A 56,482-nucleotide genomic window follows, 5' to 3' on the forward strand; every position below is an offset into this window, starting at 1 on the left:
TGAAATGCGCGCTGTCTCTGTTGAGGTCGGCTTTACCAAACATGCGGAAGGATCCGCGTTGATCAAGGTGGGCGATACCCATGTTCTGTGCACCGCCACGATCGAGGATCGGGTGCCGCCCTTCATCAAGGGCTCCGGGCTGGGCTGGGTGACAGCGGAATACGGCATGTTGCCCCGCGCGACCAACACGCGGATGCGCCGCGAATCCGCCATGGGCAAACAAGGTGGCCGGACCGTCGAGATCCAGCGCCTGATTGGCCGTGCCCTGCGCGCCGGTGTCGACCGCGTGGCCCTGGGCGAACGCCAGATCACAATCGACTGCGACGTGCTGCAAGCCGATGGCGGCACCCGTTGCGCCTCCATCACCGGCGGCTGGATCGCGCTGCGTCTTGCGGTGAACAAGCTGATGAAGGCCGGGGACGTTATTTCCGACCCGCTGGTTGATCCCGTTGCCGCGGTCAGCTGCGGCATCTATGCGGGCCAGCCGGTTCTTGATCTGGACTACCCGGAAGATTCCGAAGCAGGCGTGGACGGCAATTTCATCATGACCGGCAGCGGCAAGCTGATCGAAATTCAGATGAGCGCGGAGGGATCGACCTATTCCCGCGATCAAATGAACCAGTTGATGGATCTTGCCGAAAAAGGCGTTTCCGAACTGGTCGCCATCCAGAAATCCGTCACCGCATGACCCGCAAGTTCACCGAGACCCGGATCCTCTTTGCCACCCACAACGCTGGCAAGCTGGAAGAGGTGCAGCAGCTGTTCGCGCCTTACGGCGTCTCGGTTGTCGGTGCTGCCGAAATGAACCTGCCGGAGCCGGAAGAGACGGAAAGTACCTTTGTCGGCAATGCGCGGATCAAGGCCCACGCAGCCACGAAGGCCACCGGCATCCCTGCCCTGTCGGACGATTCCGGAATCGAGGTCGAGGCGCTGGACAATGCGCCCGGCGTCTATACCGCCGACTGGGCCGAAACGCCGAACGGCCGTGATTTTCTGATGGCGATGACCAAGACCCATGATCTGCTGGAGAAGGCAAACGCCCCGCACCCGCGCCGGGCAAGGTTTTGCGCCACGATGGTCCTGGCCTGGCCGGATGGCCACGACGAGGTTTTTGAGGGAACCGTGAACGGCACTCTGGTGTGGCCGATCCGGGGCGAACTGGGGCACGGCTACGACCCGATGTTTCAGCCCGACGGGCATGAACAGACCTTTGCGGAAATGACCGCCGATCAGAAGAACGCCATCAGCCACCGCGCGGATGTCTTCGCCAAGCTGATCACGGGCTGCTTTGACTGAAGACTGGCAAAACGGGGGCTTCGGCCTATATATCCATTGGCCCTTTTGCGAGGCGAAATGCCCTTATTGTGACTTCAACAGTCACGTCAGCCGCCGGATTGACCATGCCGCTTGGCGCGATGCCTATCTTGTCGAACTGAAGCGCGCGGCCGCCGAAACAAGGGGCCGGGTGCTGAATGCCGTTTTCTTTGGCGGCGGCACGCCCAGCCTGATGGAACCGGAAACGGTCGCAGAGATCATCACGGCGATCCGGGCGCATTGGCCCACCGCAAATGATCTGGAAATCACGCTTGAGGCCAACCCGGGTTCCGTCGAGGCGGGCAGGTTTGCGGCCTTCAAACAGGCGGGCATCAACCGGGTTTCCATGGGCATCCAGGCCCTGAACGATCCGGACCTGCGACGTCTGGGGCGGTTGCACAACGTGGCAGAGGCGCTGACCGCTTTTGACATTGCCCGAAATGAATTTGACCGCGTCAGCTTTGACCTGATCTATGCCCGGCAGGACCAGTCGCTGGCGGATTGGGAAGCAGAGCTGAAACAGGCACTGTCCCTCGCGATAGATCATCTTTCTCTCTATCAACTGACGATCGAAAACGGCACGGCCTTTGGCGACAGATACAGCAGAGGCAAGCTGCGCGGCTTGCCCGACGAAGACCTGGGCGCAGATCTGTATAATCTGACGCAGGAGATCTGCGGCACCATGGGCATGCCCGCCTATGAGGTGTCAAACCACGCCCGCGATGGCGCGCAATCCCGGCACAACCTTATCTATTGGCGCTATGGCGATTACATTGGCATCGGCCCCGGCGCGCATGGGCGCCTGACCATCGGCGGGCAAAAATGGGCGACGGAATGCTATGGCCAGCCCGACCGCTGGCTGAATGGTGTGCAAGACTTCACTACCGAAAAGCCCCGCAGCCTGTTGTCCGGAAAGGATCAGGCGGCGGAATATCTTCTGATGGGTCTGAGGCTGAAGGAAGGGATCGACCCAAATCGTTACGCCGCCCTAGCCGGAGAGATTCTGAGCCCCTCCGCCCTGGACCACTTAACAGAGATCGGCATGCTCGATCAGGCGCGTGACAGAATAACCGTTACAGATCAAGGGTTTATGGTCCTGAACTCGGTCATTGAGACTCTTTTGCCCGGTTAGGACCCGCCCAATATGCGGCAAAGCTCATCCAGTTGTTCAAGTGAGTCATATTTGATCGCCAACTGGCCGGATTCCTGCCCCGGCTTGTGATCCAGCGTCACCTTCATGCCAAGTGAAGCGGACAAATCCCCTTCAAGCGCCCGGGTGTCCGCATCCTTTTCTTCCCGCGACGCGGCATTTGACGACGTCTTTGTGGGGGCTGCATCTCCCTTAAGCTCATTCCTCACCAATGCCTCGGCAGCGCGTACAGACAGACCACCTTTGACAATGGCCTGTGCCAACTTCAAAGGGTCCGATGCCGGAATAAGCGCCCTTGCGTGACCAGCGCTGAGGTCGCCGCTGCGCACCATGTCGATCACCGGTTCAGGCAGCGTCAACAGCCGCAAAAGATTCGCGATATGGCTGCGGCTCTTGCCCAGGGCCTCTGCCATCTTTTCCTGCGTATGGCCAAACTTGTCCATCAATTGCCGGTAGCCAGCCGCCTCTTCAATCGCATTCAGGTCAGCCCGCTGAATGTTCTCGATGATGGCGACTTCAAGCACTTCAGCATCTGAAAAATCGCGGACGATAACCGGAAGTTCATGCAGCTGCGCCAGCTGCGCCGCCCGCCAGCGGCGTTCGCCAGCGACAATTTCAAAACTGTTGTCAGACCGGACGCGCACAATAAGCGGCTGAATCACGCCCTTTTCGCGGATTGAGGATGCAAGATCGTTCAAATCCGACTGTTCGAACCGCTTCCTTGGCTGGTCCGGGTTCGGTGAAATCCGCTCAATCGGGACGAATTGATCTGCCGCTGCAATGCCCTGAGCCGCGACCCGCTCCGATTCCGTGACATCCGACATCAGGGCAGACAGGCCTCGACCCAAGCCGCGTTTCCGTTCCTGTTTATCTGCCATGTCGTTTCCTCAGATTGAATTATTATGGATCAGTTCTTTTGCAAGCGCACGATATGCCGATGCGCCTTTTGACGTGCTGTCATAGGTAAGGACCGGCATCGCAAAGCTGGGCGCCTCGCTGACCCGCACGTTCCTTGGGATGACAGTCTTGAAAACAAGATCGCCCAGATTGCTCCGCGCGTCGCTTTCCACCTGTTGCGACAGGTTGTTCCGCCTGTCGTACATCGTCAGAACCACACCTTCGATGCGCAAATCCTTGTTTCCGCTTTGCCGGACCTCGCGGATTGTCAGCATCAGCTGCGAAAGCCCTTCCAGGGCGAAAAATTCGCTCTGCAGGGGAACAAGGATGGAATGCGCCGCGATCATCGCGTTGACTGTCAGCAGGTTAAGTGATGGCGGGCAGTCGATCAGGATATAATCCAGAGCAAAGGCGTCCATAGCCGTCTGCCTGAGCGCATCATGCAAAAGAAAGCTGCGTTTTTCATTTGATATCAGTTCGATATCAGCCGAGCTCAGATCAATTGTCGCCGGGACGATGTACAGACCTTCGAAATCCGTCTCCTGAATGACCTCGTTCAGCGAAATGTCTTCAAGCAGCAGTTCATAGGTCGTAAAATCACGCGCATCGCTTTCCACCCCCAGGCCGGTGGAGGCATTCCCCTGCGGATCCAGATCAACCACAAGCACGCGTTTGCCGGCTTCGACCAATGCAGCCGCCAGATTGATGGAGGTCGTTGTCTTTCCGACCCCGCCTTTCTGGTTTGCAACCGCAATGATTTTCGGCCCTTGGGGACGGGACAGGTCAGACACGCGATACATCCTTGATCAGCAAAATAGCGGCTTCAGCGCTGGTCTTACTCTTAACGGGGTCCAGGGAATATGACCACAATTGTCGTGCGGCTTCATCCTCTTTCCGCCAGTTCTGACCTTTTGGAAAGATAGCTGTTCCGCTCTTTGCCAGGTGCAAATCCGTGAATTCCAGGAGGGCCGGCAAATCGGCCAATGCCCGCGCTGAGAGAACATCTGCTCCCAAAGGCGGCAACTCTTCGATCCGCTCCGCAATCACCTTTGCGTTCAATCCAAGTTCCCGGATCGCGGTTCTCAGAAAAGTTGCCTTGCGCAAATCGCTCTCGACCAAGGTGATCCTGGCCTCCGGCCGCGCCTCTTTCGCGATGATCGCAATGACAATCCCGGGAAATCCGCCGCCGCTGCCCAAATCCACCCAATGTTCAAATTCAGGCGCCAATTCAAACAATTGAGCCGAGTCAGCAACGTGCCGTTCCCAGATGCCATCGACACTGGCCTTTGAAATCAGGTTGATCCTGACCGTCCAGCGTTCAACCAGTTCGGAAAACTGCGTCAGAAGATCCGTTGTTTCACGTGAAACATTCAAGCGGTCCAAAGATGTCATGCCCGCAACCGGTTATCCAGACGCCGCAGTCGTGACAGCAACAGGGTCAAGGCGGCAGGTGTCATCCCCTCGATCCGCGCGGCCTGGGCAAGATTGGCCGGTTTCGCCTGAATCAGCTTGCCTTTCAACTCGTTCGACAGCCCTTCAAGGGCATTGTAATCAAAATCAACGGGAATCTTGAACCCTTCATCCTTGCGAAGAACATCAATGTCCTTCTGCTGTCTGGCGAGGTAATTGGCATAAAGCGCGTCATATTCGACTTGTTGCTTGATCGACCCGTCGAGCGATTCAAGCTCCGGGAACAGGGGTTCAAGATCGGAGAACGCAACATCTGGAAAGGACAGCAATTGCATGCCGGTCCTACGGCCCCCATCCCGGCTGATCACGACGTCAATATCCGTGAGCTCCTTGGGAGTGAAGCTTCGGCCTTCAAGGATGGATTTAGTCCTGGTCAGGTCGCCGAGTTTTTGTTCAAAAGCCTCTTTTCTCCGATCAGATACGCAACCGATCTCGATGGCCAGCGGTGTCAGCCGCTGATCCGCGTTGTCAGCGCGCAACGAAAGCCGGAACTCGGCCCGGGAGGTAAACATTCTGTAGGGTTCAGTCACACCGCGGGTCGTCAGATCGTCGATCATCACACCGATGTAGCTTTCCGTCCGGCTGAACAGGATTTCAGGCTGCTGCCGAACAGATCGCGCCGCATTCAGACCCGCAACCAGCCCCTGCGCCGCCGCCTCTTCGTAACCGGTGGTTCCGTTAATCTGGCCGGCAAGGAAGAGCCCCTGCACATCTTTAAGCTCAAGACTTGGCTTGAGCGATCGCGGATCGACGAAATCATATTCGATCGCATAGCCCGGCTGAAGGATAACCGCCTCCTCCAACCCTTTGATCGAGCGGACATAAGCCTCCTGCACATCCTGGGGCAGCGATGTGGAGATCCCGTTGGGATAGATCGTATGATCATCGACGCCTTCCGGCTCAAGAAAGATCTGATGCGAGGTCTTTTCCGCAAAGCGCACAACCTTGTCCTCGATGGAGGGGCAATACCGTGGACCTGTTCCTTCGATCATCCCACCGTACATCGCTGAACGATCAAGGTTTTTGCGGATGATGTCGTGGGTGCCTTCGTTTGTATGGGTGATCCCACAGGAGATCTGCCGCGCAGTTACCTGATTGGACAGAAAGGAGAACAGCACAGGGTCATCGTCACCCGGCTGCAGCTGCAAATCCGTCCAGTCAATCGTGCGCCCATCCAGACGCGGGGGTGTCCCTGTTTTCAAGCGACCCATGCGCAGATCAAACTGGTCAAGCCGCTCCGCCAGCCGAACCGAGGGGCGATCGCCCATTCTGCCGCCGGAATGCGATACGTCGCCGATATGAATAAGCCCGCGCAGGAAAGTCCCGGAGGTGAGGATAACTGCACCAGATTGCAGCTTGGCGCCCGTCGCCAGTTCAACACCGGTAGCTCTTTTCCCTTCCATGATCAGATCGACAACTTCACCTTCCACAATGGTCAGATGCGGTTGATTTTCAGTCTCCCGCAGCATCGCTTGCCGATACAGCTTGCGATCCGCCTGGGTTCTGGGCCCCTGAACCGCCGGGCCTTTCCGCCGATTCAGCAGGCGGAACTGAATGCCTGCCTCATCCGCGACACGGCCCATCACGCCGTCCATCGCGTCAATTTCGCGAACAAGATGCCCTTTTCCAAGACCGCCAATGGCCGGGTTGCAGGACATGACGCCGATATCCTCACGCCGCATGGTGACAAGTGCCGTCTCCGCACCCATACGCGCAGCAGCATGTGCCGCCTCCGCGCCAGCGTGGCCACCGCCAATGACAATCACATCAAAATGTTTCACGTGAAACACTCCATCATTTCCCAATGCAGAAATTCGCAAAAATCTCGTCGAGGAAGTTTTCAACATCTACCCGGCCAATCAGGCTTTCCAACGCCTGAATCGCCAATCGCAATTCCTCTGCTGCGAAATCATACTGGTCCGCGCCGCCCGAAGCCATCACAATTGCAGATTGGAGGGATTCCCGCGCATGCAGCAAGGCGACGCGATGCCGTTCCTGGGTGGCAAGGCCAGCATTCTGCACGCGGCCTTCCAGGATGGACTGAATCTTCTGGATCAAGGCGGACAGGCCCTCGCCGGTTCGGCCTGAAATCGCGCCGGTCTTGTCCTGCCTCATGTCCGCTTTTGGCAGCACCTGAATGTCATCCGGCAAAGGTTGCACCATAAGCTTTTCATCTTCCTCACAGAGGAACACCCGCAGGTCTGCCGCCTCGCTCCGCGCCACGGCCCTTTGAACACCGATCTTTTCAACGCTGTCCTCCGTCTCCCTCAGACCGGCGGTGTCGAGGAAAGTCACCGGCAGACCGCCAATATCCATCCGCACCTCGATCACATCCCGGGTCGTGCCGGCAACCTCAGAGGTGATCGCAGCATCCCGGCCGGCGAGGGCATTCAGCAAGGTCGACTTCCCGGCGTTGGCGGGACCGATGATTGCCACTTCGAACCCCATTCGGATCCGCTCTGCCGCGCCAACCCCGGCGATTTCGGCGTCGATGCCTTGCATGACACCTTGCAGCAATGCTGTAACTTCCGGCGTGACATCAATCGGCACGTCTTCATCGGCAAAATCAATGGTGACGGTCAAAAGCGAGGCGGACCTGATCAGATCCAGGCGCCATTGCTCTACCCGTTCACCAAGTTTTCCTGAAAATCCAAGCATGGCCTGCTTGCGCTGCGCTTCGGTCTCCGCGTCGATCAAATCGCCCAGACCCTCGATCTGCACCAGATCCAGACGGCCGTTCTCAAGCGCGCGTCGTGAGAATTCGCCAGGTTCGGCAAGACGGGTATTGGGGAAGGCGCCCAAACACCGCAGCACCGCGCGGATGACCGCAATGCTGCCATGCAGGTGAAATTCAACAACATCCTCGCCGGTGAAACTATGCGGTCCGGCAAAGCGCAGGACAAGTGCCTGATCCAGAAGAGAGCCGTCCGGCCCATGCAGGTTCCGAACAGCAGACCGCCGCGGCTCCGGCAGGGAACCGGCCAGGGATTCACCTATGGCGAAGGCGTCCGGGCCAGAAACCCGGACAACCGCAACCCCTGCCCGGCCCATGACAGTTGCCTGGGCGAAAATCGTGTCCATTTCACTTAACCTATTGTTATTAAATAATAACTCAGGTGTTCATTGAATCAAAGAAATCCGAGTTAGACTTGGTTTGCTTCAGTTTGCCGATCAGGAACTCGATGGCATCTGTGGTGCCCATCGGGTTCAGAATCCGGCGCAGGACAAAGGTTTTCTGCAGATCAATCTTCTCGACCAGCAGGTCTTCCTTACGGGTGCCCGATTTGAGAATGTCGATGGCCGGGAACACGCGTTTGTCCGCAATCTTGCGATCCAGAACGATTTCAGAGTTACCCGTGCCTTTGAATTCTTCAAAGATCACCTCGTCCATCCGGCTGCCGGTGTCGATCAGCGCGGTTGCGATGATGGTCAGCGATCCGCCCTCTTCGATGTTCCGGGCCGCCCCGAAGAAACGCTTGGGGCGCTGCAGCGCGTTCGCGTCCACACCACCGGTCAGAACCTTGCCGGAGGACGGCACCACGGTGTTGAACGCACGGCCAAGGCGGGTGATGGAATCGAGCAGGATCACCACGTCGCGCTTGTGCTCGACCAGCCGCTTTGCCTTTTCGATCACCATCTCGGACACGGCCACGTGGCGTGTTGCCGGCTCGTCGAAGGTGGAGGAGACGACCTCACCCTTGACCGACCGCTGCATGTCGGTGACTTCCTCGGGCCGTTCGTCGATCAGCAGAACAATCAGGTAGCATTCCGGATGGTTCTTCTCGATCGAGTTGGCGATATTCTGCAGCAAAACCGTCTTACCCGTCCGCGGCGGCGCAACGATCAGGCAGCGCTGGCCTTTGCCGATGGGCGATACCAGGTCGATGATCCGGGCCGACCGGTCCTTGACCGTGGGGTCGTCCACTTCCATCGTCAGGCGCTCATCCGGATAAAGCGGTGTCAGGTTCTCGAAAGCGACCTTGTGGCGCGCCTTCTCCGGTTCTTCAAAGTTGATCTTGGTCACTTCGGTCAGGGCAAAGTAACGCTCGTTGTCGTCAGGTGCCTTGATCAGCCCTTCGATGGTGTCACCGGTCCGCAGCGACCATTGGCGGATCATGTCGGGCGACACGTAGATGTCATCGGGGCCAGGCAGATAGTTCGCCTCTGGCGACCGCAGGAAACCGAAACCGTCCTGAAGCACCTCAAGCACACCATCACCCGAGATTTCCCAGCCTTCATCCGCGCGTTCGCGCAGGATCTGGAACATCATCTCGCCCTTGCGCATGGTGGAGGCGTTTTCGATCTCAAGCTCTTCGGCCATGGCGAGAAGGTTCTTGGGCGTCTGCGCCTTCAGATCGGCAAGGTTCAGTGTATCTGTTGTCATGGAAAATCCCGTTCAGCGGCAACACGCAGGGCGTTGGCTGGTCATCATTGCAATGTTGAAGCTAGGCAATCACCCCGGACGGGGCGTTGCGATGGGATATAGGGCCCGGCAGGCGCGGAGTCAATCAGCTCAGAACTTCACGACCACCGAAAGGACAATCACGATCATCAGAACGGTCGGAACTTCGTTCATCAGGCGGTATTGCCGTCCCGTGAACTGGTTCCGCCCCTCGCCAAACTCCCGCATCCGCGCCATCAGCCATTCATGGAAACCGGTCATCGCGATGACGCAGGCCGCTTTCGTATAGGGCCAGATCGCCGACCAATCCACGATCCCCGGTGTGAAGACAAGGGCAAGGCCGAAAACCCAGGTTGCGATCATCGCCGGTCTCATGATCACCGTTGCCAGCTTGAATTCCATCTGGGTGAAAATGTCGTGGGTGCTGCCGCTCAATCCCGCTTTCTCGGTATGATGGACAAACAGACGCGGCAGATAGAACAGCGCAGCCATCCATGAAATCACGGAGATGATGTGCAGCGATTTGGTCCAAGGGTAGGCGAGGGCTAGAAGGTCAGACATATCCCACTCCGGTTTCTGTGCCCTTCTAATAATAATAAAGAAAAGAAGAAAGATGATGTAGTATGTAGGGAGCCAGGAAACTGTGGATTACTCTCTTTCACCCGCAGATGTCCCCAGTCGGATAACGGTTCAGGCGCTGTGTGCATAACATCTCGTCAAGAGCCAAAAATCGCCCCAGAATCTGCTATGTGACCTGTCTCACCGGGTTTGGCCCTGTGGATATCCATAAGGATAATTTTAACGAAAACCGATTCCTCCCGGATCCGGACTTGTCCTTTTCCACGCGGGAACTTTTACGGCATAAGGCGGCGAGATCGTCGGAGAACCCGCTGTTTCCGGGTGGGCTGTCGCTCTCGGTAAAAAGTCCTTAATTACTCCTTAACGTCTTACACAGGGTTATCCCCATGTCTCAGCCGATCATACTGGCATCCGGATCGTCCATCCGCGCGAAACTGTTGCAACAGGCCGCCGTCCCTCATTCGGTCGAAACTGCCCGGATTGACGAAGAGATGATAAAGTCCGCGCTTATCGCTGAAGAGGCGCCGCCGCGCGACATCGCTGATACGCTGGCCGAAATGAAGGCGCGCAAGATCAGCGACAAACATCCTGATGCGCTTGTCATCGGATGTGATCAGGTCCTGGATCACCGGGGAAAGCTGCTGTCCAAGCCTGACAGTCAGGAGGATGCGATCCGCCAGCTTACCCAGCTGCGTGGGGACCGGCACATGTTGTTGTCCGCGGCTGTCATCTGCGAGGGCGGAAAACCGATATGGCGGCATGTCGGGCAGGTCAGACTGCGGATGCGCGACATTTCAGACAGCTATCTGAACGACTATGTCACCCGCAACTGGGAGAGCATCCGACATGCCGTCGGATGTTATAAACTGGAAGAGGAAGGATCGCGATTGTTCACCTCCATCGAAGGGGATTACTTTCACGTTCTGGGTATGCCATTTTTGGAACTCCTGAACTATCTGGCCTTGCGCGGAGACCTTGCGACATGACATTGCCGAAAATACCGCTTGCAGGCGTGATTGGATCACCGATTGCACATTCCAAATCGCCACAATTGCAGGGGCATTGGCTGAAAACATATGGAATTCCAGGGTATTACATCCCCATGGATGTCTCTGTTCAGGATCTTGAGACCGTTGTCCGGTCACTGCCAAAGATGGGTTTTGTCGGTGTGAATGTCACCATTCCCCATAAAGAAGCGGTGATGGAGATAGCTGATCTCGTGACAGATCGCGCAATCCTGATTGGTGCGGCGAACACGCTGATCTTTCGCAAGGATGGCAAGATTCATGCAGATAACACAGATGGTTACGGGTTTATCGAGAACCTGAAAGCAGGTGCGCCCAACTGGAACCCCAAGTCCGGCCCGGCGGCGATCCTGGGTGCCGGGGGCGCGGCACGGGCGGTGATTGCATCGCTGCTGAATGCCGGCGTGCCCGAGATACTCCTTTCAAACCGTACCCGCGTCAGGGCGGAGAAGCTGAAATCGGATTTCGGCAGCAGAATCCGTGTCTATGACTGGGTTCAGGCAGGCAACATGCTGGATCATGCGCATCTTGTCGTGAACACGACGTCGCTCGGCATGATCGGCAAGGGCGAGATGCGGGTGCCGTTGGACGGGCTGCAGCCCGGTGCGGTGGTAACCGATCTTGTCTATGCCCCGCTGAAGACCCGGCTGCTTGAAACCGCCGAACAGATGGGATGTGTCACCGTTGACGGTCTGGGGATGTTGCTGCATCAGGCCGTGCCGGGGTTTGAACGCTGGTTTGGCAAACGCCCGGAGGTGGACCGCGCAACCCGTGCGGCCGTTCTGCGCTGATGTTCGTACTTGGTCTGACCGGGTCCATTGGCATGGGCAAATCCACGACCGCCCGCATGTTCGCTGATGAGGGCTGTTCCCTCTGGGATGCGGATGCAGCCGTACACAGGCTTTATGATGTGAATGGCGCGGCGGTGGCCCCGATACAGAAGGTTTTTCCGGATGCTGTTCAGGATGGCGCGGTTTCGCGGCTGATCCTGAAAGAGATCATCAGCCAGACGCCGGACGCCCTGAAAAAGATCGAAAGCATCGTGCATCCGCTTGTCGCGCAGGATCGTGCCGTGTTCCTGGAGCAGGCAACGGCGGATATTGTGGTCCTGGACATCCCCCTGCTATTCGAAACCGGAGGACAGGCGCGGGTCGATGCCACGGTCTGCGTTTTCGTCGATGATGAGACACAGCGGCAACGGGTGCTGGAACGCGGTACGATGACCCCAGCCCAGTTCGAAGCCATCAAGGCGAAACAGATGCCGGCCACAGAAAAACGCGCCCTAGCGGATTATGTGATCGAAACGGATACGATCGAACATGCAAGCGCGCAGGTGCAGGATGTCGTGAAGGACATTCGGGAGAGGTTGAAAAATGCGTGAAGTTGTCCTTGATACGGAAACCACCGGTTTCGATCCCGAGACAGGCGACAGGATCGTCGAAATCGGCGCGGTTGAACTGATGGGCCATATGGCCACTGGCCGGACCTATCACCAATACATCAATCCCGAGCGCGCGATGCCGGACGAAGCCTTTCAGGTACATGGGCTGGGCGATGATTTCCTGCGGGACAAACCCAAATTTGCGGAGATCGGTCAGGCGTTCCTGGATTTCATCGGCGATGCCAAGCTGGTGATCCATAACGCCGCTTTTGACATCAAGTTTCTGAATGCAGAGTTGAAATGGATGAACCTGCCGCAGATACCCTGGGAGCAGGCCATAGACACGCTTGCCATCGCCCGGAAAAGGTTCCCCGGTTCGCCCGCGTCCCTTGATGCGCTGTGCCGGCGTTTCAACATAGACAATTCATCGCGGACCCTTCACGGGGCGCTTCTGGACAGTGAAATTCTGGCGGAAGTCTATCTTGAACTGATCGGCGGGCGGCAGCCGGATTTTGCGCTATCGGCAAAACCGGAAGCGGCGTCAGGGGAAACGCAGGCCGAATGGACTCCGAAGCCAAGGGCAAATCCCCTGCCCTCCCGATTGTCGGAAAAAGAGGCCGCCGCCCATGCCGAGTTCATCGGCAAGCTGGGCGGCGACGCCATGTGGGGTAAGGGTTAGGCGTCTGCCTTGGGCGGCGTTTCGGCCTGACGGCGCGCAACCTCGTTGCGGTACATCGACATGAAGTCGATGTTTTCCAGGTTCAGCGGCGGGAAGCCGCCATCGCGCGTGATGTCGCTGACGACGCGGCGCAGGAAGGGAAAGATCATCCGCGGGCATTCGATCAGCAGGAACGGGTGAATCTGGTCGTCCGGCACGTTCTCGATGTGAAAGACGCCGACATAATCCAGCTCAAGCACGAAAAGCGTCTGATCGCCGCCCTTGTTCTTGGAGGTGATATTCAGCTTGATCGCGGATTCGAACTGATGATCTGCCGGGCGCTTTTTCGCATCCAGATTGACTTGTACCTGCACATCGGGCTGCACATCTGTGGGCGCCCCTTTCTGTGCCATGATGTTCTCGAATGACATGTCACGGATAAATTGGCCCAACACGCGCATTGTTGGTGCGGTTGGTTGTGCAGCTGCTTCTTCGGCCATGGAAATTCCCTCGGTAATATTGGTTGGACCCGCACTTATCAGGTTGCGCGAGTGCCCTCAATGCCTTCGCTATTGCTTCGTCCATCCCGATGGCTTTTGTGACCCCTGATCAGACTGCGGGATCTCGTGGTAGTCGCCGTCGATCACATCGCCGCCCCTTGTCCGGTGTGGATCTGGGCGCGGGGCTCCATGTGTGGAAAAGTTCTGGACATGGACGCGGGCGCGCAGAAACTCGAACGCGGCCTTGCGCACGCCGGGGATCAACAGGGAAAAGCCGACCGCATCGGTGAAAAACCCCGGTGTCAGCAACAAAGCGCCGGCGAAAAGGATCATTGCACCATGCGCCAGAGGTTCGGTCGGATCGCGCATGTCAGAGAAGGAACTGCGCAGCTGGCTCATTGCGATGGCACCCTGTGACCGGGCCAGCGACGCACCCAGAATGGCCGTGATCACAACGATGGCCAGGGTCCAGCCCAAGCCGATGGCACCACCGATCTGGATGAACAAGGTGATCTCGATCAAGGGGACGGCGAGGAATGCGATCAATAGCCACATGTGAAAGGTTCCTTATATGGGGGGCAGAGTGGACTCGCCCCGGTCAAGCACCTACATAAGTCTTCAGCCATCGTGTTTCCATGTTTTCACCCCAAGAGGTTCCAATGAATTCACCCATGATACAGCTACTGGTCTTGGCCGGCATCGCGGTATTTCTCATCCTGCGCCTCAAGAATGTGCTGGGCACCCGTGAAGGGTTTGAAAAGCCGCCTGTTGCTGACCAGACCTCGCAGCGGCGCGGCGGCCCCGCGCTGGAGGTGATCGAAGGCGGTCCGGATCTCGATATTGCGGACCATGTTCCCGAAGACAGCGATGCGGGCAAGGCGCTGGCACGGATGAAGCGGATTGAACCCTCCTTTGGTGTCAGCGATTTTCTGAGCGGCGCGCGCGGTGCCTATGAAATGATCGTCATGGGATACGAAAAGGGCGAACTGGCGCAGATCCAACCCTTCCTGAGTGAAGAAATCTATGAAAGCTTTGTCGACGGTGTGGCCGCGCGCGAGGATCAGGGCCTGACCATCGAGGCGAATTTCATCGGTGTCCGTGAGACAGAATTGGTAGACGCAAGGCTTGACGACGCTACAAATGAAGCGGAACTTAAAATTCGCTTTGTTGCCGAACTTACCTCGGCTGTCCGCGACGCGGGCGGTGATATTATCGAAGGCAGCACGAAAGAAATTAAGCGCCAGAAAGACACTTGGGTTTTTGCGCGCATCATGGGCTCGGATGATCCGAATTGGATGCTGGTTTCTACAGACGGCTGATCCATGCGGTTCTTGCATTGGTATGGACGGGGGTTGCAACAGTGACCCCCGCTTCTGCGAGTGATGTCTCCTATAAGGTGATGGAGTTCGATCAGCTGGTTGGCTGGGCTGATGATGACCATGCCGCAGCGCTCAAGACCTTTCTGAACACCTGCCGGGATCTGGACGATCTGGATTGGACCGCCGTTTGCAGATTTGCGCAGACCAACCCTGAACCGCGTCAGTTCTTCGAGCTGTTCTTTAGACCCGTGCTGATCGACGACGGGCAGGATGCCCTGTTCACCGGGTATTTCGAGCCCGAGCTTGACGGTGATCTCTACCGGTCCGAGCGCTTTCGCTATCCGATTTACAAGATGCCGAACGAGGCCCTGGCCCAGAGCCCCTGGCTGACCCGCCGCGAGATTTTGGACGGCGATGTGATGGCGGGCCGGGGTCTGGAAATCGCCTGGGTCGATGACCCTGTTGAATTGTTTTTTCTGCAGATCCAGGGTTCGGGCCGCATCAGGCTGCCGAATGGCAAGTATATCCGGGTCGGGTATCGCGGGGCGAATGGCCATCCTTACAAATCCATCGGGGTGGAACTGGTCCGCCGTGGCGTCTACCAACCACATCAGGTCAGCGCGCAGGTGATCAAGAACTGGGTACGGCGAAATCCGGAAGACGGACGCGAACTGCTGTATCACAACCCGTCCTATGTCTTTTTCCGCGAGGTCAGCAAGGTCCCGGCGGACCAGGGGCCGCTGGGCGCCATGAACCGAAGCGTGACCACCCTGCGTTCCATCGCTGTTGATCCGGCCTACGTCAGACTTGGTGCGCCGGTCTGGATCGAGAAAGAGGGCGAGAAACCTCTGCATCGCCTGATGATCGCGCAGGATACCGGATCGGCGATCAAGGGCGCGCAGCGGGCGGATATCTTTTTTGGCACCGGGGATCAGGCCGGTCTGGCGGCTGGCAAGCTGCGTGATCCCGGCCGGATGATGGTGCTGATGCCGATCCAGCGCGCCTATGCCCTGCTGCCCGAAAGCGCGATATGAAGCGCAGCTCCCGGAAACCGCGTTTGAACGACGACGACCTGGAATTGTGGCGTCGGGTGACAGAACGCACCGAGAAGCTGGACCTGAAATCGCTTTTCACGCCGGAAATCGACGCCCCGCCGCCGTCACCCGCTGCACTGAAAACGGGCCGGTCCGCGCTTTTGGGAAAACCCAAGCCAAAGCCGCGCCGCAGGACGTATGATCTGATGCCTTCCCTGCCCGATCAGGTCCGGTCGGCCCCGGTGCAGATGGACAACAAATCCTTTGGCAAGCTGAAACGCGGCAAGCTGCGGCCGGAAGGGCGGATCGACCTGCACGGCATGACACTGGACCGGGCGCATCCGGCGCTCAAGCATTTCATCCAGACGTCACATCGCAATGGCAAACGTCTGGTCCTTGTGATCACGGGAAAGGGCAAGCAACGGGACGATGGCGGGCCAATCCCGGTCCGCTACGGCGTGCTGCGCCACCAGGTCCCGCAATGGCTGTCGTCCCCGCCGCTGTCATCCGTCGTGCTGCAAGTCGCCCAGGCGCACATCAGCCACGGGGGCAGCGGTGCCTATTATGTCTATCTCCGGCGGCAGCGTTAGGCTCTGGACCCATTAATCTTATGTGCTCAGTTTGACAGATTTTTTCGCAGACTAGGAACTTTTGATACGCTGAACGGCGGCGCGGGCAATGACCTTTTGTTCGGGTTCTTCAACGCGGATACCTTTGTCTTCGAGGCGGGTCACGGCAATGACACCATCGGTGATTTCGACGAGTTCAACGCGGGCGAACGGATCGATTTCAGCGGTCTTGGCACGATGAACAACCTGACCCAGGTGATGAACGCCTCGACACAGGTTGGCAACAACGTGGTCATCAACACCGGTGGCGGCAACTCCATCCAGTTGAATGGCGTGCAGCTTGCCGACCTCGACGCGAGCGACTTCATCTTCTGAGGAAGCAGTCAGCCGGGAGCGCCCCAGGGGTGCTCCCGGCGCTTTATCTACCTTTCCAGACCGGATCGCGCTTTTCCGCAAAGGCGCGGGCGCCTTCCATCTGATCTTCGGAGGCATAGAGCGCATCGACGGTCCTGAGCTGGCGCCGGGTGATCCGGTTCATCGCATCCTGAAACTTCGAATCCTCCGCGTCGCGAACGATTTCCTTGATCGCCGCATAGACCAGAGGCGGGCCGGACGCGAGCAGGCGGGCAAGCTCCCAGGCCCGGTCCATCAGTTGATCGGCAGGCAGGATTTCATTGACCAGCCCCCAGCCCTTCGCCTCCTGCGCATCGAACCAGCGGCCGGTCAGCAGCAGTTCCATGGCGATGTGATAAGGGATGCGTTTCGGCAGTTTCACCGATGCCGCATCTGCAACCGTACCTGACCGTATCTCGGGCAGGGCAAAGGTGGCATGATCCGCGGCAAGGATCATGTCCGCGCTCAGCGCAAGCTCCAGCCCGCCGCCGCAGGCAATCCCGTTCACGGCCGCGATGACCGGTTTGTTCAGATCCCGCAGTTCCTGCAGCCCGCCGAATCCGCCGACCCCGTAATCGCCATCAACCGCGTCACCCTCGGAGGCTGCTTTCAAATCCCAGCCGGGGCAAAAGAACTTGTCTCCGCCCCCGGTGATGATGGCCACCCGCAGCGCCGGATCATCGCGGAATGCGGCAAAGACCTCGCCCATCTGGCAGGAGGTTTTCAGGTCGATGGCATTGGCCTTTGGCCGGTCGAGCGTGACCTTGAGGATGGCACCGTCGCGGTGGGTCTTGATCGGGGTCTCGGTCATGTTCAGTCCTTTTCAACGTCGCGCCGCAACAGGGCGTCTGCGGCGATTGCATCGTCCCTCGTACAGAGCAGAGGGTTTATCTCGACTTCCTGCAAGCCCTGGACATGCGCCAGGACAAAGTCCTGCACCGCCATGATGGCATCCAGAATGCGGTCCATCTGCGCGGGCGGCCTGCCCCTGTATCCCATCAGTATGGGTGCCATGCGCAGCCTGCCGATTGCTGTCAGGATAGCTTCCCTGCGGGTCGGCACCAGCAGCGAAACAGTATCATCCAGCAGTTCCGCCGATGTGCCACCGGCCCCCACAGTCAGGATGAACCCATGGGCCGGGTCATGCACAACCCCGATCAGCAGCTCGGCGATGCTGTTGGTGATCATTTCCTCGACCAGGTAGCTGTCAACCGGCATTGCCGCGGCGGCAGCGGCAACATCATCACCACAGGTCAGGTTCAGGCGCACCGCACCTGCCTCGGTCTTGTGGGCGATGCCCGCTCCTTTCAGCGCCACCGGAAATCCGATCTCCTCGGCTGCGCTTGCCGCTTGCGCGCTTCGCTCGCAACGCCGGGATACGGGACAGCGCAGCCCGTGTTCGGCGAGCAGATCTTTGGCGTCTCCCTCGGCCAGCAGAACGGGGGCCATGGCCGTGGCCGCCAGATGAACCGGATCGACGTCGCTTTCGACCTGGAGGGCGGCATGGGCGCAGGCCATCAGCGCCTCGTTCAGGCCGCAGAAAGGGGTAATCCCCTGCGCCATCAGCATCTCTGCGACGTGCTCGGGCATCAGTTCGGGCAGGGTGGCCACCATGCCGTATCTCGCACCTGTCTGTTGCGAAGCCGCAATGACGGCCTCGATCACGCAATCCCAATCGGAGGGGTCACATCGGTCGCTTCGGGGGAAATCGACGATCAGCAGCGTGATCGCGATGCCGGGGTCGGCCATCCCCGCAAAGGCGGCGGTCATCGCGGGCACGTCCCGCCAGATGTAGGTGTGATAATCCAGCGGATTGGCCAGCGCGACACGCGGGCCAAGCACATCCCGCAGGGTGGTCTTTTGCCTTGCCCCGAGCGGCGGGAAGTCGAGCCCCGCAGCGGTGCCGGTATCGGCCGCCAGGCTGGCCTCTCCGCCGGAGCAGCTGATCGTGGCAATCCTATTGCTTTCCAGAGGGCCCGCCACATGCAGCAGTTTCAGGGTTTCCAGAAAGGTTGGCAAATCGGTCACCCGCGCAATGCCGAGCCTGCGCAGCAGAGCTGCTGCACCTGCATCCCGCCCGGCCAGAGACGCAGTATGCGAGATTGTCGCCTGCTGTGCCTGTGCCGATTGCCCCACCTTGATCGCGACGATGCGTTTGCCAAGGCTTTGCGCATAACCGGCCAGCGCTTCGAACTTGCGCAGATCCCCGATGCCTTCGATATGCAGGCCCAGGGCCGTCACCCTGGGGTCCTGCAGTACCGCCATGCCGATGTCGGAAAGTCCGCATTGCGCCTGATTTCCGGCGGTAATCACATAGGCAAGGGGTAGGGCGCGCGCCTGCATCGTCAGGTTGATCGCGATGTTTGAGCTTTGCGTGACAATCGCGACGCCCCGTTCCACCCGCTTGCCGCCATGCTGATCCGGCCAGAGCAGCGCGCCATCCAGAAAGTTGATGAACCCGTAGCAATTCGGCCCGAGAATTGGCATGTCGCCTGCCGCCTGCAAAAGGGCGGCCTGATGATCCACGCCTTGCGCGTCTTCTGCCTGAGCCTCAAGAAAGCCTGAGGCAAAGCAGACCGCGCCGCCCGCACCGCCCCTGGCCAGTTGTCCGGCAATGTCGATGGTCGCGGCCCGGTTGACACCGATGAAGGCGGCATCCGGCGGGGCGGGCAGCGCATCGACGTCGGGAAAAACCTCCAGACCGGAAATGGTGCCGGCGCTGGGGTGCACCGGCCATATCTTGCCTTCGAACCCCATCTTCTGGCATTGCGCGACAACCGCACGGCACCATGCGCCACCGCCGATGACTGCGATGGACCGGGGTTTCAGCAGCCTGGACAGTTCCCGTGTCATGCGCCCAATGGCCGCAACAGGTCGCGTGAAATGATGTGGCGCTGGATTTCCGATGTCCCGTCCCAGATCCGCTCCACCCGCGCGTCGCGCCAGAACCGCTCAATCGGGAAGTCGTCCATCAGGCCCATGCCCCCGAAGATCTGGAGGGTGGTGTCGGTCACCCGCGCGAGCGCCTCTGATGCGTAGAGTTTGGCAGAGGCGATTTCGCGGTTTGCCGGCAGGCCCTGGTCCAGCCGCCATGCCGCAGCGAGCGTCAGCCAGTCGGCAGCGTCGATTTCAGTGATCATATCGGCGATCTGAAAGCTGACGCCCTGAAACTTGCCGATCTGCTGGCCGAATTGCCTGCGCTCGGCCGCATAGTGCAGGGCGTAGTCGAAACACCTGCGCGCGCGCCCGACGGAGAATGCCGCAACCGTCAGTCGCGTGGCATAAAGCCATTCATTCATCACCTCGAACCCGCCATCGACCTTGCCCAGCACCTGGGCGTCGGACAATCGGCAGTTGTCGAAATAGAGGATGCAGTTCTTGTAGCCCTTGTGGCTGACGGAGTTGTATCCGTCGCGCACCTCGAACCCCTTGGTGCCCCGGTCCACGAGGAAGGTCGTTATCCGCTTCTTGGGTCCTTTTGGCGTTTCATCCACGCCGGTCGCGACAAAGACGATGAAGAAGTCGGCATGTTCTGCGCCGGAGATGAAGTGTTTGGAGCCATTCACAACCCAGCCGCCGCCATCCCGCACCGCACTGCATTTCATGCCCCGCACATCGGAACCGGCGTCGGGCTCTGTCATTGCCAGCGCGTCCATCCGCTCGCCACGCACGGCGGGAAGCAGGTAGCGTTCGCGCTGATCATCGTTGCAGGCCATCAGGATGTTCTGGGGGCGGCCAAAGAAATGGGTCAGCGCCATAGAGCCGCGTCCAAGTTCGCGCTCGACAAGGGTAAAGTCGGTATGGCTGAGCCCGGCGCCGCCGACCTCTTCGGGGAAATTGCAGGCATAGAAACCGAGGTCGATCACCTTTTGCTTGATCTGTTCGCCAAGTTCGCGCGGGACCTGTCCGGTCCTTTCGACCTCTGCCTCGTGGGGGTAGATCTCTTTCTCCACAAAGCTCCGCACGGTGGAGACGATCATTTCCTGTTCTTCGGTCAGTCCAAAATTCATTCCCGTTCCCTTACACGATCCATTCCGGGGTCAGGCTATCGCTCTTGCGCAGTCGGGATGTGCAGACTTATGGTCCGACTATGCAGAGTTGGAATAATTCAGGCAAAGCCGTCACACGCATCGGAATCCTTCTGTTTGACGGGTTTTCGAACCACTGCCTGGCCAACACGGTGGAGCCGTTGCGGGCTGCAAATCATCTGGGCCGACGGGTGCATTACCGGTGGGAATATCTGACGCTGTCGGGCGCCGCGGCAATCAGCTCAAGCGGATTGCAGATCGTGCCTGACGGGCCGCTGAAGGATGCTGCGGGTGATCTTCTGATGGTGATGCCGTCTTATGGGGTCAGATCGTATCTGACTGACCCGGTGTTGCGCGGGCTGCGGTCCGCATCGGCGCGTTTCGCGAACCTGGCGGGTCTCGACATGGGCAGTTGGCTGCTGGCGGCGGCGGGGTTGCTGAACGGGCGGATTGCGACGATCCATTGGGAGGAACTGACCGCCTTTGCCGAAGCCTTTCCCGATCTGACCGTGGCGCGGGAACGCTTCATCCTGGACGGAAACCGGATCACCTGTTCCGGGGCGATGGCGAGCTTTGACCTGGTGCTGAATCTGATCGTGCAGGCGCAGGGACCCGCGCTGGCACTGGAGGTCGAACAGCTTTTCATGGCGCCGGGCGCGGCGCCGTCTGTTCCTTCGGTGACAGCCAGAACGCGGCTGTCCCGCCGCGCGGTGGCGGTGATGCAGGACCACATCGAAACCCCCTTGCCCTTGCCGCAGGTGGCCGAAGCCAGCCGATGTTCGCAGCGTGCGCTGGAACTGGCGATCCGCAAGGATTTCGATATGACCCCGCAGCAGCTGTACAAGGTGCTGCGTCTGAACATGGCACGGCGGCTGGCGGAAACGACGTCACTGCCGCTGGCCGAGGTCGCACTGAGATCGGGCTACCGAAACGCCAGCGCGATGACACGGGCCTTTCGCGAAAGGTTCGATATGACACCGGGTCAATGCCGCAACCATGTTGATGATCAATTGCCAGACAGAGACAAATCGGATAGGACTTAATGCGCCTGATTATATGAATTAATTTACTGTTTCGGGGGAAATTCAATGTCTATCACCGTCACCAGTTCCGGGATGAGCCCGGATCACGATCCGACTGCGTTCTTCTGCGGATGCGATTCCTGCATGGCTGAAAAAGAAGAAAGCGGGGCCCTGCCTGATGATGCAGCGCCAGAGATTGGTCCCGACATCGGTGAAACGCCAGGAACCGCCGGTACGATCAACGTTGGGCAGACCATCGTCAACACGATTGACGTAGCGAATGACAATGACTGGTTCCGCATCACGTTGACCGCCGGGCAAAGCATTCAGATCACGTTGAACGGGTCGTCCGTTGGCGGCGGCACCCTGTCCGATCCTTTGGTGCGGCTATACGATGCATCCGGCAGTATTATTGACAGCGATGACGATGGTGGTCCGGGTCTGAACTCCCTGTTGAACTTCTATTCCGAAAACGGCGGCGTTTTTTATATTTCTGCTGAAGCTTACGGGTCCAATACGGGCACATATACGCTTTCGGTTCAGGAAGTAACGTTCAACCCCAATGATTCCTGGGAGGACTCGCCAGACTTCGCCAGCCCGCTGCTCGACTCGATTTCCTGGGATACACGGTTCGATCACAACGTGATCACAGTCTATTTCGGCGAGGCTGGCTATACTGCAGATGGCGTTACCTCCGAGGGTTTCAATGCCTATGAGCGGCAGCAATTCATGCGCGCTTTCGACGCAATCGAAGCCGTCACGAACCTGACCTTCAACATCGTGAACTCCGGTGACGGGGCCGATTGGGAACTGATCCTGGATACCAATGAACTGGATGGCGTCTATGGCCGTTTCAACCCGCCGGGCTATGGCGGTGACGGGAACGATGGTGTCGGCCAGTTTGCCGGCAACCTCTGGGATCGCTTTGCCGGTGGCGACCTTACCGAAGGCGGGTTCGGGTATTTCACCATCATGCACGAGTTGCTGCACGGCCTCGGGCTGGCGCACCCCCATGATACGGGCGGCGATTCGTCCGTCATGCCGGGTGTGGGATCTTCGCGGGATGATTTCGGGGACTTCAACATCAACCAGGGTGTGTTCACCATGATGTCCTATAACCCGGGGTATCACACCGGCACGCCGGGGTCGGCCCCCGCCGATGGGACCGGTGACGGCACCGGTGTTCCCTATGGCTACGCCGCCGGACCGATGGCGCTTGATATTGCCGTGCTTCAGGGTCTCTATGGGGCCAATAATTCACATAACAGCGGCAATACCACCTATGTCCTGCCGACCGGCACGGGCGCGGGTGTGTTCTGGTCGACGATCTGGGATTCCGGTGGCAACGACACCATTCGCCACAATGGTGCCGGGGCGGCCGTGATTGATCTGCGGGCTGCGACCCTGGCGGTCGAAATGGGAGGTGGTGGTTTTGTTTCCGCCGTCGACGGCACCCGTGGCGGGTTCACCATTGCGGCGGGTACGGTCATCGAGAACGCGGTTGGCGGAAATGCCGGCGATCTGATTTTCGGCAACCAGGCCAACAACCAGCTTTCCGGCTTCGGTGGCTTTGACACCATGCACGGCGGCGCGGGCAATGACACGATTGATGGCGGTAACGGCGCCGATTCACTCTATGGTGGCGCGGGCAACGACCTGATCATCGGCTCCGACGGCTTTGACCAGCTGTTCGGTGAAGCGGGCAACGACACGCTGCAGGGCGGCAATACCAATGATTACCTCTTTGGCGGTGACGGGAATGACCTGCTGCTTGGCGGTCTGAACATCGGCACATCCACCGAACTGCTGGACGGCGGTGCGGGCAACGACACGCTGCGGGGCGAGGGCGGGTTTGACCTGCTGCGCGGTGGCGATGGCGATGACGTGCTGGACGGCGGCAATCAGGCGGACAACCTGTACGGTGATGCCGGGAACGACACGCTGTTTGGCGGTGCCGGGTTTGACCGTCTGTTTGGCGGCACCGGGGACGATGTGCTGAACGGCGGCGATGGGCCTGATGGCCACTTTGGCCAGCAGGGCAACGACACCATCTATGGCGGCGACGGCAACGACCGGTTCTTCGGCGGCACCGGTAACGACCTGATCCTGTCGGGCAACGGCAATGACACGATCTATGCCGACAGTGGCTTTGATACGCTGAACGGCGGCGCGGGCAATGACCTTTTGTTCGGGTTCTTCAACGCGGATACCTTTGTCTTCGAGGCGGGTCACGGCAATGACACCATCGGTGATTTCGACGAGTTCAACGCGGGCGAACGGATCGATTTCAGCGGTCTTGGCACGATGAACAACCTGACCCAGGTGATGAACGCCTCGACACAGGTTGGCAACAACGTGGTCATCAACACCGGTGGCGGCAACTCCATCCAGTTGAATGGCGTGCAGCTTGCCGACCTCGACGCGAGCGACTTCATCTTCTGAGGAATGCGTAACATTGCCGACAGGAATTTGTCTGCGGCTTCACCTTTTTGAAATTCCCCCCTATGACAGGGGGGAATTATTTTTTGCACTGAGCATTGAGGTTTATCGATGGTTCGTTCGTTCAAGACGCCCTATACCCGCCCGCAGCTGGGAGCTTATTTCAAAGGCGTGATGCAGTACCATTATCGCGATGTGATGTGTAACAAGTCACCCTTGGACATCGCATTGTTCCTGCACCTGATTCATGCGGCCAAACCGGCAACTTATATCGAGATTGGCACCAAATTCGGCGGATCGGCCCTGCTGATGCGCGACATTGCCAAGATGTACGACATGGACATGAAGATCGTCACCATTGACCGAAGCCCGCCCGAGGTGGACAGCCGGTTTGATGGCATCCAGTTCGTGCAGGGCAATGTTATGGACATGGAAGGGACGTGGGCACGGAACAACCTGTTCGATCTGCCGCGGCCCTGGCTGATCTGCGAGGACAGCGCGCATACCTATGATGCCTGCATGGGCGTGCTCAGGTTCTTTCAAGAGCATCTGCACAAAGGCGAATACCTGGTCATGGAAGATGGCATTCTGGCGGAGCTTGACCTGGGCGACAAGTTTGACGGAGGCCCCAGTCGCGCGCTGGAGGAATTCCTGGACAACAATCCCGGCGTTTACGAGATCGACACCAGCTATTGTGACATGTTCGGGATCAACGCCACGACAAACCCGAACGGCTATCTGCGCAAGCTGTAAGCGAGACTTGGAAAAACTGCCATGACGACACCGGAATTCTCCGAAAACATCAGGTTGATCATCTGGGACCTGGACGAAACCTTTTGGGACGGGACGTTGACCGAGGGCGGCATCTCCTATCGCGACGATCATCATCAGCTGGTTATTGATCTGGCCAAGCGCGGCATCATGAGCGCGATCTGTTCGAAGAACGAACATGAACCGATCGAGGCGTTGCTGAAGGAAAAGGGGCTGTGGGACTATTTTATCTTCCCTAGCATCGACTGGACGCCGAAAGGCCCCCGGATCAAGGCGATGCTTGAGACCATCGGGTTGCGGGCCGCATCGACCCTGTTTCTGGACGACAATGCGATGAACCTTGCCCAGGCCGAACATGTTAATCCGGGTCTGAACTGTGCCTTGCCGGATATCATTCAGCATCTGCGGGACGCGCCGCAGTTGCGCGGCAAGGATGACAGCGGCCTGACCCGCCTGGCGCAGTACAAGGTCACCGAGAAAAAGGCCGAAGCGGCAAAAGTCACCGGCGGCGACACCGCGGCCTTTCTGCGGCAGTCCAATGTAAAGGTCTTTATAGAATACGACGTTGAAGCGCATCTTGACCGGGCCGTGGAACTGGTCAACCGCACGAACCAACTGAATTTCACCAAGAACCGGCTGCCTGACGATCCTGAGGTGGCCAGGCAAGAGCTGAGCAAGAGGCTGGCGCATAACACAACCGATGCGGCGTTGATCCGTGTGCGTGACGATTTCGGCGATTACGGTTTTGTGGGATTCTACATGACCAGGCGGGTGAACAATTCACGGACGCTGGAACATTTCTGTTTTTCCTGCCGCACCCTGAACATGTACATTGAGCACTGGGTTTATGCATTCCTCGGCCGTCCGCGCCTGACCGTGGAAGGCGAGGTACTGTCAGATGTCCATAATCCCGATATCGACGTGGACTGGATCACCCCCGCCAACATCGAAGACATGGATGCGCCCAGTGCAGGCGCTGATCTGAGGTTCGATCACATCTTTGCGCGGGGCGGCTGTGATCTGGCAAGTCTGATGCATTACTTCACGCTGCATGCCGACAAGATCGTGGAAGAATTCAACGAACCCAGGAATGGACAAATGTTCCGCCGCGATCATTCGGCGTTCCTGATGCCTGCGCTGGAGGGGGGGCTGACCCCTGCCCAGATCGATGCGGCCGCCGGGCTTGGTTACATGCCAGAGGACTTTCACAGTGACTTGCCGGATCTTGGAACGGGCCATGGGCTTTACTTCCTGAGCTTCTGGGCCGATGCGGATCTCCCCATCTACCGGCATCGTGCAACTGATTTGCGTGTGCCCTATTGGCTGATAGGGGCCCAGAACCACAACCTTATCGACCGCGCCGACTTGCGCGCCACCATTGCGAAGACCGATCTTCATAAGGAACGTCTGGAGGTTCTGTGCCGGGACTATGAGTATGAGGGAATCATGTCTCAGTCAGAGATGGAGCAGCGGTATGCAGCGGTACTTGACCAACTTCCCGCAATGGCCGAGGTGGTGATGATCCTTGCGGCTGAGCGTGGTCCCCTGCATTTCAAGGACCCGAACAAGCCGTCGCATCCATTTCATCAGCGCCTGAACGCGGCGCTTAGAAATGTGGCACAGGGCCGGACAAACGTCATGTTGCTGGACCCGGCGGCGCTGATTGAGGGTGCTGAGGATATGATCGACCTCAACCACTTCAAACGCGATGTCTATCATCGTATGTACCGCGCCATATTGGACCGGTTCACAAACGCCAAAGCTGCCTGAGCGGCCAAGAAGACTTCAGATCGGAAATCGACTAATGCCCAAGACCTTCAACAATCTCTTTCTGAGCATCGGTGCCATGAAAGCCGGGACAACCTGGCTTTATGCCGTTCTGGCACAGCACCCTGCGCTCCACTTTGCGCTGGAGAAAGAGATTCACTATTTCTACCACAAGTATGTCGACAAGAACATGCTGAGTGAAAAGTACCGGCTGGCAGAAGCAAAGAACCGGTATCTGATGCGGTATGACCCTGAAAAGGCGAACATTGATGCGATCCAGAAAAACCTGCATTGGGTCAGCGCCTATCTGAACCGTCCGGTGGATGATTTCTGGTATCGCAATCTGTTCCAGATGCGCGACCGCGAGATCTACGCCTGCGACTTCTCGAACCTCAATGCCCAGCTTCCGGTTGAAGCATGGCCGCAAATTTCGGCCAAGTGCAACAATCTCAGGGTGCTCTATACCATGCGCGACCCGATCAAAAGATTGTGGAGCCATGCCAAGTTTCACCTTCAGATCACCGGTGCTGTGGACAACCTGAAGACCTGGGGCCCAGATCAGTTCAACGAATTCGTGCGCCGTCCGCACATCTGGCGCAACGCCGAATACGGACAGGTCCTGCGCACGATGCGCGAGGGGCTGGACCCGAAACAGCGAAAAGTCATCTTTTACGAGGACATCCACGCGGACCAGCGTGGCATGTTGCGTCAAATTGAAGAGTTTCTGGGCCTTCCGGCCTTCAATTACTCACAAGCAATCCTCGACCGTCGGTTTACAGAAAGCGTCAAACACGAAATGCCGGCATTCTTCCCCGAGCTGTTTGCAGACGACATCAAACGCATACGCTCGGAAATTGAAGCCGAAGGATTTACCCTGCCCGTAAAATGGGGCTGACAGTCCCACAGCTTGCAGGGCTATTTGTCCAACATCTCGCGATGGTAGCGGCGGAGAAGGAAAAGCCCTGCCATCAGCGTAATCAAGCCGACCAGTATCGGATAGCCGACCGAAACATAGTTCGGATGATAGAATGGGTAAAATCCATCCCGCATCATGCCAATGATATGGATGATCGGGTTGTACCAAAGGTAGTTTGAGTAAGGCTCCGGAATACTCTCAAACAAGAAGAAAACGCATGAGACGATGAATAGCGGGCGGTTCAGGATCGCCCAGGCCGTCTGCCAGATCGGGTATGCGAGAATCAGAAAGGCATTCAATGTGCCGATCCCGGTCGCGAGGAAGACGATCATGACGTAGGCGGTCACGATCTTTGTAAAATCAAAGGTCGTCGATACGTTGGAGATCGACAGGATAAAGATCAGGACGATGCTGTGCACTGACAGTAACGTGATCAGGCCGAGAAGCAGCCTCGCTATGAGCGCATCGACGAATGTCACCCGTGGATAGGAAAGTAGTGCGCGGCTGAAAATCATTGATTGAGCCAGCTTTCCCGACAAATCCATATACATCAACAGCGGCAGGATGCCCGTGGCGTAGAAAAGGGAAAATACAGTTCCCAGCGGCGGCGATCTGAAGCCGACTGAAAAAATGACACTCAGCAATGCGATACCTGCCGCCGGTTCAAGAACGGCCCAGACATACCCGCCGGGTGAACGTCCGTAAGTGGTCGTAATTTCACGAAGGATCAGCGCCATGATAGCCCTGACGGAAGCGAATGACGTGCGCTGCTCGCGCAGAGTGGCTGTTTGTTCTGTCGACATCGGGCCATCCCTCCTGTCTGGATACCACCTGCGTTCTGATGTAACGGTACGCGAGATAAGGCAAGTTCTTTAGACAGAAAAGACATCTCAATGGCTGAACCCAAAGCGCAAACTCCCAAGCCGGCCGGAAATGCTCAGCCGAAAACGCCGAACGAAACATCGGCAAAGGCTGACAATCAAGCGGGCCAGCCCGCAGCCAAGCCCGCACCGGCCGCCGCGAAACCGGCAGCAGCCGGAACAGACCCGAAACCGGCGACTCCAGCACCTGCGGCCAAACCGGCCGGAAACGCTCAGCCGAAACCGCAAAATCCGGCACCCGCGGCCAAACCGGCAGCCCCAAAACTGGCAGCCGGGGCCAAGGTTGATTCTGATCTGGCGGAGCCCGCGCCGCCGCGCCAGCAGCCCGGAGAGGCCAAGATCCCTGTTGGCAGGACTGCAATTCCCGCGAAAACCAAGGGGCGCCACGTTTTCTTGCTGTCTTCCTTCGTGTTTGTCGTTCTTGTGCCCGCGTTTTTCACGGCTTTCTATCTGTGGACCCGGGCAGCAGATCAATATGCGTCCGACGTGGGGTTCTCTGTCCGGACAGAGGAAAAGAGTTCGGCCATCGAGCTTCTGGGCGGCATAACGGAATTGTCCGGCTCCAGTTCATCAGACACGGATATTCTATACGCGTTCCTGTCCAGTCAGGAACTGGTCCGCAAGGTCAATGCCAAAGTGGATCTGCGTGCGATCTGGTCCCGCGTCGATATAGAACAGGACCCGTTCTTTGCCTTTGATCCGTCGGGAACGATTGAGGATCTTCAGGATCATTGGGATCGGATGATTTCGATCGTGTATGACAGCGGAACAGGTCTGATCGACCTGGAGGTTCTGGCCTTTGATCCCGTAGATGCGCAGAAAATCGCGCAGGCCATTCTTGAAGAATGTGATTCCATGATCAACGCGCTTTCCAGCATCGCGCGGCAGGATTCCATCAAGTACACGCTTGAAGAACTGGAAAACGCGGTCGAAAGGCTGAAGAATGCGCGCCGGACGCTGACGGAATTTCGCAACAGAACCCAGATTGTGGACCCCAGCATCGACACGCAGAACCAGATGGGTCTGCTCGTTACCCTGCAGCAACAACTGGCTGATTCGCTGATCGAATACGATCTGCTGCAAGACACCACGCGGGAAAACGACCCTCGCGTCACACAGGCCGAACGCCGGATTGAAGTGATCAATGCCCGCATCGCATCAGAGCGGCGCAAGCTGGGGCTCGGTGAAAATGGCGGCAGCGGCGAAGCCTTTGCCAACCTTGTCGGCGAATATGAGGGTCTGATTGTGGACCGCGAATTTGCCGAACAGGCCTATACAGCCGCGCTGGCCGCGCATGACGGGGCATTGGCAGAGGTGCGCAAGCAAAGCAGATACCTTGCGGCGCATGTGAAACCGACCTTGGCAGAAAAGTCCGAACACCCCAAACGGGTCAAGATCATGTTGTTCCTGCTGCTGTTCAGCTTCTTCGTATGGTCGATCCTGTGCCTGGTCTTCTACAGCTTGCGGGACCGCAAGTAGGAGCGTCCGATGATCCAGCTCGATAACCTGACCAAGTATTTTCGGACGCGAAACGGATATCAAACGATTGTCGAGAACCTGACGGCAACGTTTCCGACAGGGGCGTCCGTGGCTTTGTTGGGCCGCAACGGTGCGGGCAAGAGCACATTGCTGAAGCTCATTGCCGGGACGATCCGGCCGACATCGGGCCGGGTACTCTCGACGGGAAGCATCTCGTATCCTGTTGGCTTTGCCGGGTCATTTCACCCTGATCTGACTGGTGCGCAGAACACACGTTTCGTGGCGCGATTGTACGGGTACGATACGGACAGCCTGCTTGAGTTCGTGACCGAGTTTGCGGAGTTGGGCGGCCATATGCACATGCCCTTGCGGACCTATTCCTCTGGTATGCGCGCGCGCCTTTCTTTCGGGGTCTCCATGGGGATTCCCTTCGATACCTATCTGGTCGACGAAATTACAGCGGTTGGCGATGGTGCCTTTCGGGCGAAATCGGCAGCAGTTTTTGATGATCGGATGGAAAGATCCGGTGCCATCGTGGTAACCCACTCGCCCCCGATGGTCCGCCGCATGTGCAACAAGGCTGTAGTTCTCGAAAACGGGGATATCCAGTTTTTCGACGATATCGAAGAGGCGCTGGAGCTGCATGAAATGCAGATGAAGCAGCCGCCAAACCGGTAATCAGTTTGCCAAGAGCCTGTGCAGCAGAGCCCGGGCCCGTTCATCAAAGACGTCTGGTGACCATTCGCGGTGCCAGACCGTTCTGATCTGCTGCCGCAGCGCGCGGTCGGCAACACGCGCATTGCGAAGAAACTCGGTTACCTGTTTGCCAGATGTTTCCAGATCGGAAGGGTCAATCTTGATGCCCATCGGATGCCTGTCGACCAGCGCATCGGCACCTTCGAAGTCGGCCAGGATGATGGGCAGCCCGGCCTCAAATGCCTCAAGGGTGCCGATGGGTGTTCCTTCGTAGCGCGATGTCAGCAAATATGCGTCTGCGGCCCGTAGCAAAGGGCGAACATCCTGCACCGGACCGATGCAATAAATCCGGGCGCATGTGGCTGCGGGGACAAGCCCGGCGATTTCGGCCTGGAACTTTTCCGTATCCGTTCCCGTACCGCACAGCATCAGATGGGTGTTCTCTGGCAGATGGTTCATGAGCCGCACAGCACATGCGTAGTTCTTTTGCCGGCCAGCACGTCCGGTCATCACGAGAGTGGGGTCCTTCGGGCGGGTGAAGGGGGGCAATTCACCCAGGTCGGAACAATTGGGCAGAACGTGAATGCCATGGCGCGTCAGGCGACTTGCCCCGATCATTTCCCGTGCGCGATCCGCCATGTCCTGGGACAGGAATATGATATTGGTTGGCGGGCATGTCCGCATCAGGGCCTTTTCCAGCGTCAGGGACAGAAAGCTGGCGTAGGGTTTGTGCCCCTTTCCATAGGGCAATCCGTGAATGGTGAATGCGGTCGCACCCTTTGGCCGCCAAAGCCGCAGCGCCAGGGCCATCCGCCCCATCAGAGAGGGAAACCGGGGGTGAATCCAGGTCAGGTCGGCCTGTGATCCGCGCAGAAATGCCAGAAGGCCCCGCCAGCCGCGCCACATATGCCCCAGCGACAACCTGCTGCTGAGACCGCTCAATGTGATGTGGCGGCTGCCCAGCTCTGCCAGCGCATCGTAACCGCCATGGTTGATGTCGCTGATCACCGTCACGTCCGCAATGCCGTCAAACGCCTTGGCGAGGTGGCAGATATGGCGCGGCACGCCGGATGGAATGCCTTCTCCTCCGACGAGAAGCACCTTTGGCAATGGGTCAGATCCGGCCAAGTGTTGCGGCCCCCCAAAATCCGATGTTGCCTAGAACAGTTTGCCGGAAGGGCCCGATGCGGCGCAAACCCGTCAGCCGGGGCATGAACGGCGCGCCGCGCGCAGTAGAGAATTCATCGAGGATTTTCCGGTTCTCCTCTGTCAGCAAGCTGCGCGCCTGATCCAGCGCGAGGATATTGCTTTGCAGCCGGTCAGAGAAGGCACCGCGCAAAACGGCGAGTTTGCGTTTGGCCTGTTGTGCCAGGCTGTGGCCTGCACCGATCACGTTGGCTTCATGCTGCCGGTACAGCAGGCAGGGAGGCCCGTTGTCAAAGATGACCTGGCCCCCGGCGCCGGTGATCAGAAGGTAGAGCCACCAGTCATGGGCAAAAACGCGGTCCGTCAGCTGCGCAGCCTCGCGGGCAAGGCGCGCTGCAGCGGGATTGAGCAGGATCGCATTTCCCGAAGCAACGTTTTCGATCAGGGCATTGCGAAAACAACATGACCTTTCAATCAGGGGCGAGGGATGCCGCTGATCCGTTTCGGGCCGCCAATACCATCTGCGCGCGGCATAAAGCGTCGGAATCTCGCCGCTGTCCTGCAATGCTGCCATCCCGCGCGCCAATTTGTCCGGCATCCAGATGTCATCCTGATCGGCAAATCCGACATGGTTCGCATCGTCGGGAAGATCGCGTATCAACTGCATGAAATTGGCGGAAAACCCCAGTTCAGGGCCTGCTTTGACAACCACCTGTCCAGGGTGTTTGGCGGCAAAGGTCTTCAGAACCGATGGCGTATCGTCGGTCGAGCCATCGTCGCTGAAGATCACGTGCCAATGGGGGTAGCTCTGTTCGGAGATGCTGCCGAGTTGTTCAGGCAGGAAGGCGGCACCGTTGTGGACACCCATCAACAGGGTCACATCCTTGGAAGGCAGGAGGTTATCGGGGGGCGTCATGTGGTATGTCCGTCCATTCCAGGGCCACGAATGGTGTAGATATTCGGGCTGAACTAGACTATCCGTGCCGCGGCGGAAAGCTCAAGGGAACACTTTTGTGGCAAGACTTTTCAGACTGAATTTGATTCGACGTTTTATTTCCAGCTATCGCGAAGAAGGACCAGGAGAAGCATTTCGCAAGGCCCGTACCTATACCGGGATGAAGCTGCGCAAACTGGGCGCGGGCACCATTGGCCAGACGGCGCAGGGGGTTGCGCGATCTGACGACCAATACCTGCATGGCATTTGGCAGGACCTTGCCCGCAAAGAGGCTTTTCATATCATGACGGCCCCCGCCGTTTTGCAGAAACGTCGCCAGATTGCGATGATCGGTGACCTGAACCTGCCGCAGTGCCGAAAGTACCGGGTGGAGCAGTTGGCAGCCTTCTGGCAGGGGCGTGGGGTTGATTTCGAGTATTCGCATTACCAGGATGTTCCGCGCTCGGCGCGCATCATGCAGAATGCAACACATCTGATGGAATATCGCCTGCAGACCATGCCGGTGACTGAAATGTTCCGGTATGAGGCACGGCGGTTGCGGCTGCCGGTGCTGTATGATCTGGATGATCCGCTTTTCTCTGTCTCTGCTTATGAAACCTACCGCAACATGGAATCCGTCGGCGACAAACTGAAGGCGCATTTCCTTTCGGAAGCGCCAAAGTACCTTGGCATGATGAATGGTGCGGATATCCTGCAGGTGTCGACGCCTGGCATGGTGGAACATACCGGGCTTTACACATCCAGACCTGTCTACCTGCGCCGGAACTTCGCCGATCAGGAAACACTGGATGCCGGGCGTCTGGCAATGGCGACCCGCCCCGAAGACGACGGCATTTTCCGCGTGGCCTTTGCGAGCGGTTCACAGGGTCACGAGATTGATCTGGCGGAAATCCTGGAACCGCTGGCAGCGTTCATCCTGGATGACCCCAACCGCCGCCTGATGCTGATCGGTCATTTCAAGCCTGAACACCTGCCAGAGGGGCTGATCAAACAGGTAGAGACGACGAAATTCGGGACCTATGCGCTTTATCTCGAAGCGCTTGCGCGGGCGAATTGCGCGGTGATGCCGCTGTGCGACGATATCTTCAACCGGTGCAAGTCTGCTGTCCGGGTGCTGGATGCCTCTGCGGTGGCCGTGCCTTCGCTGGTTGGAACGGTTGGAGATTTGGCCGCTGTGGTGAAACATGACCAAACGGGTTTTGTTTGTGCCCAACCCGCTGACTGGATCGACGCATTGGAGGCGCTGGCGGCCGATCCCGCGTTGCAGCGCAAGTTGGGACAGGCGGCGCGGGAAGAGCTGGAAACACGCTGGCACGGGTCAGACGGTGCGCATATCATTTCGCCTGAAATCCTGAAGTGGGTCGAGGCATGAGCGCACCCCATATTCTGGTCGCGAATGTCTTTTTTGCGCCGTTCTCCTATGGGGGCGCGACCGTGGTGGCAGAACAGGTCGCCCATGCTCTGGTCGACAACCATGGTTACCGGGTGACCGCCGTTTCCATGTGCTGCCGCTATGACCTGGCACCCTACGTTGTGGTCAAGTCAGAGCAGAACGGCATCACCAACTACCTGATCAACGTGCCGGCCAGCCGCAGTTATGGTGAACTTTACGATAACCCGAATGTCACGTCCCGACTGGCTGAGCTGATCGCGACATTGCAGCCGGATCTGGTGCATGCGCATTGCATTCAGGATATGGGCACCGGCATCCTGACCGCTGCGGCAACGCATGATGTGCCGGTTATTCTGAGCATCCACGACTTCTGGTGGATCTGTGACCGTCAGTTCATGATCAAGGTGGATCAGCAATACTGCGGGCAAAGCCCTGTCCGGATTGAACAATGCAAAGGCTGTGTCGACAACTTCTGGGCGGCAAAGATGCGGTTTGACCACGTCCGGCAGATCGCTCAGAAAGCGGCGCGCATCACCTATCCCAGCAACTTCGCTCTGGATCTGTGCGAGGCTTCCGGTCTGGCACCTGGCAGCGGGGTGGTTTGGGAAAACGGGGTGCATCACGCCAAACAGGACTTTTTCCAGCGTCAGGCTAAGCGGCGGGAAAAGGACAGCCGGTTGAGTTTCGGGTTTGTCGGCGGGCCATCGCAGATCAAGGGTTGGCCATTGATCAAACGGGCGTTTTCCGAAGTCGATACCGAGGATTTCCGCGTGGTTCTTGTGGACGGGTCGCTGGATGGCACCTGGTGGAAGGACCATACCTTCGACGACCTGCCCGGCGACTGGGAAGTGCACTCGAGATTCTCGCAAGAGAAGATGGACGATTTCTATGCTGAGATCGACGTGCTGCTGTTCATGTCACAGTGGAAAGAGACCTTTGGCCTGGCCATTCGCGAAGCGCTGGCCCGTGGCATTGCCGTGATCCAGACGGACAGTGGCGGAACAACGGAACATGGTGCGATTTCCCCAGACAAGCTGATCCCGATCGGCGCACCGGCAAGCCAGTTGAAAACGCAGGTGAAAGAGGCGATCGATGGACATCCGCGTGCGCAGACAGTGCATTCAGTCGCCAGTTTTGACGATCAGGCGCGGGAATTCGACGCCATCATCAGGGATGTTCTGGCCAACGTCAAAAGATGAAGTCGCTTGCATCCAGGTCCCCGAGGTCGGTCTGCATCAGACGGATGGAGCTGCTGCTTCCGGTTTCGATGATCACGTCCCAACCGGCCTGACGGGCGTTTCCCAGCACATCTGCGAAGGCTGCGAACCGGGACAGCTGCGAAAAGTCGATCAGTTCCAACGGGTTTGTCGCATCGAAATCGGCGATGGTGTCATGGCCATGGTTCGCGGCAAAGACAAAGGTATCGGCATTGAAACTGCCCACCAGCATGTCGTTGCCTGCCCCGCCGATCAAAGTGTCAAAACCCGCGTCTCCATAAATCGTGTCGTTCCCGGTGCCGCCATCGATGATGTCATTGCCGGTTCCGCCAAAAAAACGGTCGCCGCCTTCACCGCCCCAAAGGGTGTCGTTTCCCGCCTGGCCGAAGTGGCCATCACCGCTGTCACCGCCTGAAATCATATCGTTGCCGGTGCCACCGAACAGGCGGTCGAATCCCGGACCACCCAGAAGTGTGTCGTTCCCGGCTTCTCCGTAGAGGTTGTCAGCCTGATGGCCGCCGTCCAGAACATCGTCGCCGTCACCGCCGTTCAGCAGGTCGAAACCCGCGTTTCCGAAAAGGGTGTCGTTGCCTGCCTCGCCAAAGATGCCGTCGACGCTCAGACCATAGTTGATCCCGGCGCTGATCCAGTCGTCGCCATCCCCGCCATAGACCCGGTCAGGCGTGGCGCCGGACCAGATGGTGTCATTGCCGGCCCCGCCGTAAATCCGGTCGTATCCGGAACCGCCGAGGATGAGATCATTTCCATTCCCGCCATAGATCGAATCCGCGCCATCGCCGCCGGACAGTGAATCCGCGCCGTCGCCGCCGGTAAGGGTGTCGAACCCGTTTCCACCCAGCAGCAGGTCATCGTCGCCGCCGCCATGGATCAGGTCGTTGCCGCCACCACCGCTGACCCGGTCATCGCCGGCGCCGGATTCGATGGTGTCGTTGCCTGCGTTTCCAAAGACGCCATCCGCATTTCCCGTCGTCCGGATCATGTCCGGCGTATTTGAGGCATTCAGGTCTCCCGGGCGGCGCGTCAGGGTCAGGTTTGGTGCATTGACCCAGGCGGGGTGTGTCGGCGCTTCGCCGGGCATTTGTGTCACGGAAGGGCTTGTCGGCGGGTTTGGTTCAGGATCCGTCGGTGTCGGTGTCGGTGTCGGTGTCGGTGTCGGTGTCGGTGTCGGTGTCGGTGTCGGTGTCGGTGTCGGTGTCGGTGTCGGTGTCGGTGTCGGTGTCGGATTGGGTGCCGGGCCATCGTCGTAGGCATCTGGATCGGTCTCGATCCTGCCGCCGGTGATCAGGTTGAGATGGTTGAAATCCCTTGCGTTCAATGACCCGCCATTGGCGGAGCGCACCTCGATCACCTCATTGCCAAGGATGAATTCCGCGCCCCAGTTGCGCTGCTGTATCCGCAAGCCGCCGATGCCCGCCAGTTGTCCGAAGGCCGACAGGTCGATCTGATCGTATTCGATCTGAAAGTCTCGGATGATATCGCGCGCGCCGTCCTGCGACAGGATGAACAGATCCGCGCCTGCACCGCCGGTCAGGGTATCCTGCCCGGCACCGTCCATGATGATGTCGTTACCTGCACCGGCGGCGATGTTGTCCGCGCCGCCTTGCCCGGCAAGAATGTCGTCGCGCGCTGTGCCAGAGAGCGCACCACCCGAGGCCTGCGCCGACAGGCTGGAACCGAGGTTCGGCAAGTCCACGCTGAACTCTGACAGATAGGGTGCGGCTTGGGTTGAGACCCAGATCCGCAAACCATGCGGTGTGGCCATGGCTTCAACCGCTGTGATCCCGTTCAGCGGGGCCTGTGCTGTTCCCTCCATGGTCTGGACATGCTGCAGGCGGCCACCGGGCAGCATCGCAAAAAGGCTGAGCCCGGCGTCGGTCCCTGCTGCGAGGATGTAATCCTGCCCGCTGATGGTGACACTGGTCACATGGCTGGCACCGGCGAACCTGGTGTCCAGCCCGTCCAGGATGTGATCCACGGGGTGCAGCCCGTTCGAGGTGACTTCAAGCACCGTCAGCGAATTGCTGCCCGAGCTGGCGACAACGACGAATACACCGCCATCGAGCGTATGCGACACAGCCATCGCGCCGGGCCGATCGACCCAAAGCCCGTCACTGGCGTCCACATCCGTGACATGCCGCATGACGCCGCTTGCGTCTTGCCGGAACATGCTGATTGTATCCTCGGCCCCGTAGCTGACAAAGCCGTAGGTCTGCCCGTTGTGAACTGTCGTGACGATGTCCGTGGCACGGGCATTGTCCATGGCATTGCCCTGGTTGATATCTGACACGTTCAGCGTGCTGCCCGCGCCGAATGAAAGATTGACCAATCCGCCGCCGCGCAGGGCGGCCAGCCCGCTGTTGCCGTCGCCTGTCAGCTCCATCTCCGAGAAATGGCCAAGGTTCTGGCCATTTGCCGAGACATTGACCGCACCGTCGAATGCTGCCCCGTGACCGTCGGAATCCAGGCGCAGACCGTTGAGCGTGGCGCTGTTCAGCCCGGCCATGAACAATTGGGGGCCGTTGGCGGTTTCCCGCAGGACAAGATCGGTTGATTCGAGCGTGAGATAGCGTTCGGCCAGCGCATAGGCCCCGTCCTGCCGTGTGGCTCCTGCTGCCCCGCCGATATCAAAGGCTGTTACCCAGCCGCCACCCCGGGTGACGGCATAAAGCATCGTACCCCCTGCAGTTTGAACCAACTGCAGATCGTTGATCCCGACCAATGCCCCTTGTTGTGATGCGATCAGAGGATTTTCCACAGAAAAGACTGCACGTACCATGCCACCAGCTCCCAATTACCCGGTGCCATTCCTGGCAGTTGAACGTGGGCGGGGCTGGGAGCGAATGTGGCCATACCGGGGCCGATAAGGCGCATTTTAAAGGTTATCTGTTGCGTAAAATTTGGGTCAAACGTTCGCTGCATGGCGGCTTGTTTACCTTCATTTGCCAATCCTCACGGCGACCGCAATGGAAAGACCCCGTAAAGGATATTTGGATGCCAGAGACTTCCCCGGCCCTCGCCCTGCCCTATCTGCAACCTGCGCAGGCGCAAAAGCATGTCACCCACAATGAAGCGCTGCGCATCCTGGATGCGGTGACGCAACTCTCGGTGCTGAACGCAGAACTGGGCACGCCCCCGGCGCTTCCGGCTGATGGGGATCGCTATATCGTCGCTGCTCCCGGCGCTGATGCCTGGGCGGGTCAGGACCACAACATCGCATTGTGGGTGGACGAAAGCTGGCAGTTCTTTGAGCCCGGCACAGGCTGGCGTGCCGATATCGCAGGCTCGGGCGAGACGTTGCGTTTCGACGGTACGACATGGGTGGCACCTGCCGCACCCGAGATCGATATGCAGAACCTGCCCCTTGTCGGGGTGAATGCCACGGCAGACACGACAAACCGTCTGAGCGTTGCAGCTGACGCAACCTTGCTCTCTCACGCGGGTGGGGATCACCAGGTCAAGATCAACAAGTCGGCCTCCAGCGACACCGCCAGCCTGCTGTTCCAGACCGGATTTTCCGGGCGCGCCGAAATCGGGACCTCGGGGGATGATGATTTTGCCATCAAGGTAAGCGCGGACGGCACGACATTCCTGCGGGCCATCCAGGTCGACCGAACCACCGGCTCTGTGATCATTGGCGAAGGGGTGGGCACCCAGACACTTTCGGTCATGGCCGAGGATGCACCCAGCGTGCGGGTGCATAACACGGGCGGAATCGGAGGCGCATCATTCATCATGTTGGATGAGCCGTCGGGCGGGAACTGGAAGTTCAAGATCACCGGCGCCGGCGATTTCAAGCTGCGCGACGAAGCAAATTCAGAGGATGTTCTGAAGATCGACAAAGCGACGATGGTAACCAGCCATTTCGGCCCTGTGCAATTGTGCAGCTATTCCGTTGCGACCCTGCCCAGTGCCGCAGCGGCGGGTGCAGGTGCCCAGGTTTTTGTCACCGACGAGACGGGCGGCGCTGTTCCGGCCTTCTCGGATGGCACCGACTGGCGGCGGGTCACGGACCGAACTGTCGTTTCATAGGCGGTAATCCCCGGCATTGTCCGAAACTTCGGCAGTGCCGCCACTCGCGCCGTGACATTCTCAGGCCTGCTTGCTAAAGGCAGAGCGATTGAGAATGACGGAGCAATTTCGTGGACTTTATTACTCGGACCAAACTCCCCGGCGTGGTCTTGCTGAATCCACCGCGATTTGGTGACAATCGTGGCTTCTTTTCCGAAAGCTGGAATCGCAAAAAGCTTGCTGATCAGGGCATTGACCTTGATTTCGTCCAGGACAACCATTCGGTTTCTGCTGCTGTCAATACGGTGCGCGGGCTGCATTTTCAGTCCCCGCCGCATGCGCAGGACAAGCTGGTGCGATGCGGTCGTGGGGCACTCTTTGACGTGGCCGTCGATATCCGCAAGGGGAGCCCGACATTCGGCCAGTGGGTCGGATACGAACTGACGGCCGAGAACGGGTTGCAGCTTTTGATCCCGGCGGGGTTCCTGCATGGCTTTGCGACCAGGGCACCGGATACGGAAATCATCTACAAGTGCAGCGATTATTACGCGCCTGAATGTGACGGCGCCGTGCGTTTTGATGATCCTGACATCGGGATCGACTGGGGGTTGAGTGGTGATGCCGTCCTGTCCGAGAAGGATGGCAAGGCCCCGCTGCTCGCCGATTTTGAAACCCCGTTCCAATTTGAAGGTGCAGCATGAAGATCATGGTAACGGGTGGTGCCGGCTTCATCGGCTCCGCTGTCGTGCGTCTTGCCGTGGCGCGTGGTCATGACGTCGTCAATCTGGATGCATTGACCTATGCGGGATGTCTCGAAAACCTCGACAGCGTCAAGGACAGCCCGCTTTACGCGTTTGAGCAGGTCGATATCCGCGACCGTGCGGCACTGGACGCGGCCTTTTCAAAACATGCGCCCGATGCGGTGATGCATCTGGCTGCAGAAAGCCATGTGGACCGGTCCATCGACGGACCCGGCGATTTTGTCGAGACCAACATCACCGGCACCTACAACATGCTTGAGGCTGCCCGTGCCTATTGGGTGACGGCGGGAAAGCCTGAGGGGTTCCGGTTCCACCACATCTCCACCGACGAGGTCTTCGGGTCGCTGGGTGAAACAGGCATGTTCACCGAGGATACGCCATATGATCCGCGGTCGCCCTATTCGGCCTCCAAAGCGTCGAGTGACCACCTGGTGCGGGCGTGGCACGAAACCTATGGGTTGCCGGTTGTCCTGACGAACTGCTCGAACAACTACGGGCCGTTTCATTTTCCTGAAAAACTGATCCCGGTGATCATTCTGAACGCTTTGGCGGGCAAGCCGCTGCCGGTCTACGGGCAGGGGATCAACGTGCGCGACTGGCTTTTTGTCGAAGATCATGCTGACGCTCTCTTGCTTGTGCTGGAAAAAGGCGTTCTGGGTCGAAGCTATAACATCGGGGGCGAGAACGAGGCCCGCAACATTGATATCGTCAGGAAAATCTGCGGTATCCTGGATGAGAAACGGCCAAAGGACACCAGGTACGAAGAGCAGATTGCCTTTGTCGAGGATCGTGCGGGGCATGATCTGCGCTATGCAATTGACCCGACACGCATCAGGACCGAACTGGGCTGGCGGCCTTCCGTCACGCTGGACGAGGGGCTGGAGCGGACAGTGCAATGGTATCTCGATAACGAGGACTGGTGGCGCGCGTTGCAGGCACGCGCGGGTGTCGGTGAACGGCTGGGCGTCAAAGCCTGAAGCAACCATCGGAAGGAAGCCATATGACCATTCTTGTTTTTGGTGAAACCGGTCAGGTCGCGCGGGAGCTGGCCCTGCTGGACGGGATGAAATGCGTGGGGCGGGCAGGTGCCGATCTTGCTTCTCCGGAGGCCTGCGCGGCGCTTATCAAGGCGGAACGCCCCGGTGCCGTGATCAATGCGGCGGCCTTTACCGCCGTGGACAAGGCCGAGAGTGACGAGGCACTGGCAACTGTTATCAACGCCGACAGCCCCGGTGCCATGGCGCGGGCCTGTGCCGACCTGGGGATTCCCCTTGTCCATATCTCGACCGATTATGTGTTCGAGGGGGGCGGGACCCGGCCCTGGACAGCTGACGATCAGACCGGCCCGCTGAGCGCCTATGGCCGGTCGAAATGTGCCGGCGAGGAAGCGGTGCGGGCGGCAGGCGGCACCCATGCAATTCTGCGCACCTCCTGGGTTGTTTCGGCGCATGGAAACAACTTTGTTAAGACCATGTTGCGGCTTGGTGCCGAACGTGATGTCCTGACCATCGTGGCGGACCAGATTGGCGGACCAACTGGCGCGCGGGAAATCGCCGCTGCCTGCCATTCCATCGCCGGACAACTGGCAGCCGATCCCGAAAAGACCGGGACCTATCATTTTTCAGGGGCCCCCGACTGCAGTTGGGCAGATTTCGCGCGGGCGATCTTTGACAAGGCCGGGGTGTCCTGCGAGGTCAGGGATATCCCATCATCAGATTATCCGACCCCGGCGGTTCGGCCGTTGAATTCGCGCATGGATTGTTCCGAGACGGAGCGCCGTTTTGGCATTTCACGGCCCGACTGGCAGGCCACACTCACGCTTATTTTAAAAGACATTGGAGCATCCGGATGACACAGCGCAAAGGTATTATTCTGGCCGGCGGTTCGGGCACGCGCCTGTACCCGATCACGATGGGCGTCAGCAAGCAACTGCTGCCGATCTATGACAAGCCGATGATCTATTATCCTATTTCTGTCCTGATGCTGGCCGGTATTCGCGAGATCGCGATGATCACGACGCCGCAGGATCAGGATCAGTTCAAGCGGACGCTCGGCGACGGCAGCCAGTGGGGCATTTCGCTGACCTATATCACCCAGCCCAGCCCGGACGGGCTGGCGCAGGCCTATATCCTCGCCGAAGATTTCCTGGACGGCGCGCCTTCGGCGATGGTTCTGGGGGACAACATCTTTTTCGGTCACGGGTTGCCCGAACTGCTGGCAGACGCGGATGCGCAGGAAAGCGGCGGGACGGTATTCGGCTACCATGTGTCCGATCCCGAACGCTATGGGGTGGTGGGATTCAACAAGGATGGCGTGGCGCAATCCATTATCGAAAAGCCGGAGAAGCCCGCCTCCAATTACGCGGTGACGGGGCTTTATTTCCTGGACGCCGACGCGCCAAAGCTGGCCCGGCAGGTCAAGCCGTCAGAGCGTGGCGAGCTGGAAATCACCACCCTGCTTGAGATGTATCTGGCCAAGGGCGCGCTGCGGGTGAACCGCATGGGGCGCGGTTATGCCTGGCTTGATACCGGCACCCACGCGAGCCTGCTGGATGCGGGTAATTTCGTGCGGACGCTGACCACCCGGCAGGGTCTGCAGACCGGTTGCCTGGAAGAAATCGCGCATGATCTGGGCTGGATCGACGATGCACAGTTGACGGAACGGGCTGAGCTTTTCCGCAAGAACGGCTATGGTGCCTATCTGGCCTCCATGCTGAAATAACGCAGGCCTGCGGTACCGCCCTGGTTGTCGGCCTGCACATGAAGACACGTCATTTTAGACATGTCTTCATTTGAACTCTGGGTTTCAGATAAACGGCCGCTGAGCGGTAAGCCGCAAGTCCGGGGGAGAGCTACCCCTTTGCGCCCTGGCCGCGCGCATAGACGTCTTCATAGCGCACGATGTCGTCTTCACCCAGATAGCTTCCGGTTTGCACCTCGATCAGCTCCATCGGCACCTTGCCGGGGTTTTCCATCCTGTGAACGGCGCCAAGCGGGATGTAGACGGATTCGTTTTCACAGACCAATTGCACCTTGTCGTCGATGGTCACCTTTGCCGTTCCGGCGACCACGATCCAATGTTCCGACCGGTGCACATGGCTTTGCAGGCTCAGCGCGGCGCCGGGGGTCACCACGATACGCTTGACCTGGAACCGCCCGCCCAGGATCAGGGTTTCGAAAAAGCCCCAGGGGCGGTGATCCCTGGGAAAGGTATCGGCCTGGGGAATGTCGCGCCTGCGCATTTCCTTGACCACATTGCCAACCTCGGCCACACGGTCCCGGTGGGCGATCAGCACAGCATCCGGCATGGCCACCGCAACGATCCCGTCCAGCCCGAGCCCGACGATCTGTTGCCCTTCGTTTTCAGACCGCAAAAGGCTGTCCTTGCAATCAATCGCCAATGCAGTGCCCTGCAAAGCGACACCATTTGCATCCGTTTGTGCATGTTGATGCACCGCCGTCCAACCACCAAGATCGGACCAGTCGCCGTGATGTTCGATCACGCTCAGGTTGTTCACCTTTTCCATGATCGCGAAATCGACGGAAATGTCTTCGCATTGTGCCCAGGCCTCTGGATCCAGGCGCAGGAATCCCAGGTCGGGTCTGGCGGCGTCGACAGCGGCTTGCACATGTTTCAGCATCTCGGGCGCATGGGCCGCATAGGCATCCACCAGGGTTCTGGCGGTGTACATGAAAATGCCCGCGTTCCACAGATACCCGTCGGCCTCCAGCATCCGCTCGGCCTCTGCCAGCTTGGGTTTCTCGACAAAGCGTTTCAGCGGCACCGCGGTCGCCCTGTCCCCTTCACCCAGTTCGAGGTAGCCATAGCCTGTCTCCGGGCGGTCCGGTGTGATCCCGAAGGTCACGATCTGCCCCGCCAGGGCCGCCGCCACGCCGGATTGCACGCTTTCGCGAAACTTTTCCGCCTGCGTGATATAATGGTCAGAAGGGGCGGCGAGCATCAGGGCCTCGGGGTCCGACTGCGTCTGCACGAGGGCAGCCGCCAGCAGCGCGGGCGCCGTGTTGCGTGCCTGCGGTTCGATCAGCACAGCGCCGGGATCAAGGCCCGCATCGGCCAGCTGCTGTGTCGCGATAAAACGGAAATCCGAATTGGTCACGATCATCGGCGCGGCATAGCCCGGCCCCGACAACCGCTTGGTCGACTGCTGGTACAGGCTGCCCTCACCGATCAGGGCGATGAACTGCTTGGGGAAACTCTTGCGGGACACGGGCCAAAGCCGCGTTCCCGAGCCTCCGCAAAGGATAACCGGGGTGATCTCCTGTGCTGTCATCACATTGTCCTCGTCGTTGTTCCGGGCGACCTTAACCCTCCCAAAGCGGCGGGAATATGGCGCGGGGAGCGGCCTGTGGAATTTGTTGCCAACTGCGGTTTTCAGACTCTGGACTGTTTACGCATCAGAAACAATCGGGGGATGCGGTTGACGATCAACAATCAGCAGGCCCGCGTTTTCAGTGCCCCGGGGACTTGATCCTAGAGCCTGGCCAATTCCCTGATCGCCTCGGGCAGGGGGTAGTGGTGGTTGCCGACGAAGAGCCCATTGGCGTCGATGTAATCGGCATTCGCCAGTACCCCGTGAATTTCGTGGTCGATGTGTTGCATGACCTCGTTCTTGGCAAAGTTTCCGGCCACGATGGGACGGCACTCAAAGCCCTTTTCCCCCAATTCGCGGACCAGTTGCGCTCGTGTTCCGGCGTGTTCTTCCCGCAGGACCAGCGAAAAGCCGAACCAGCTTGATTTGCCGATCTCGCGCTGGATCATGAAGCGCGGATGCCCTTCAAGCGCTTCCTGCAGCAGCGCGCCATTGGCCTGCCGGCCTTCGACCAGCCCCGGCAGCTTCCTGATCTGCTCCCGCCCCAGCGCGCCGGACATCTCCAGCGGTCGCAGGTTGTACCCCGGCAGGACAAAGCGAAAGCTCTCTTCAAAAGGATCGTCTGATTTTTCACCCGTGACGTGGTTGAACTTGGGCAGGTTCCGGGTCCAGCCATGGGCCCGCAGGGACAGCATGACGTGATACAACTCCTCGTCATCGGTCACGACCATGCCGCCTTCCATGGTCGAGATGTGGTGCGAGAAGAAGGACGAATAGCTGCCCATCACGCCGAAGGTGCCTGCCTGCTTGCCGTCAAAGGTAGCACCCATGGATTCGCAATTGTCCTCGATCATCACGATGCCGCGCGGTTCTGTCAGGGCTTTGAGCCGGGCAAAGTCATTGGGGTTGCCCAGCAGGTTCACCACCATCAGCGCGCGCGTCTTGTCGGTGATCGCGGCCTCCAGCGCATCAAGGTCGTAGTTCAGCGTTTCGCGGTCGATGTCCACGAACTTCAGCCGCAGGCCGTATTGCGACAGGGGATAATAGGTGGTGGACCAGCTGACCGCAGGCACGATCACCTCGTCCCCCCGGCTCAGTTTCAGCGCGGCGTTCCTGGTGTAGAACAGCGCCGCTGTCATCAGCAGGTTCGCGGAAGACCCTGAATTGACCATGACCGCGAATTTCGAGCCGAAGAGATCGGCGAATTCTTCCTCATAGGCGCGGACTTCCGGCCCCATGGAGAACATGTCGGATTTGATCACCCGGTCGATGGCGGCATATTCCGCGTCGTCCCAGGAGGACGTGGCAAGGGGGTAGGTAAAGCTCATGACGCATGGTGCTCCAGGTAATGGCGGTAGGTCTTGGCGATCCCGTCGCGCAATGTGGTCGGGGCCTGCCAGCCCCAGGCGGTCTGCCGGTCGGTGGCGCAGAGTTTCTGTTTCATGCCGACAGGGCGGGACAGGTCGTGGGTGAATGTCCCCTGCCAGCCGATCACCCCGGCGACGGTTGCGTAATAATCGTTGATCGAATGATCATGACCCAGCCCGATGTTCATGGCACCGGGAAGGCTGGCCGCATCCTGCACCGCTTTCCAGACGGCATCGGCCAGATCTCCCGCATACATGAATTCGCGCCGCGCGGTGCCGTCGCCCCAGATTTCCACCGTATCGGCCCCGGAATGTTTTGCCGCGTGAACCTTGTGGATGATCGCCGGCAGCAGGTGCGAGGCTTTGGGGTCGAACTTGTCATATGGCCCATAGAGGTTGCAGGGGATCAGCGTCTTATACTGCGCTTCGGGGTCTTCAGCGCGGATATAGTCGCAGAGTTTCATCGCCATGATCTTGGCAATGGCATAGCCTTCGTTCGTGGGTTCCAGCGGACCGGTGAGGATGCTTTCCTCCCGCAGGGGGTTCTGCCCCTCTGCGGGATACATGCAGGTCGAGGCGAGGTTGATCAGCCGTGACACCCCGGCGGCACGCGCGCCCATGATGACATTGCGCCCGATGGCGATGTTCTGTTCCAGGAATGCCACCGGATGCGCCATATTCGCCTGGATGCCGCCGACGCGCCCGGCGGCATGGACGATCACGTCGGGCTGCTGTGCGGCGATGTAATCGGCGGTCTGGCGGGCATCCGTCAGATCCACCTCGGCAGAGCCGGGGGCCAGCACCTGCCAACCGGACGCGGCCGCATGTTCGCGGATGTTGCGGCCCACCATGCCACCGCCACCGGTGAGAAAGAGCTTGCCCGCCACCGCTCAGTCCTCGCGCGACATCTGCGGATCATAGCCGTGATCCTTCAGCACCCGTTCGCGCTGGGCGTTGCGCAGGTCGTTTGCGACCATTTCGGCACACATCTCCTGCGCGGTGATCTGGGGCACCCAGCCCAGCTTGGCCTTGGCCTTGGAGGGATCACCCAGCAGCGTTTCCACCTCTGCCGGGCGGAAATAGCGCGGATCGATGCGGAAAATCACATCCCCCTCGCGCAGTGCCGGGGCCTTGTCGCCGGTGATTTTGTCGACAATGCCGATCTCCTCCACGCCGCTGCCTTCGAACCGCAGGGTCAGGCCCAGTTCGGCCGCTGACCATTCGATGAACTGGCGCACGGAATACTGGACGCCGGTGGCGATCACATAGTCCTCTGGCGTGTCCTGCTGCAACATCATCCACTGCATGCGCACATAGTCCCTGGCATGCCCCCAGTCGCGCAGTGCGTCGATGTTGCCCATGTAGAGGCAGGGTTCCAGCCCCTGTGCGATGTTCGACAGGCCGCGTGTGATCTTGCGGGTGACAAAGGTCTCGCCCCGGCGCGGGCTTTCGTGATTGAACAGGATGCCGTTGCAGGCATACATCCCATAGGCCTCGCGGTAATTCACCGTGATCCAATAGGCGTACATCTTGGCCACGGCATAGGGGCTGCGGGGGTGAAACGGTGTTGTTTCGGTCTGCGGGGTCTCCTGGACGAGGCCATAAAGCTCCGACGTCGACGCCTGATAGAACCGCGTCTTCTGATCCATCTTGAGGAACCGGATCGCCTCCAGCAGGCGCAGCGCTCCGGTGGCATCTACATCAGCGGTATATTCCGGAGCTTCAAAGCTGACTGCAACATGGCTTTGTGCGCCAAGATTGTAGACCTCATCGGGCTGCACCTCGGCCAGGATGCGGGTCAGGTTGGAGGTATCGGTCAGATCGCCGTAATGCAGGTGAAAATTGCGGTTCCGCTCGTGCGGGTCCTGAAAGATGTGGTCGATCCGCTGGGTATTGAACAGGGATGCGCGGCGCTTGATCCCGTGCACTTCATAGCCTTTTTCCAGCAGGAGTTCGGCCAGGTAAGAGCCGTCCTGCCCTGTGACGCCGGTGATGAGTGCTTTTTTCATGTGACTTTCCTGCCGTAACTTTCTGTCCTTCTATGTCATCAGATGGCATAGGCCAATACGCTCGGCATTGACGATGCCTGACAGCCGGTGTTCGGTGTGTCCAAGCAGAGGAGCCGTCTCATGTATGTAATCGACCCGCCCAAGCAGGCCAGCCTTGCCGTGCAGGGAAGCGAAAACCGGTTTCCGATCCGGCGGATATTCTGCGTCGGCCGGAATTACGAAGCGCATGCCCGCGAGATGGGCAAGGACCCGACGCGCGAGGCGCCGTTCTTTTTCACAAAGCCGGCGGATGCCGCATTGGATACGCCCTGCACGATCCCCTATCCGCTGCTGACCGAGAACCTGCATTACGAAATCGAATTGATCATCGCCATCGGCAAGGGCGGCGTGCGGATCGCCGAAGCTGATGTGATGGAACATGTCTGGGGCGCATCCGTGGGTCTGGACATGACGCGCCGTGATCTGCAGGGCGAGGCCAAGGAGATGGGCCGCCCCTGGGACTGGGGCAAGGCATTCGACAAATCTGCGCCGATTGCCCCGATCAAACCATTGGCGGAGGTCCCCAGTGTCGAACAGGGGCGCATCTGGCTGGCGGTGAACGGAAGAATCCGGCAGGACGCGGACCTTTCCGACCTGATCTGGTCAGTGCGTGAACATGTCTCGATCCTGAGCCATTCCATGGCCCTGGCACCCGGCGACGTGATCATGACCGGCACACCCGCTGGCGTGGGGGCCGTTGTTACCGGTGACGTGATCACCGGCGGTGTCGAAGGCGTCGGCGAGCTGGAAGTCACCATCGGGCCGCGCGCATGAGCGATCTTGTCCTGCATAATTATTTTCGGTCCTCCACCTCCGTCCGGGTCCGGGCCGCGCTGAACCTCAAGGGGCTCAGCTATGACTACGTCCCACTGTCCCTGCTGAAGGGGGAGCAGGCCAGCGCCGAACACCTGGCACTGAACCCTTCGGGATTGGTCCCGACGCTGGTCACGCCGCAGGGTGCGCTGCCGCAATCTCTGGCGATCCTCGAATGGCTGGACGAAGTGCATCCGGAGCCGCCGCTGTTGCCGGCTGACCCATGGGGCAGGGCGCGGGTGCGCAGCCTGTCGCAGATCGTCGCGCTGGACATCCACCCGGTCAACAACCTGCGCATCCTCCAGCATCTGGAGGCTGAATTCGGCGTGGACGCGGCGGGCAAGGCGGCCTGGTTCCGCAAGTGGGCCGGGGCGGGCATGCAGGCGCTTGAGGCGCGGCTGGCCGCCGAGCCTGAGACCGGAGAGTTCTGTCACGGCGATACCGTTGGGCTGGCCGATCTGTGCCTTTACGCCCAGGTCCTGAACAACGCGCGCTTTGAGGTCGATATGAGCAACTGTCCGACCATCCTGAGAATTCACGACAATTGCATGGCGATCCCCGCGCTGGAACAGGCCACGCCGCCGAACCAGCCGGATGCTTCAACGCCCCGCCTTTGACCAAAGGCAGATCACATCGCCAATGTCCCGGGAGCGCGTAGCGCGGCAGGGTATTGGCGGTGCAATATCAAGGCGGGGCGTCCTATCTGATCGGATGTTCTGAAAGGAATTCGAGCAGGCGGGATGCGACATCGCCCGGCGCATCCCAGATGATCGAGTGCCCGGCGTTTTCCACGGTGAATTCGGTCTTCTTCACGATCCCGTCGAAACCCGGTTTCGCCAGGGCGGGCGGCACAAGGATATCCTGCGCGGCATAGAGGATCAGCGCCGGGCAGGTGATGTCTGAAAGGCTTGTCTCTGGCCGGAAGAGCTTGAAGGCGTCAATCTGATGGGCCATCGCGTCCGGGGATTGCGCATAGGGATAGGCCAATGCGGCCTTGAGCGCCGCTTCGGCATTGCCGGGATCGGTGAAGAACGCGGGCCCGAAGATCCAGGGGTAGAGCGCGCGCAGCCATGTCTCCTCGCCCATTGGCATCCGGCGGATGGCCAGCAACGCGTCGAACACCGCCGTTGTGCGCGGGCTGCGCACCCGGCCCGAGGCCATGACGGTTGCGGATGCAACCCGGTCTGCGAACAGACCGGCAATCTCAAGCGTCATCAGCCCGCCCATCGAATGCCCCGCCACGTGAAACCGCGCATGACCCAGATGGTCCATCAGCGCGATCACGTCGCGGACCATCAGGTCCATTGTCGCCGGCGCGTCCTTTGGCGTTGTGCGTCCAGTGCTGCGGTTGTCAGGGCGGATCAGCGTGAAACTGTTGCGCAGCAGGGGCACAAGGGGTGTCCAGGCGGCACTGTCGCTGAGCATGCCTGCGAGCAGGACCAGCGGCGGTCCGTTCCCTTCGACTTCATAATGCAGGGACAGGTCGTTCAACGCGAGGTCAGGCATTCAGATCGCTCCAGCAGGGCAAGAGGTCACCGGGGCGTGGCGACGCGTGAAAGATCGCGCGGGCGATGGCGCGGGACAGGCACAGGGCGGCGGCATGGCCGATCATCATCACATCACCGGGGGTGCCGCCCCCGGTGCTGAGCGCAAAGACCAGATCGCCGTCATGTGGCGTATGCGCCGGGACCGTTGCGCGACCGATGCCGTCATGTGCCGCGACGGCGACGCGGTGACACTGCGCCTTGGTCAGTGCGGCATTGGTGGCGACAATCGCGATGGTGGTGTTTTCCCGTGGCGTTTGCGCGCGCAGCTTCCGGCTGTCCAGTGACATGCCAAGGCCGCTGGCAGGATCCGGCCCCAGACCGCCGAATTCAGCCCCCACCTCGAAAGGTGCAGCGTAGAAATGCCGGTCCCCCGGTGTGGTCACGGCCCCGACCGGATTGGCGGCGACAAGCGCCCCCACCGTGGTGCCATCCGGCAGCACGAGGGAGGCAGAGCCAAGTCCGCCCTTCATCATCGCGCTCAGCGCGCCGGTGCCTGCACCGGCTGTCCCCAGTTCGAATTCAAGCGTCGCCGCGTCGAAGGCCCGCCGCCCCAGCGCGCGATATGGGTTGTCGGACCAGGTCTTGTCCCCGCCATTGAGCAGGTCGAACAGGATCGCCCCCGGCACAAGCGGGATGACGGCACCGCCCACATGAAAACCCCGCCCCGCCGCGCGCAGCCCGTCAACCACGCCGGAACAGGCGTCGAGCCCGAATGCCGAGCCGCCCGAGAGCACCAGCGCATCCACGGCTTCGACGGATTTGTCCGGGGCAAGCAGATCGGTCTCGCGCGTGCCGGGGGCACCGCCCATCACGTGCACCGATGCGGTAAAGGGCGCATCCCCGACAACAACGGTCGTGCCGGATTTCAGCACCTCGTCCTGCGCGTTGCCGACCCAAAGGCCGGGGACATCCGTGATCAGGTTTCTGGGGCCGGTGTTCATGGGGCACGCCTGCTTTGGTTCGGGAACAGCATCTGAAAAGGCATCTGGTCAGATGCGGGGTTTCGCGGCGGCGGTTGCCGGGTCGCCGGTGTTCGGCACACCCTTTGGCTCGATCAGCAGAACCTCGCATTCCTGATCGGCGCGCGGCCGGTGGGTCACGCCTTTCGGCACGACAAAGATTTCCCCCGCCTTCACTGGATGCGCCTCGTCTTCAAGCTCCATCACCATTTCCCCCTTGAGCACCAGAAAGAAATCATCAGTGTCCTCGTGCAGATGAAACGGGAAGGCGCCCTGAAATTTGACAACCATGACGTCATTGTCGTTGTAATCCGCGATCACATGCGGATCCCAGTGGCTGCTGATCCGGGCCAGCTTCCCGGCGAGATTGATGGTCTTCATATGCAGCGGCCGCCGTCGACTTCCATGGCGACACCGGTGATCATGCTGGCTTCGTCCGAGCAGAGGAACAGCGCCGCATTCCCCATGTCCTGCGGGGTCGAGAACCGGCCAAGCGGGATGGTGGACAGAAACTTCGCCCGCATTTCCGGCGTGTCCTCGCCCATGAAACTTTTCAGAAGGGGGGTTTCCCCCGCGACCGGGTTCAGCGCGTTCACCCGGATGCCCTTGGGGGCGAGTTCGACCGCCATTGTCTTGGTCGCGGTGATCATCCAGCCCTTGGAGGCATTGTACCAGTTCAGGTTCGGACGGGGCGAGACACCGGCGGTTGAGGCAATGTTGAGGATCGCACCTGCCGCGCGTTCCTTCATATGCGGCACCAATGCGCGGGCGGTCAGGTAGACCGACTTCATGTTCACATTGAACACGCGGTCAAAATCCTCTTCCGACACTTCATCAAGCGGGGTCGGCAGGTGTGTCACACCCGCATTGTTGATCAGGATGTCCACATGGCCCCATTCCTCGATCGCCGTGCGGCACATGTCGTTGACGGAAAGGCCGTCGCTGACGTCGACGGTATGTGCGATGGCGTGATCGCCCATTTCCTGCGCCAGATCGCTTGCAGCGGAACCGTTCAGATCGGCGATCATGACGCGCGCACCGTCTTGCAGGAAACGACGCACGATGCCGGCCCCGAACCCGGAGGCACCGCCGGTGATGATGGCTGTTTTTCCGGTCAGTCTCATGGCATGGGCTCCTTCCAATTGGGTGAGGACTCTACTGTGCCGCCTGTCGGATGGCTTGCCAAGCCCGCTCAGCGTTCGACGCGAAAAGAGAAACTTCCCGCCTGATTGGCAGTTCGCGGCGGGCGGCGCGCGATTTCGCAGACACCTTCGCAGGCCTCAAGGCAGTGCTGCCAGAAAACCATCGCCCCCGCCGGGTTCCTTGCCACGCCAAGCACCCAATCCCCGCCAAGCGCGAGAAATATCATCTCGGCGGCCTGGGTTCCGATGCCCTGATGCCGGTGGGCGGGCAGGATGGTGAATTCGGTCAATTCGTGGGTCCCGTCGGGGTGGTTCCAGACCAGGGCAAAGCCGATGGGCTCGCCGTCCTGTTCGATCAGATAGGGATGGCGGCCGGGTTCGATCCAGTAGCGGTCCAGCGCATTGGGAAAGAAGGCAGGGCCATTTGGCAGCACCTCCCGGAAATAGCTGCGGGCCATCCCGTCAAGGACGGCGCGGCGCGACTCCGGCACCGGGGCTATGGAAATCCTGGCCGTCATTCTGCCGCGTGAATTTGCGGCAGGACCGGGGCTGCGTCGATCAGGCTGCGGGTATAGGGATGCTGCGGGTTGTCAAAGGTTTCCGCTGTCGGCCCTTCTTCGACGATCTTGCCCGATTGCATGACCAGCACCCGGTCGGTCACGGTGCGTACCACCGACAGATCATGCGAGATGAACAGATAGGTCAGATCATAGGTGCCGCAAAGCTCCGCCAGCAGATCGAGGATCTGCGCGCGCACCGAGACATCCAGCGCGCTGACGGCCTCGTCGAACAGGATCAGCTCGGGCCGGATGATCAGCGCGCGGGCGATGGCGATGCGCTGCCGCTGCCCGCCGGAGAATTCGTGGATGTACTTGCGGGCGTCCGCCGGGGTCAGCCCCACGGCTGTCAGCGCCTCGTCAATCGCCCGTGTCCGGTCCGCGCCGACTGGCGGGTCGGGCAGCAGGTGAAACGGTTCCGTCACCAGACGGTCCACCCGGTGCCGGGGGTTGAAACTGCCAAAAGGGTCCTGGAACACCACCTGCATCTTGCGCCGCACCGCAAGGTTGGGCGCATTGCCGGAGAATACCGGCGCGCCATCCAGTGTGATCGTGCCGGACTGAACCTGCTCAAGCCCCAGCACCGCGCGGGTCAGGGTGGATTTTCCACACCCCGACTCCCCGACAAGGCCAAGCCGCTCGCCCCGGTGGATGGTAAAGGACACGTCATCCACGGCACGGAAATGCCCTGCTGGGCTGAACAGGGTCGTGCGCGGCAGACGGTAGTCGCGGCTGACATTCGTGACCTCAAGCAATGGTGGCTGTGCGGCGACCTCGGGCAGGGAGACCTGGTGGCCGGAGGCGGCGAAGAGCATCCTGGTATAGGGATGATTCATATGCCGCAGCAGATGCCCGGTTTCACCCTCTTCCACCACTTCGCCCTCGCGCATCACGGTAATGCGGTCTGCCATGTCGGCCACCACGGCGAGGTCATGGGTGATCATCATCAGGCCCATCCCGTCGGCGCGGGCCAGATGCTTGAGCAGGTCGAGGATCTGCGCCTGGGTCGTGACGTCCAGCGCGGTGGTGGGTTCGTCGGCGATCAGCAGGCGGGGCCGCAGCGCGATGGCCATGGCGATCACCACACGCTGGCGCTGGCCACCCGACAATTCATGCGGATAGCGGCCAAGCGGGAACCGGTCCTGCGGCAGGCCCACGCGGGTCAGCGTCTCTGCCGCGCGGATCTCAGCGGCGGCGCGCGATATGCTGCGGTCGTGGATGCGGATCGTCTCGGCGACCTGTGCGCCGATGGTCTGCACCGGATTGAGCGCGGTCATCGGCTCCTGAAAGACCATGCCGATGTCGTTGCCCCGGATGCCGCAGAGCGTCTTTTCGTCCTGCTGCGTCAGGTCCGTCTCGCCCAACATGATCCGGCCCTTTGTCTGCGTTCCCTTCGGCAGGAGCTGCATCGCTGCCAATGCCGTCAGCGATTTTCCCGATCCGCTTTCGCCGGTGATGGCGACAATCTCTCCCGCGGCGATGGACAGGGTCACGTCCCGCAGGATGTCGAGACCGTAGATCGACAGTGACAGGTTCTGGATCGACAGCAGGCTCATGCGCGGACGACCCGCAACCGGGGGTCGAGATAGTCGCGCAACCCGTCGCCCATCAGGTTCAGGCCAAGCACTGTCAGGATGATCGCAAAGCCGGGCACCAGCGCCATATGCGGCGCAATGCTGACCAGCGTCTGCGCATCGGCCAACATCCGGCCCCAGGAGGGTGTCGGCGGCTGCGCGCCCAGGCCAACATAGCTGAGCGCCGCTTCGGCAAGGATACCCAGGGAGAACTGGATGGTGCCCTGCACGATCAGCAGGTTGGTGACATTGGGCAGGATATGTTCGACCGATATGCGTGCCGCGGATTTGCCTGCAACCCGCGCGGCAAGGATGAACTCGCGCTGCCACAGCGACAGGGCCGCACCCCGCGTGATCCGGGCAAAAACGGGTATGTTGAAGATACCGATGGCGATGATCGCGTTGATCGCGCCCGCGCCGAAGATCGCGGTGATCAGGATTGCGATGACGATGCTGGGAAAGGCAAAGACCAGGTCGTTGCCGCGCATGATCAGCTCGTCCAGCCAGCTGCCCTGCCGTGCGGCGGCCCATAGCCCCAGGGGAATGCCCAGCCCCATGCCGATGCCCACCGCCACCAGCGCCACCGCGATGGAGGTGCGTGCGCCGACCATGATCATGCTCAGGATGTCGCGCCCGAAATGATCGGTGCCCAGCAGATGCACCGCGTTGGGCGTTTGCAGCTTGTTCGGTATGTTCAGCGCCACATGATCATAGGGTGTCCAGACAAAGCTGATCAGCGCCGCAAGCACGAAGAGCGCCGAGAGCATCCCGCCAAGGATCAGATTTCGCCTCATGACCGCGACCTCAGCCGGGGGTCCACGGCGGCATAGGCAAGATCGACCAGGAAATTGACCACGATGACCGAAAAGACCAGCAGCATCACCACCGATTCCACCACGATCAGGTCGCGGGCCGAAATCGACTGGAACACCAGCCGCCCCAGACCGGGCAGGTAGAACACCTGTTCGATGATGATCGACCCGGCCAGCAGGAAGGAAAACTGTAGCCCGATGATGGTCAGCACCGGAATCAACGCATTGCGCAAGCCGTGCCGCCACAGCGCCTGCCGCTCTGTCAGCCCCTTTGCGCGGGCGGTGCGCATGAAATCCTCGCCCAGCACATCCAGCAGCGAAGACCGCATGACGCGTGCAAGAATGGCCGCCTGTGGCAGGGCAAGGGCTATGGCAGGCAGGGTCAGCGCATGCATCCCGGCCCAGAAACCCTTGTCCCAGCCGACAAAGCCGCCGGCCGCGAACCAGCGCAGGTTGATGGCAAAGATCAGGACCAGCATCATTGCGAACCAGAAGTTCGGGATGGCAACGCCAAGCTGGGTGGCCCCCATGACGCCGATGTCGCCCGCCTGTCCCCGGCGCGACGCGGCAAAAATCCCGGCGGGAAAGGCCACGGCGGTGCTGAGCGCGAGCGCATAAAGTGCAAGCGGCAGGGAGACCCACAACCTGTCTGCCACCATCCCGATCACCGGTGTGCGATAGGTATAGGAGGTGCCGAAATCGCCGGTCAGCATGCCGCCGACCCAGGCCAGGTATCGCGCCACCTTCGAAGTATCCAGGCCAAGTTCGGTACGCAGCGCGGCAAGGGTTTCAGGCTGCGCGTTCATGCCCAGCATGAAGGACGCCGGATCGCCGGGTGCCACTTCGATCACGGCAAAGATCACCAGCGAAGCGACAGCGAGGCTCAGCAGGAGGGAGAGCAATCTTTTGAATGTATATCTGACCATTTTTCCGAAGGTTATGCGCAGTGGTCGGAACCGTCCAGTGGATAAGATCAGGGCGGTGCGCCTGGCGGTCGGATGGTCCGGATGTGGCTTTTGAATGTCTTAAGACATAGGGGCAGAAAGTTATTCGCTTCAAACGAAAAGAAAGATCAGAAAATTTTTATAAATTAAAACAATGTATTGAGCGGCGCATCACGCAGGTGTCGCCGGGCTGCACCG

The 56,482-nt window shown here is 59.6% G+C and carries 55 protein-coding genes (1 of these 55 only partly in view); 27 read left to right on the forward strand and 28 right to left on the reverse strand.

Annotated features, from left to right (window positions below):
* The 3 genes in view from rph to hemW are tightly spaced (each overlapping or abutting the next) and all read left to right on the forward strand, a layout consistent with a single transcriptional unit that may run on beyond the window.
* A protein-coding gene (rph, locus tag ACWNZ3_RS00505; RefSeq protein WP_269363207.1) for a ribonuclease PH crosses the window boundary here: on the forward strand, window positions 1-688 show its 3' portion. It extends 26 nt beyond the left edge of the window; only the last 688 of its 714 coding nucleotides appear in the window; the start codon falls outside the window, past its left edge; its stop codon occupies window positions 686-688.
* Window positions 685-1,296 (forward strand): RdgB/HAM1 family non-canonical purine NTP pyrophosphatase, encoded by a 612-nt coding sequence (rdgB, locus tag ACWNZ3_RS00510; RefSeq protein ID WP_496900831.1) that lies wholly within the window; start codon window positions 685-687, stop codon window positions 1,294-1,296. The genes rph and rdgB overlap by 4 nt, the downstream gene beginning before the upstream one ends.
* Window positions 1,289-2,446 carry a radical SAM family heme chaperone HemW gene (gene hemW, locus ACWNZ3_RS00515; RefSeq protein ID WP_496900832.1) on the forward strand — a complete coding sequence of 386 codons (1,158 nt, stop codon included), beginning with the start codon at window positions 1,289-1,291 and terminating at the stop codon, window positions 2,444-2,446. Before rdgB ends, hemW begins: the two co-directional genes overlap by 8 nt.
* Here hemW and ACWNZ3_RS00520 read toward each other — a convergent pair.
* The 7 genes from ACWNZ3_RS00520 to ACWNZ3_RS00550 form a co-directional block, all read right to left on the reverse strand.
* Complete coding sequence (locus ACWNZ3_RS00520) at window positions 2,443-3,342, reverse strand: ParB/RepB/Spo0J family partition protein (RefSeq protein ID WP_114274037.1); 900 nt, start codon at window positions 3,340-3,342, stop codon at window positions 2,443-2,445. The genes hemW and ACWNZ3_RS00520 overlap by 4 nt on opposite strands.
* A gap of 9 nt (window positions 3,343-3,351) precedes the next feature.
* Window positions 3,352-4,152 carry a ParA family protein gene (locus ACWNZ3_RS00525; RefSeq protein ID WP_496900833.1) on the reverse strand — a complete coding sequence of 267 codons (801 nt, stop codon included), beginning with the start codon at window positions 4,150-4,152 and terminating at the stop codon, window positions 3,352-3,354.
* Complete coding sequence (gene rsmG / locus ACWNZ3_RS00530) at window positions 4,145-4,753, reverse strand: 16S rRNA (guanine(527)-N(7))-methyltransferase RsmG (RefSeq protein ID WP_496900834.1); 609 nt, start codon at window positions 4,751-4,753, stop codon at window positions 4,145-4,147. Before rsmG ends, ACWNZ3_RS00525 begins: the two co-directional genes overlap by 8 nt.
* On the reverse strand, window positions 4,750-6,612 hold the full coding sequence (gene mnmG / locus ACWNZ3_RS00535; protein ID WP_496900835.1) for a tRNA uridine-5-carboxymethylaminomethyl(34) synthesis enzyme MnmG: 1,863 nt from the start codon (window positions 6,610-6,612) through the stop codon (window positions 4,750-4,752). The genes rsmG and mnmG overlap by 4 nt, the downstream gene beginning before the upstream one ends.
* 13 nt (window positions 6,613-6,625) lie before the next feature.
* Window positions 6,626-7,912: a tRNA uridine-5-carboxymethylaminomethyl(34) synthesis GTPase MnmE gene (gene mnmE, locus ACWNZ3_RS00540; RefSeq protein ID WP_496900836.1), complete on the reverse strand. Its 1,287-nt coding sequence runs from the start codon at window positions 7,910-7,912 to the stop codon at window positions 6,626-6,628.
* A 31-nt stretch (window positions 7,913-7,943) separates the two neighbouring features.
* Window positions 7,944-9,215, reverse strand: coding sequence for a transcription termination factor Rho (rho, locus tag ACWNZ3_RS00545; RefSeq protein ID WP_114274041.1), 1,272 nt, complete (start codon window positions 9,213-9,215; stop codon window positions 7,944-7,946).
* A 129-nt stretch (window positions 9,216-9,344) separates the two neighbouring features.
* Window positions 9,345-9,794 (reverse strand): CopD family protein, encoded by a 450-nt coding sequence (locus ACWNZ3_RS00550; RefSeq protein WP_269363195.1) that lies wholly within the window; start codon window positions 9,792-9,794, stop codon window positions 9,345-9,347.
* 404 nt (window positions 9,795-10,198) lie between these two features.
* Between ACWNZ3_RS00550 and ACWNZ3_RS00555 the strand changes: the two genes are divergently transcribed.
* Genes ACWNZ3_RS00555 through dnaQ form a run of 4 tightly spaced genes read left to right on the forward strand, consistent with a single transcriptional unit; the run spans window position 10,199 to window position 12,897 of the window.
* Window positions 10,199-10,798 carry a Maf family protein gene (locus tag ACWNZ3_RS00555; protein WP_114274043.1) on the forward strand — a complete coding sequence of 200 codons (600 nt, stop codon included), beginning with the start codon at window positions 10,199-10,201 and terminating at the stop codon, window positions 10,796-10,798.
* On the forward strand, window positions 10,795-11,628 hold the full coding sequence (locus ACWNZ3_RS00560; protein ID WP_269363192.1) for a shikimate dehydrogenase: 834 nt from the start codon (window positions 10,795-10,797) through the stop codon (window positions 11,626-11,628). The genes ACWNZ3_RS00555 and ACWNZ3_RS00560 overlap by 4 nt, the downstream gene beginning before the upstream one ends.
* Window positions 11,628-12,218: a dephospho-CoA kinase gene (gene coaE / locus ACWNZ3_RS00565; protein ID WP_496900837.1), complete on the forward strand. Its 591-nt coding sequence runs from the start codon at window positions 11,628-11,630 to the stop codon at window positions 12,216-12,218. Before ACWNZ3_RS00560 ends, coaE begins: the two co-directional genes overlap by 1 nt.
* Window positions 12,211-12,897, forward strand: coding sequence for a DNA polymerase III subunit epsilon (gene dnaQ, locus ACWNZ3_RS00570; protein ID WP_269363189.1), 687 nt, complete (start codon window positions 12,211-12,213; stop codon window positions 12,895-12,897). The genes coaE and dnaQ overlap by 8 nt, the downstream gene beginning before the upstream one ends.
* Here dnaQ and secB read toward each other — a convergent pair.
* Complete coding sequence (gene secB, locus ACWNZ3_RS00575) at window positions 12,894-13,394, reverse strand: protein-export chaperone SecB (RefSeq protein WP_496901925.1); 501 nt, start codon at window positions 13,392-13,394, stop codon at window positions 12,894-12,896. The genes dnaQ and secB overlap by 4 nt on opposite strands.
* Before the next feature lie 51 nt (window positions 13,395-13,445).
* A complete protein-coding gene (locus ACWNZ3_RS00580; RefSeq protein ID WP_496900838.1) occupies window positions 13,446-13,931 on the reverse strand; it encodes an FxsA family protein in 486 nt (161 codons plus the stop codon).
* A gap of 104 nt (window positions 13,932-14,035) precedes the next feature.
* Between ACWNZ3_RS00580 and ACWNZ3_RS00585 the strand changes: the two genes are divergently transcribed.
* The 4 genes from ACWNZ3_RS00585 (at window position 14,036) to ACWNZ3_RS00600 (ending at window position 16,673) form a co-directional block, all read left to right on the forward strand.
* The gene (locus tag ACWNZ3_RS00585; protein WP_496901926.1) at window positions 14,036-14,695 is read left to right on the forward strand and encodes a Tim44/TimA family putative adaptor protein; all 660 of its coding nucleotides are present in this window, start codon (window positions 14,036-14,038) and stop codon (window positions 14,693-14,695) included.
* Between the two features lie 41 nt (window positions 14,696-14,736).
* A complete protein-coding gene (gene mltA / locus ACWNZ3_RS00590; RefSeq protein WP_496900839.1) occupies window positions 14,737-15,729 on the forward strand; it encodes a murein transglycosylase A in 993 nt (330 codons plus the stop codon).
* Complete coding sequence (locus ACWNZ3_RS00595; RefSeq protein WP_496900840.1) at window positions 15,726-16,319, forward strand: Smr/MutS family protein; 594 nt, start codon at window positions 15,726-15,728, stop codon at window positions 16,317-16,319. The genes mltA and ACWNZ3_RS00595 overlap by 4 nt, the downstream gene beginning before the upstream one ends.
* A 96-nt stretch (window positions 16,320-16,415) precedes the next feature.
* The gene (locus tag ACWNZ3_RS00600; RefSeq protein ID WP_496900841.1) at window positions 16,416-16,673 is read left to right on the forward strand and encodes a hypothetical protein; all 258 of its coding nucleotides are present in this window, start codon (window positions 16,416-16,418) and stop codon (window positions 16,671-16,673) included.
* 43 nt (window positions 16,674-16,716) lie between these two features.
* Here ACWNZ3_RS00600 and ACWNZ3_RS00605 read toward each other — a convergent pair whose 3' ends face one another.
* From ACWNZ3_RS00605 to ACWNZ3_RS00615, 3 genes are read right to left on the reverse strand one after another with little or no spacing between them, the layout of a single operon-like run.
* Window positions 16,717-17,502: a carnitinyl-CoA dehydratase gene (locus ACWNZ3_RS00605; protein WP_269363125.1), complete on the reverse strand. Its 786-nt coding sequence runs from the start codon at window positions 17,500-17,502 to the stop codon at window positions 16,717-16,719.
* Window positions 17,503-17,504: 2 nt separating this feature from the next.
* Window positions 17,505-19,544, reverse strand: coding sequence for an acetate--CoA ligase family protein (locus ACWNZ3_RS00610; protein WP_496900842.1), 2,040 nt, complete (start codon window positions 19,542-19,544; stop codon window positions 17,505-17,507).
* Window positions 19,541-20,701 (reverse strand): acyl-CoA dehydrogenase family protein, encoded by a 1,161-nt coding sequence (locus ACWNZ3_RS00615; protein WP_496900843.1) that lies wholly within the window; start codon window positions 20,699-20,701, stop codon window positions 19,541-19,543. Before ACWNZ3_RS00615 ends, ACWNZ3_RS00610 begins: the two co-directional genes overlap by 4 nt.
* 80 nt (window positions 20,702-20,781) lie before the next feature.
* Here ACWNZ3_RS00615 and ACWNZ3_RS00620 point away from each other — a divergent pair, with 80 nt between their 5' ends.
* The 5 genes from ACWNZ3_RS00620 (at window position 20,782) to ACWNZ3_RS00640 (ending at window position 27,613) form a co-directional block, all read left to right on the forward strand.
* Window positions 20,782-21,762 carry a GlxA family transcriptional regulator gene (locus tag ACWNZ3_RS00620; protein WP_496900844.1) on the forward strand — a complete coding sequence of 327 codons (981 nt, stop codon included), beginning with the start codon at window positions 20,782-20,784 and terminating at the stop codon, window positions 21,760-21,762.
* A gap of 45 nt (window positions 21,763-21,807) precedes the next feature.
* A complete protein-coding gene (locus ACWNZ3_RS00625) occupies window positions 21,808-24,183 on the forward strand; it encodes a pre-peptidase C-terminal domain-containing protein (RefSeq protein WP_496900845.1) in 2,376 nt (791 codons plus the stop codon).
* A gap of 108 nt (window positions 24,184-24,291) precedes the next feature.
* On the forward strand, window positions 24,292-24,933 hold the full coding sequence (locus tag ACWNZ3_RS00630) for a CmcI family methyltransferase (protein WP_496900846.1): 642 nt from the start codon (window positions 24,292-24,294) through the stop codon (window positions 24,931-24,933).
* A gap of 21 nt (window positions 24,934-24,954) precedes the next feature.
* Complete coding sequence (locus tag ACWNZ3_RS00635) at window positions 24,955-26,721, forward strand: hypothetical protein (RefSeq protein ID WP_496900847.1); 1,767 nt, start codon at window positions 24,955-24,957, stop codon at window positions 26,719-26,721.
* On the forward strand, window positions 26,660-27,613 hold the full coding sequence (locus tag ACWNZ3_RS00640) for a sulfotransferase family protein (protein ID WP_496900848.1): 954 nt from the start codon (window positions 26,660-26,662) through the stop codon (window positions 27,611-27,613). The genes ACWNZ3_RS00635 and ACWNZ3_RS00640 overlap by 62 nt, the downstream gene beginning before the upstream one ends.
* Window positions 27,614-27,633: 20 nt before the next feature.
* Here the strand turns inward: ACWNZ3_RS00640 and ACWNZ3_RS00645 are convergent, their stop codons facing one another.
* On the reverse strand, window positions 27,634-28,437 hold the full coding sequence (locus ACWNZ3_RS00645) for an ABC transporter permease (RefSeq protein WP_496900849.1): 804 nt from the start codon (window positions 28,435-28,437) through the stop codon (window positions 27,634-27,636).
* Window positions 28,438-28,908: 471 nt separating this feature from the next.
* Here ACWNZ3_RS00645 and ACWNZ3_RS00650 point away from each other — a divergent pair, with 471 nt between their 5' ends.
* Window positions 28,909-29,994 carry a KpsE/RkpR family capsule polysaccharide export protein gene (locus tag ACWNZ3_RS00650; protein WP_274573449.1) on the forward strand — a complete coding sequence of 362 codons (1,086 nt, stop codon included), beginning with the start codon at window positions 28,909-28,911 and terminating at the stop codon, window positions 29,992-29,994.
* A gap of 9 nt (window positions 29,995-30,003) precedes the next feature.
* Window positions 30,004-30,672, forward strand: a complete 669-nt coding sequence (locus tag ACWNZ3_RS00655) for an ABC transporter ATP-binding protein (RefSeq protein ID WP_269363112.1) — start codon at window positions 30,004-30,006, stop codon at window positions 30,670-30,672.
* On the opposite strand, the gene ACWNZ3_RS00660 is transcribed toward ACWNZ3_RS00655, so the two are convergent.
* Both ACWNZ3_RS00660 and ACWNZ3_RS00665 read right to left on the reverse strand, forming a co-directional pair.
* The gene (locus tag ACWNZ3_RS00660; protein WP_496901927.1) at window positions 30,673-31,791 is read right to left on the reverse strand and encodes a glycosyltransferase family 4 protein; all 1,119 of its coding nucleotides are present in this window, start codon (window positions 31,789-31,791) and stop codon (window positions 30,673-30,675) included.
* Between the two features lie 13 nt (window positions 31,792-31,804).
* Complete coding sequence (locus tag ACWNZ3_RS00665; RefSeq protein ID WP_496900850.1) at window positions 31,805-32,752, reverse strand: glycosyltransferase; 948 nt, start codon at window positions 32,750-32,752, stop codon at window positions 31,805-31,807.
* Window positions 32,753-32,873: 121 nt separating this feature from the next.
* Here ACWNZ3_RS00665 and ACWNZ3_RS00670 point away from each other — a divergent pair, with 121 nt between their 5' ends.
* Together ACWNZ3_RS00670 and ACWNZ3_RS00675 are read left to right on the forward strand one after the other, a co-directional pair.
* A complete protein-coding gene (locus ACWNZ3_RS00670; protein ID WP_496900851.1) occupies window positions 32,874-34,163 on the forward strand; it encodes a glycosyltransferase in 1,290 nt (429 codons plus the stop codon).
* Window positions 34,160-35,383 (forward strand): glycosyltransferase, encoded by a 1,224-nt coding sequence (locus tag ACWNZ3_RS00675; RefSeq protein ID WP_496900852.1) that lies wholly within the window; start codon window positions 34,160-34,162, stop codon window positions 35,381-35,383. The genes ACWNZ3_RS00670 and ACWNZ3_RS00675 overlap by 4 nt, the downstream gene beginning before the upstream one ends.
* Here the strand turns inward: ACWNZ3_RS00675 and ACWNZ3_RS00680 are convergent.
* Window positions 35,373-38,093, reverse strand: a complete 2,721-nt coding sequence (locus tag ACWNZ3_RS00680) for a calcium-binding protein (protein ID WP_496900853.1) — start codon at window positions 38,091-38,093, stop codon at window positions 35,373-35,375. The genes ACWNZ3_RS00675 and ACWNZ3_RS00680 overlap by 11 nt on opposite strands.
* 320 nt (window positions 38,094-38,413) lie before the next feature.
* Between ACWNZ3_RS00680 and ACWNZ3_RS00685 the strand changes: the two genes are divergently transcribed.
* From ACWNZ3_RS00685 to rfbA, 5 genes are all read left to right on the forward strand, one after another.
* The gene (locus ACWNZ3_RS00685) at window positions 38,414-39,451 is read left to right on the forward strand and encodes a DUF2793 domain-containing protein (protein ID WP_496900854.1); all 1,038 of its coding nucleotides are present in this window, start codon (window positions 38,414-38,416) and stop codon (window positions 39,449-39,451) included.
* Window positions 39,452-39,594: 143 nt separating this feature from the next.
* Window positions 39,595-40,131, forward strand: a complete 537-nt coding sequence (gene rfbC / locus ACWNZ3_RS00690) for a dTDP-4-dehydrorhamnose 3,5-epimerase (protein ID WP_496900855.1) — start codon at window positions 39,595-39,597, stop codon at window positions 40,129-40,131.
* A complete protein-coding gene (rfbB, locus tag ACWNZ3_RS00695; RefSeq protein WP_274573436.1) occupies window positions 40,128-41,168 on the forward strand; it encodes a dTDP-glucose 4,6-dehydratase in 1,041 nt (346 codons plus the stop codon). The genes rfbC and rfbB overlap by 4 nt, the downstream gene beginning before the upstream one ends.
* Before the next feature lie 23 nt (window positions 41,169-41,191).
* Window positions 41,192-42,043 (forward strand): dTDP-4-dehydrorhamnose reductase, encoded by an 852-nt coding sequence (rfbD, locus tag ACWNZ3_RS00700; protein WP_496900857.1) that lies wholly within the window; start codon window positions 41,192-41,194, stop codon window positions 42,041-42,043.
* Window positions 42,040-42,912, forward strand: coding sequence for a glucose-1-phosphate thymidylyltransferase RfbA (rfbA, locus tag ACWNZ3_RS00705; protein WP_269363095.1), 873 nt, complete (start codon window positions 42,040-42,042; stop codon window positions 42,910-42,912). The genes rfbD and rfbA overlap by 4 nt, the downstream gene beginning before the upstream one ends.
* A gap of 130 nt (window positions 42,913-43,042) precedes the next feature.
* Here rfbA and ACWNZ3_RS00710 read toward each other — a convergent pair whose 3' ends face one another.
* The 4 genes from ACWNZ3_RS00710 to gmd form a co-directional block, all read right to left on the reverse strand.
* A complete protein-coding gene (locus tag ACWNZ3_RS00710) occupies window positions 43,043-44,482 on the reverse strand; it encodes a mannose-1-phosphate guanylyltransferase/mannose-6-phosphate isomerase (RefSeq protein ID WP_496900858.1) in 1,440 nt (479 codons plus the stop codon).
* 200 nt (window positions 44,483-44,682) lie between these two features.
* A complete protein-coding gene (locus ACWNZ3_RS00715; protein ID WP_269363092.1) occupies window positions 44,683-45,849 on the reverse strand; it encodes a DegT/DnrJ/EryC1/StrS family aminotransferase in 1,167 nt (388 codons plus the stop codon).
* The gene (locus ACWNZ3_RS00720; protein WP_496900859.1) at window positions 45,846-46,775 is read right to left on the reverse strand and encodes a GDP-L-fucose synthase family protein; all 930 of its coding nucleotides are present in this window, start codon (window positions 46,773-46,775) and stop codon (window positions 45,846-45,848) included. Before ACWNZ3_RS00720 ends, ACWNZ3_RS00715 begins: the two co-directional genes overlap by 4 nt.
* Window positions 46,776-46,778: 3 nt before the next feature.
* The gene (gmd, locus tag ACWNZ3_RS00725; RefSeq protein WP_496900860.1) at window positions 46,779-47,897 is read right to left on the reverse strand and encodes a GDP-mannose 4,6-dehydratase; all 1,119 of its coding nucleotides are present in this window, start codon (window positions 47,895-47,897) and stop codon (window positions 46,779-46,781) included.
* Window positions 47,898-48,017: 120 nt separating this feature from the next.
* Here gmd and ACWNZ3_RS00730 point away from each other — a divergent pair, with 120 nt between their 5' ends.
* Window positions 48,018-48,710, forward strand: a complete 693-nt coding sequence (locus ACWNZ3_RS00730) for a fumarylacetoacetate hydrolase family protein (RefSeq protein ID WP_496900861.1) — start codon at window positions 48,018-48,020, stop codon at window positions 48,708-48,710.
* The gene (gene maiA / locus ACWNZ3_RS00735) at window positions 48,707-49,366 is read left to right on the forward strand and encodes a maleylacetoacetate isomerase (RefSeq protein ID WP_496900862.1); all 660 of its coding nucleotides are present in this window, start codon (window positions 48,707-48,709) and stop codon (window positions 49,364-49,366) included. Before ACWNZ3_RS00730 ends, maiA begins: the two co-directional genes overlap by 4 nt.
* 82 nt (window positions 49,367-49,448) lie before the next feature.
* Here the strand turns inward: maiA and ACWNZ3_RS00740 are convergent, their stop codons facing one another.
* The 8 genes from ACWNZ3_RS00740 to ACWNZ3_RS00775 all read right to left on the reverse strand — a co-directional run bounded on the left by ACWNZ3_RS00740 (window position 49,449) and on the right by ACWNZ3_RS00775 (window position 56,266).
* Window positions 49,449-50,255 carry an alpha/beta fold hydrolase gene (locus tag ACWNZ3_RS00740; protein WP_496900863.1) on the reverse strand — a complete coding sequence of 269 codons (807 nt, stop codon included), beginning with the start codon at window positions 50,253-50,255 and terminating at the stop codon, window positions 49,449-49,451.
* Window positions 50,248-51,237: a P1 family peptidase gene (locus tag ACWNZ3_RS00745; protein WP_496900864.1), complete on the reverse strand. Its 990-nt coding sequence runs from the start codon at window positions 51,235-51,237 to the stop codon at window positions 50,248-50,250. The genes ACWNZ3_RS00740 and ACWNZ3_RS00745 overlap by 8 nt, the downstream gene beginning before the upstream one ends.
* 48 nt (window positions 51,238-51,285) lie before the next feature.
* Complete coding sequence (locus ACWNZ3_RS00750) at window positions 51,286-51,636, reverse strand: cupin domain-containing protein (protein ID WP_269363079.1); 351 nt, start codon at window positions 51,634-51,636, stop codon at window positions 51,286-51,288.
* The gene (locus ACWNZ3_RS00755; RefSeq protein WP_114274112.1) at window positions 51,633-52,379 is read right to left on the reverse strand and encodes an SDR family oxidoreductase; all 747 of its coding nucleotides are present in this window, start codon (window positions 52,377-52,379) and stop codon (window positions 51,633-51,635) included. The genes ACWNZ3_RS00750 and ACWNZ3_RS00755 overlap by 4 nt, the downstream gene beginning before the upstream one ends.
* A 68-nt stretch (window positions 52,380-52,447) precedes the next feature.
* On the reverse strand, window positions 52,448-52,915 hold the full coding sequence (locus ACWNZ3_RS00760; protein WP_496900865.1) for a GNAT family N-acetyltransferase: 468 nt from the start codon (window positions 52,913-52,915) through the stop codon (window positions 52,448-52,450).
* Window positions 52,912-54,510, reverse strand: coding sequence for an ABC transporter ATP-binding protein (locus ACWNZ3_RS00765; RefSeq protein ID WP_496900866.1), 1,599 nt, complete (start codon window positions 54,508-54,510; stop codon window positions 52,912-52,914). The genes ACWNZ3_RS00760 and ACWNZ3_RS00765 overlap by 4 nt, the downstream gene beginning before the upstream one ends.
* Window positions 54,507-55,322: an ABC transporter permease gene (locus ACWNZ3_RS00770; protein WP_269363072.1), complete on the reverse strand. Its 816-nt coding sequence runs from the start codon at window positions 55,320-55,322 to the stop codon at window positions 54,507-54,509. The genes ACWNZ3_RS00765 and ACWNZ3_RS00770 overlap by 4 nt, the downstream gene beginning before the upstream one ends.
* Complete coding sequence (locus ACWNZ3_RS00775; protein ID WP_114274116.1) at window positions 55,319-56,266, reverse strand: ABC transporter permease; 948 nt, start codon at window positions 56,264-56,266, stop codon at window positions 55,319-55,321. The genes ACWNZ3_RS00770 and ACWNZ3_RS00775 overlap by 4 nt, the downstream gene beginning before the upstream one ends.
* Window positions 56,267-56,482: the final 216 nt, after the last annotated feature.

This window comes from Sulfitobacter sp. IGS-18 (assembly GCF_059628195.1).

Bases quoted from the DNA above. Each gene is read 5' to 3' on its own strand.
- ACWNZ3_RS00560 (WP_269363192.1), top strand. From the start codon at position 10,795: ATGACATTGCCGAAAATACCGCTTGCAGGCGTGATTGGATCACCGATT.
- ACWNZ3_RS00680 (WP_496900853.1), bottom strand. From the start codon at position 38,093: ATGCTTTATGCCGTCACCCGGGGTGGCGGCTGGGTAACAGCCTTTGAT.
- maiA (WP_496900862.1), top strand. From the start codon at position 48,707: ATGAGCGATCTTGTCCTGCATAATTATTTTCGGTCCTCCACCTCCGTC.
- ACWNZ3_RS00765 (WP_496900866.1), bottom strand. From the start codon at position 54,510: ATGAGCCTGCTGTCGATCCAGAACCTGTCACTGTCGATCTACGGTCTC.
- ACWNZ3_RS00715 (WP_269363092.1), bottom strand. From the start codon at position 45,849: ATGAGCTTTACCTACCCCCTTGCCACGTCCTCCTGGGACGACGCGGAA.
- ACWNZ3_RS00620 (WP_496900844.1), top strand. From the start codon at position 20,782: ATGCAGAGTTGGAATAATTCAGGCAAAGCCGTCACACGCATCGGAATC.
- ACWNZ3_RS00520 (WP_114274037.1), bottom strand. From the start codon at position 3,342: ATGGCAGATAAACAGGAACGGAAACGCGGCTTGGGTCGAGGCCTGTCT.
- ACWNZ3_RS00750 (WP_269363079.1), bottom strand. From the start codon at position 51,636: ATGAAGACCATCAATCTCGCCGGGAAGCTGGCCCGGATCAGCAGCCAC.
- ACWNZ3_RS00585 (WP_496901926.1), top strand. From the start codon at position 14,036: ATGAATTCACCCATGATACAGCTACTGGTCTTGGCCGGCATCGCGGTA.
- ACWNZ3_RS00730 (WP_496900861.1), top strand. From the start codon at position 48,018: ATGTATGTAATCGACCCGCCCAAGCAGGCCAGCCTTGCCGTGCAGGGA.
- ACWNZ3_RS00655 (WP_269363112.1), top strand. From the start codon at position 30,004: ATGATCCAGCTCGATAACCTGACCAAGTATTTTCGGACGCGAAACGGA.
- ACWNZ3_RS00605 (WP_269363125.1), bottom strand. From the start codon at position 17,502: ATGACCGAGACCCCGATCAAGACCCACCGCGACGGTGCCATCCTCAAG.
- ACWNZ3_RS00685 (WP_496900854.1), top strand. From the start codon at position 38,414: ATGCCAGAGACTTCCCCGGCCCTCGCCCTGCCCTATCTGCAACCTGCG.
- ACWNZ3_RS00675 (WP_496900852.1), top strand. From the start codon at position 34,160: ATGAGCGCACCCCATATTCTGGTCGCGAATGTCTTTTTTGCGCCGTTC.
- dnaQ (WP_269363189.1), top strand. From the start codon at position 12,211: ATGCGTGAAGTTGTCCTTGATACGGAAACCACCGGTTTCGATCCCGAG.
- coaE (WP_496900837.1), top strand. From the start codon at position 11,628: ATGTTCGTACTTGGTCTGACCGGGTCCATTGGCATGGGCAAATCCACG.
- ACWNZ3_RS00645 (WP_496900849.1), bottom strand. From the start codon at position 28,437: ATGTCGACAGAACAAACAGCCACTCTGCGCGAGCAGCGCACGTCATTC.
- ACWNZ3_RS00595 (WP_496900840.1), top strand. From the start codon at position 15,726: ATGAAGCGCAGCTCCCGGAAACCGCGTTTGAACGACGACGACCTGGAA.
- ACWNZ3_RS00625 (WP_496900845.1), top strand. From the start codon at position 21,808: ATGTCTATCACCGTCACCAGTTCCGGGATGAGCCCGGATCACGATCCG.
- ACWNZ3_RS00635 (WP_496900847.1), top strand. From the start codon at position 24,955: ATGACGACACCGGAATTCTCCGAAAACATCAGGTTGATCATCTGGGAC.
- ACWNZ3_RS00610 (WP_496900842.1), bottom strand. From the start codon at position 19,544: ATGACACGGGAACTGTCCAGGCTGCTGAAACCCCGGTCCATCGCAGTC.
- ACWNZ3_RS00710 (WP_496900858.1), bottom strand. From the start codon at position 44,482: ATGACAGCACAGGAGATCACCCCGGTTATCCTTTGCGGAGGCTCGGGA.
- ACWNZ3_RS00760 (WP_496900865.1), bottom strand. From the start codon at position 52,915: ATGACGGCCAGGATTTCCATAGCCCCGGTGCCGGAGTCGCGCCGCGCC.
- rfbA (WP_269363095.1), top strand. From the start codon at position 42,040: ATGACACAGCGCAAAGGTATTATTCTGGCCGGCGGTTCGGGCACGCGC.
- ACWNZ3_RS00630 (WP_496900846.1), top strand. From the start codon at position 24,292: ATGGTTCGTTCGTTCAAGACGCCCTATACCCGCCCGCAGCTGGGAGCT.
- rdgB (WP_496900831.1), top strand. From the start codon at position 685: ATGACCCGCAAGTTCACCGAGACCCGGATCCTCTTTGCCACCCACAAC.
- rho (WP_114274041.1), bottom strand. From the start codon at position 9,215: ATGACAACAGATACACTGAACCTTGCCGATCTGAAGGCGCAGACGCCC.
- ACWNZ3_RS00640 (WP_496900848.1), top strand. From the start codon at position 26,660: ATGTCTATCATCGTATGTACCGCGCCATATTGGACCGGTTCACAAACG.
- ACWNZ3_RS00580 (WP_496900838.1), bottom strand. From the start codon at position 13,931: ATGTGGCTATTGATCGCATTCCTCGCCGTCCCCTTGATCGAGATCACC.
- ACWNZ3_RS00745 (WP_496900864.1), bottom strand. From the start codon at position 51,237: ATGAACACCGGCCCCAGAAACCTGATCACGGATGTCCCCGGCCTTTGG.
- ACWNZ3_RS00770 (WP_269363072.1), bottom strand. From the start codon at position 55,322: ATGAGGCGAAATCTGATCCTTGGCGGGATGCTCTCGGCGCTCTTCGTG.
- ACWNZ3_RS00665 (WP_496900850.1), bottom strand. From the start codon at position 32,752: ATGACGCCCCCCGATAACCTCCTGCCTTCCAAGGATGTGACCCTGTTG.
- ACWNZ3_RS00775 (WP_114274116.1), bottom strand. From the start codon at position 56,266: ATGGTCAGATATACATTCAAAAGATTGCTCTCCCTCCTGCTGAGCCTC.
- ACWNZ3_RS00740 (WP_496900863.1), bottom strand. From the start codon at position 50,255: ATGCCTGACCTCGCGTTGAACGACCTGTCCCTGCATTATGAAGTCGAA.
- ACWNZ3_RS00555 (WP_114274043.1), top strand. From the start codon at position 10,199: ATGTCTCAGCCGATCATACTGGCATCCGGATCGTCCATCCGCGCGAAA.
- rfbB (WP_274573436.1), top strand. From the start codon at position 40,128: ATGAAGATCATGGTAACGGGTGGTGCCGGCTTCATCGGCTCCGCTGTC.
- ACWNZ3_RS00550 (WP_269363195.1), bottom strand. From the start codon at position 9,794: ATGTCTGACCTTCTAGCCCTCGCCTACCCTTGGACCAAATCGCTGCAC.
- gmd (WP_496900860.1), bottom strand. From the start codon at position 47,897: ATGAAAAAAGCACTCATCACCGGCGTCACAGGGCAGGACGGCTCTTAC.
- mnmE (WP_496900836.1), bottom strand. From the start codon at position 7,912: ATGGACACGATTTTCGCCCAGGCAACTGTCATGGGCCGGGCAGGGGTT.
- ACWNZ3_RS00755 (WP_114274112.1), bottom strand. From the start codon at position 52,379: ATGAGACTGACCGGAAAAACAGCCATCATCACCGGCGGTGCCTCCGGG.
- rsmG (WP_496900834.1), bottom strand. From the start codon at position 4,753: ATGACATCTTTGGACCGCTTGAATGTTTCACGTGAAACAACGGATCTT.
- rfbD (WP_496900857.1), top strand. From the start codon at position 41,192: ATGACCATTCTTGTTTTTGGTGAAACCGGTCAGGTCGCGCGGGAGCTG.
- ACWNZ3_RS00615 (WP_496900843.1), bottom strand. From the start codon at position 20,701: ATGAATTTTGGACTGACCGAAGAACAGGAAATGATCGTCTCCACCGTG.